The following is a 57671-nucleotide window of genomic DNA, read 5'->3' as shown; positions in this document are numbered from 1 at the left end:
CAGATCAACGAGTTCGCGCACCAATACGGTGGCGAAGCATCCGGCCGGCAGGACGAATTCCAGTTGCAGAATGTCAGGTTCGGGATAATGCCACGTCAACCCGGCAATGGGCAGCCGCAGGATGCGACGTTCGTGACTCATACCGGCGCTGATCAACCAATCACGCAGGTCCGCTTCGCGCGCGGCGATGGCCTGCTCCAGTTCATGGACAACGCCAGTGGCCGGCGAGTCACCTTCGCCCCACTGTGGACCGGTCGGATGCAGATCGAGAATCGCCAGTCGCGGATCGCTGCATTCGGCTTCGCCAGCCGGAAAAAAACTGCGACTGTCTGTAAATGCCAGCAAGTCACCGACCTGGGCACGCTGCCAGGTGCCATCGGCGACACGCGCGGCCAGCACCTGATTGAAGAGAAAACTACGGGCGGTCGAGAGCAGCCGCGAACGCACGTTGCGTTGTTCTGGCAGTGCCTTGCGTGCCGCCCAGGCGCGTGCATCGACGACGTTGCCGCCGTCGTGACCAAAGCGCTGGGAGCCGAAATAATTGGGAATGCCCTGTTTGGTTATCAGTTGCAGCCGCTCTTCGATGGCGGCCTTGTCGCCGGCAAACTGGGTCAGGCGCAGGGTGAAACCGTTGGCCGAGTGCGCACCGCGTTGCAGCTTGCGCTTGTGGCGGCTGGTCTTGAGTATTTTCAACGTGTCGTTTTCGGCTGCCGACAAATCTGGATCGGCCTTGCCTGGCAGTTGCACGCTGAACCACTGACGCGTCAACGCCTGACGATCCTTGAGCCCGGCATAGCTGACAGTGCGCAGGGACACGCCCGCAGCCTTGGCAATCCGCCGTGCGGCCTCTTCAGTATTCAGGCCGCGCTTTTCCACCCAGATCCACAGGTGTTCACCGTCGCCACTCAAGGGGATATCAAGGACTTCATCGACCTGGAAATCTTCGGCGATGGCTTTCAGTACCGCAGTGCCGAGGGGTTCACCATAGGCCCGCGGGCCGAGCAGTTGCAGTTCGTTCATGGGCGCAGCAACAAGGCAACGGAATGCACGGCAATACCTTCTTCGCGACCGACAAAGCCGAGCTTTTCGGTGGTGGTAGCTTTAACGTTCACTTGATCGAGCTCAACTTGAAGATCCGCGGCAATCAGCGCGCGCATCGATTCGATATGCGGGGCCATTTTCGGCGCCTGGGCGACGATGGTGTTATCGACGTTGCCGACTTTCCAGCCCTTGGCGTGGATCAAAGCGACGACGTGACGCAATAGTGCGCGGCTGTCGGCACCTTTGAACTGCGGATCGGTATCCGGGAAGTGTTTGCCGATATCACCCAGCGCGGCCGCACCCAGCAGGGCATCGCTCAACGCATGCAGCAGGACATCACCGTCGGAGTGCGCGAGCAATCCAAAGTCGTGTGCGATACGCACGCCGCCCAGAGTGATGAAATCGCCTTCAGCGAAACGGTGCACATCATAGCCGTGGCCAATACGCATAAAAAAACGCCCCGATTTTTGTCAGGGCGTGATTCTACCTGCATTAGGCAACTAGAGCATGTGCGTGATGCCGCAAGTGATCATCGATGAAACTGGCGATGAAGAAATAACTGTGGTCGTAGCCAGGTTGCAGGCGCAACGTCAACGGATGACCGGCCAGTTTGGCGGCCTGTTGCAGGGCCTGCGGCTTGAGCTGGGTAGCGAGGAAATCATCGCGATCGCCTTGATCGACCAGCAGCGGCAGTTTCTCCCCCGCCTCTGCGATCAGCGCACAGGCATCCCACTCGCGCCACTTCGAACGGTCTTCTCCCAGGTAGCGGGAAAAGGCCTTGTGTCCCCACGGACAGTCCATCGGATTGTTGATCGGCGAGAACGCCGACACCGACAGATAACGCCCCGGATTGCGCAAGGCACACACCAGTGCACCGTGCCCCCCCATGGAGTGACCGCTGATACCGCGATTGTCGGAAGCCGGGAAATGGGCTTCGACCAAAGCGGGCAATTCCTGCACGACATAGTCATGCATCCGATAGTGTCGCGACCACGGCTCCTGCGTGGCATTCAGATAGAACCCGGCGCCGAGGCCAAAGTCCCACGCGCCATCCGGATCCCCAGGGACATCGGGGCCGCGAGGGCTGGTGTCCGGTGCGACGATGATCAGCCCCAACTCGGCAGCCATGCGCATGGCGCCGGCCTTTTGCATGAAGTTCTCGTCAGTGCAAGTCAGGCCCGACAGCCAGTACAGCACCGGCAGCTTGCCGCCCTGTTCCGCCTGCGGCGGCAGGTATACGGCGAACACCATGTCGCAGCCAAGCACATCCGAGCGATGGCGATAACGCTTGTGCCAGCCGCCGAAGCTTTTCTGGCATGAGATGTTTTCCAGACTCATAGATATTTCAGTCGCAAGCCCCAAGCTTCGAGCTGCAAGTGGGCGCTGAGCCTTCTTGCAGCTTTTAACTTGCAGCTTGTCGCTGCTCCTTAGAAATGAATGACGGAGCGGATGCTTTTTCCTTCATGCATCAGGTCGAAAGCCTTGTTGATATCTTCCAGGCCCATGGTGTGGGTGATGAAGGTATCCAGCGGGATTTCGCCGGTCTCGGCCATTTCCACGTAGCTTGGCAACTCGGTACGGCCACGCACGCCACCAAAAGCTGAACCGCGCCAGACACGACCGGTGACCAACTGGAACGGACGGGTGGCGATTTCCTGACCAGCGCCGGCGACGCCGATGATCACCGATTCGCCCCAGCCCTTGTGGCAGCACTCAAGCGCGGCACGCATCAGTTGCACATTGCCGATGCACTCGAACGAGAAGTCGACGCCACCATCAGTCATGTCGACGATGACTTCCTGGATCGGGCGATCAAAGTCTTTCGGGTTTACACAATCGGTTGCACCCAGCTGTTTGGCGATCTCGAATTTGGCCGGGTTGATATCGATGGCAATGATCCGCGCAGCCTTGGCTTTGACCGCACCAATGACGGCCGACAGGCCGATGCCGCCGAGGCCGAAGATGGCCACGGTATCACCGGGTTTCACCTTGGCGGTGTTGAGAACTGCGCCGATGCCAGTGGTGACACCGCAGCCCAGCAGGCAGACTTTTTCCAGCGGTGCTTCCTTGGCAATTTTAGCGACGGAGATTTCCGGCAGCACGGTGTACTCGGAAAAAGTGGAAGTCCCCATGTAGTGGAAAATCGTTTCGCCCTTGTAGGAAAAACGCGACGTGCCGTCTGGCATCAAACCTTTACCCTGCGTAGCGCGAATTGCCTGGCAAAGATTGGTCTTACCCGAAAGGCAGAATTTGCACTGGCGGCATTCCGGGGTGTAAAGCGGGATCACATGATCGCCGACTGCAACGGACGTCACGCCCTCACCAATCGCTTCGACGATCGCACCGCCTTCGTGACCGAGGATCGACGGGAAGATGCCTTCCGGATCAGCGCCCGACAGGGTGTAGGCATCGGTATGGCAGACACCGGAGGCCACCACGCGCAGCAACACTTCACCGGCCTTGGGCATGGCGACATCGACCTCGACGATCTCCAGAGGCTTTTTGGCCTCGAAGGCAACGGCAGCGCGCGACTTGATCATGGTGATACTCCAATGAATAAAAACGAGAGGGAGAGTGTAATACAGCACCTAACGATGAATAATCAGGACAAAAGCAAAACATTATTGCCATTCAGGGATAATCATTCATGTCCGAAAACCGCTGGGAAGGCATAGACGAATTCGTCGCCGTCGCCGAATGCAGCCAATTCACCGCTGCCGCCGAGCGCCTCGGGGTTTCTTCCTCGCATGTCAGTCGACAAATCGTACGCCTTGAAGAGCGCCTGCAAACCCGTTTGCTGTACCGCAGCACCCGCAGAGTTACCCTGACCGAGGCCGGGCAAACTTTTCTGCAACATTGCCAGCGACTGCAGGATGGTCGCGAAGAAGCGCTGCGAGCAGTCGGCGACCTGACCAGCGAGCCCAAGGGCATGCTGCGCATGACCTGCGCCGTGGCGTACGGCGAGCGATTCATCGTACCGCTGGTGACGCGTTTCATGGGGCTGTATCCGCAGTTGCGCGTCGATATCGAACTGACCAATCGTCAACTCGATCTGGTGCACGAAGGCCTGGACCTGGCGATCCGTCTGGGTCGCTTGCAGGACTCACGGCTGGTGGCCACCCGCCTCGCGCCGCGACGCATGTATCTGTGTGCCTCGCCGTCCTACCTGGAACGCTATGGGCGCCCGCACAGCTTGTCGGAACTGAGCCGTCACAACTGCCTCATTGGCAGCTCAGACCTGTGGCAACTGGAACAGAACGGGCGGGAGTTTTCCCAGCGGGTACAGGGCAACTGGCGCTGTAACAGTGGGCAAGCGGTGCTGGATGCGGCACTGCAGGGTGTCGGTTTGTGTCAGTTGCCGGATTATTACGTGCTGGAGCATCTGAACAGCGGCGCATTGATTTCGCTGCTGGAGGCGCATCAGCCGCCGAATACGGCGGTGTGGGCGTTGTATCCGCAGCAGCGGCATTTGTCGCCGAAGGTGCGCAAGCTGGTGGATTATCTGAAGGAAGGGTTGGCCGAGCGGCCTGAATACCGAAACTAGGAAATTATCGGTGTGTCAGTGAAATGTCGACTGTCTGGACCATCGCTTTCGCGAGCAAGCCCGATCCCACATTTGATCACCTTTGCTTGAATGAACGCGGCCCCATGTGGGAGGGGGCTTGCTCGCGAAAGCAATCTGGCAGACACCACGGCAGTCAGCGACGGCTGGCCCAGCGCTGACGCAACCACTCCAGATCTTCAGGCCGGGTGACCTTGAGATTATCCGCTCGCCCCTCGATCAGGCGCGGCGATAAACCGGACCACTCCATGGCCGACGCTTCATCGGTGACGACGGCATCCGCCACCAGGCTGTCCGCCAATGCGCGATGCAATGCCCCCAGGCGAAACATCTGTGGCGTGTAGGCCTGCCAGATTTCACTGCGGTCCACGGTTTCGACGACGCGACCGTGCTTGTCGACGCGCTTCAGGGTATCCCGCGCGGGCACGGCCAACAGCCCGCCAACCCGGTCATCAACCAGCTCAGCCAACAACTTGTCCAGATCGTCACGGCACAGGTTCGGCCGTGCAGCATCGTGAACCAGCACCCAATCCTCATCATCGGCGCCCTGCGCATGCAAGTGCAGCAATGCGTTGAGCACCGAGCCGGAACGCTCGGCACCGCCCTCGACCCGGGCAATGCGCACATCGCTGGCACAGGCCAGGTTCGGCCAATAAGGATCATCGACAGCAAGACTGACCACCAACCCTTTCAGGCAAGGATGATCAAGGAAACAGCCGAGGCTGTGTTCGAGAATAGTGCGCCCACCCAGTTGCAAGTACTGCTTGGGACGGTCCGCGGCCATACGGGCACCGACGCCCGCGGCAGGAATAACGGCCCAGAAGGCCGGCAAGGTCGGGTTCATTGGGCTAGCTGGTAAAGGGTTTCACCGTCCTTGACCATGCCCAACTCATGCCGAGCCCGTTCTTCAACGGTCTCCATGCCCTTTTTCAACTCACTGACTTCAGCGTCCATGACCCGGTTGCGCTCCAGCAGTGTCTGGTTCTCAGCTTGCTGATCGGCAATCTGCTGAGTCAGGTCGGCCACTTGCGCCAGACTGCCATTACCCACCCACAGGCGGTACTGCAGGCCAGCCAGCAGCAGAAGCAAGACGAGGAACAACCAATTGGGACTGCGCATCGAATATCAGGTATCCAGTGAAAAAAGACAGCCTAGCCAAAACGTGAAGCTACTGACAGCACGAAGCCTGGAAGGACCAGGCTTGTGCTGATAAGGCGTCAGGATAGTGGCAAAAACGTCCTTGTAGCGACTTTTCTGACACAAATCCGCTGACTTTTTACCATCTTGCAGTTAACCGCGGAACTCGCCACGACCGTTGTACTTGGCTTTGCCATTCAACTGCTCTTCGATACGCAGCAGTTGGTTGTACTTGGAAACGCGGTCGGAACGGCACAGTGAGCCGGTCTTGATCTGGCCAGCCGAGGTGCCCACGGCCAGGTCGGCAATGGTCGAATCTTCGGTTTCGCCGGAGCGGTGCGAGATCACTGCGGTGTAACCAGCGGCCTTGGCCATCTGGATGGCTTCCAGGGTTTCGGTCAGGGTGCCGATCTGGTTGAACTTGATCAGGATCGAGTTGGCGATCTTCTTGTCGATGCCTTCTTTCAGGATCTTGGTGTTGGTCACGAACAGGTCGTCGCCTACCAGTTGGGTTTTCTCGCCGATCTTGTCGGTGAGAATTTTCCAGCCAGCCCAGTCGGACTCGTCCAGGCCGTCTTCGATGGAGATGATCGGGTAACGCTCGGTCAGACCTTTGAGGTAATCAGCGAAACCTTCAGCGGTGAACACTTGGCCTTCGCCAGCCAGGTTGTACTGGCCGTCTTCGTAGAATTCGCTGGCCGCGCAGTCCAGTGCCAGGGTCACGTCGGTACCCAGCTTGTAGCCAGCGTTGGCCACGGCTTCGGAGATCACTTTCAAAGCGTCTTCGTTGGAAGCCAGGTTCGGCGCGAAACCACCTTCGTCACCTACGGCGGTGCTCAGGCCGCGGGCCTTCAGGACAGCCTTGAGGTGATGGAAAATCTCGGTGCCCATGCGCAGACCTTCCGAGAAAGACTTGGCGCCAACCGGCTGAACCATGAATTCCTGGATGTCGACGTTGTTATCGGCGTGCTCGCCACCGTTGATGATGTTCATCATCGGAACCGGCATCGAGTAGACGCCTGGGGTGCCGTTCAGGTTGGCGATGTGTGCGTACAGCGGCAGGTCCTGGTCCTGTGCTGCTGCCTTGGCCGCGGCCAGGGAAACGGCGAGGATCGCGTTGGCGCCCAGGGAGCCTTTGTTTTCAGTACCGTCGAGCTTGATCATCGCCAGGTCCAGCGCTTTCTGGTCGCTTGGATCAGTGCCCTTGAGCAGGTCGCGAATCGGGCCGTTGATGTTGGCTACGGCTTTGAGAACGCCCTTGCCCAGGTAACGGCTCTTGTCGCCATCACGCAGCTCGAGCGCTTCACGCGAGCCAGTGGAAGCACCGGACGGCGCGCAGGCGCTGCCGATGATGCCGTTGTCGAGAAGCACATCCGCTTCCACGGTGGGATTGCCACGGGAGTCGAGAACTTCACGACCTTTGATGTCGACGATTTTAGCCATTGTTGTAAACACTCCAAAGTTGACGAAAACGACGCAGCTGTAGGAAATCTTCAATCGTCGGCAAGTGGGATGCAGCGGGCAGACTTGCGGACGACAAGGCTCAGGCCCGAGGGCCTGAGCAATAAATCGTGCGGTACTTTACCGGAGAAATGAGGATTACGCGGTTTCTACCGTCGGAAAACTCTTCACCAGTTCGTCCAGGGCTTTGAGCTGGGCCAGGAATGGCTCCAGTTTGTCCAGACGCAAGGCACAAGGGCCGTCACATTTGGCGTTGTCCGGATCCGGATGCGCCTCAAGGAACAGGCCGGCCAGGGACTGGCTCATGCCGGCTTTCGCCAGGTCGAGGACCTGGGCACGACGACCGCCGGCGGAATCGGCGCGACCGCCAGGCATTTGCAGCGCATGGGTCACGTCGAAGAACACCGGGTACTCGAACTGCTTCATGATGCCGAAACCGAGCATGTCGACGACCAGGTTGTTGTAGCCGAAGCTCGAACCACGCTCACAGAGGATCAACTGATCGTTACCCGCTTCCACGCACTTGTTCAGGATGTGTTTCATTTCCTGGGGTGCGAGGAACTGGGCTTTCTTGATGTTGATCACTGCGCCAGTCCTGGCCATCGCGACAACGAGGTCGGTCTGGCGCGACAGGAAGGCCGGCAGCTGAATGATGTCGCAGACCTCGGCGACGACCGTGGCCTGCTCAGGCTCGTGGACGTCGGTGATGATCGGCACGCCGAAGGCTTGCTTGATGTCCTGGAAAATCCGCATGCCCTCTTCCAGGCCGGGGCCACGGTAAGAGGTCACGGAGGAACGGTTGGCCTTGTCGAAGCTGGCCTTGAACACGTAAGGGATACCCAGTTTCTGGGTAACCTTGACGTATTCTTCGCAGACCTGCATCGCCATGTCGCGGCTTTCCAGCACGTTCATGCCACCGAACAGCACCATTGGCTTGTCGTTGGCAATCTCGATATCGCCGACGCGGATGATCTTCTGGGCCATCAGGTTTTACGCCTTCTTCTGGTGCTGAGCCAAGGCAGCTTTGACGAAACCGCTGAACAACGGGTGACCGTCGCGAGGCGTCGAAGTGAACTCCGGGTGGAACTGGCAAGCGACGAACCATGGGTGATCCGGTGCTTCAACCACTTCAACCAGCGCGCCATCACCGGAGCGACCGGAGATTTTCAGGCCGGCTTCCATGATTTGCGGCAACAGGTTGTTGTTCACTTCGTAGCGATGACGGTGACGCTCGACGATCACGTCCTTGCCGTAGCAACCGTGAACCAGGGAACCCGGCTCCAGCAGGCAGTCCTGGGCGCCGAGGCGCATGGTGCCGCCCAGATCGGACGCTTCGGTACGGGTTTCGACAGCACCGGTGGCATCTTCCCACTCGGTGATCAGGCCCACGACCGGGTGGCCGCTGGCACGGTCGAACTCGGTGGAGTTGGCGTCTTTCCAGCCCAGCACGTTACGAGCGAACTCGATCACGGCCACTTGCATGCCCAGGCAGATGCCCAGGTACGGAACCTTGTTTTCGCGAGCGTATTGAACGGCAGTGATCTTGCCTTCCACGCCACGCAGACCGAAGCCACCCGGAACCAGGATCGCATCGACACCTTCGAGCAGCGCAGTGCCCTGGTTTTCGATGTCTTCGGAATCGATGTAGCGCAGGTTGACCTTGGTACGGTTGCTGATGCCGGCGTGACTCATCGCTTCGATCAGCGACTTGTAGGCGTCCAGCAGCTCCATGTACTTGCCGACCATGGCGATGGTGACTTCGTGCTCAGGATTGAGCTTGGCGTCGACCACGGCTTCCCACTCGGACAGATCGGCACCGCCGCATTGCAGGCCGAAGCGCTCGACGACGAAGTCGTCCAGGCCCTGGGAGTGCAGGATGCCCGGGATCTTGTAGATGGTGTCGGCGTCTTCCAGCGCGATGACCGCACGTTCTTCAACGTTGGTGAACTGCGCGATCTTGCGACGCGAAGACACATCGATCGGGTGGTCGGAGCGGCATACCAGCACGTCAGGCTGCAGGCCGATGGAACGCAGTTCCTTGACCGAGTGCTGGGTTGGCTTGGTCTTGGTTTCGCCGGCAGTGGCGATGTACGGTACCAGCGTCAGGTGCATCAGCATCGCGCGCTTGGCGCCGACTTCGAAACGCAACTGACGGATGGCTTCGAGGAACGGTTGCGACTCGATGTCACCCACGGTGCCACCGATCTCGACCATTGCCACGTCGGCATCGCCTGCACCCTTGATGATGCGGCGCTTGATTTCGTCGGTGATGTGCGGGATCACCTGGATGGTTGCACCCAGGTAGTCACCACGGCGCTCCTTGCGCAGGACGTGTTCGTAGACACGGCCAGTGGTGAAGTTGTTGTTCTGGGTCATGGTCGTGCGGATGAACCGCTCGTAGTGGCCCAGGTCCAGGTCGGTCTCGGCGCCGTCGTGGGTGACGAACACTTCACCGTGCTGGAACGGGCTCATGGTGCCCGGGTCGACGTTGATGTACGGGTCCAGCTTCAGCATGGTGACCTTAAGTCCCCGCGCCTCCAGGATGGCCGCCAATGATGCCGATGCAATGCCTTTCCCCAATGAAGAAACAACACCGCCCGTGACGAATATGTAGCGCGTCATGAAAAACCCTAGAAGTCTGCGTTAAAGCGGTCCGAGCCGCCGGGGAAAGCGAAGGAAGGCCGAAGCCCCCGATCACCTGCATTAATCACAGTGCACCTTTCAAAAAAACCGCCGCGTTGGGACAGACCGGCAGATGAAACACCGGTACGTTGCTCGCTACACATTTTTTGGAATCGCCCAGCAAAGACTGCTTGGTAATCGGCAACTCCTGCAATTCAGGCGAATCCACAGAAGTTGTATCAAGAAGGGAGCGTAGTCTACCGGAAAGCCCCTTTCAGCTCAAACCTTGATCTTCGTTCAGTGGCTGCCAATGCAAATGCCAGTCGCCGAGTGCATCGCCATCGAGCCCCTTGAGGTTCGCTACCGCCAGCAATTGCCCGTCTTTGTAGAGCAGCGGCAATCTGCCGCGTACGAAGGACGGTACAGCACGTTCATTGAGCAAACGTTTCAAGTCCCGATGGCCGCGACCTGGCAAAGCCATGACCTCTCCCCCTTCACGATAGCGGATCTGCAGCGGGCCATCGGGGATTTGGCCGGTAAGCGAAAGCCTGCCGTTGCCCGGCATAGACAGCGGTGAAGCCGGATCCTGCCACACCCCGGCGCCGGGCAGAGGCCGCAGCCAGTGGCCGGACAGCCACCAGATCCGTCCGCCCGCCCGATGCAGCTCGCCATCGGCCAGCCGCCACACCGGGCAGGCATCGCCGGTGGCATCGCGCAAATCTGCCCAACCCGACCAATGGTCAGTGTCTGGCAGTCGGGTCAGCGGTTCGAGCCAATGACTCAAGGCATTGCGCTGCCGGGCATCGGACAATTGCGCAAGCGGCGCCAGTTCAAGGGAGCGCAAGCCCAGCCAGGCGAACTCACTGTCAGTACTGGCCATGCGCAAATCCATGTCTGCCAGCTCTTCGAGCAACCCCTGCGCCTCAGTCAAATGCGCCGCGCTACGGGCCATGGTCGCCACCGCTTGCGGCCAGCGCTGGACCAGTACGGGCAAGACTTGATGCCGAAGGTAATTGCGCGAGTACTGTCGATCCTGGTTCGAGGGGTCCTCGATCCAGCTCAAGCCATGCGCACAGGCATAAGCCTCCAGTTCAGCCCGCGTGACATCAAGCATTGGCCGCAGCAAATAACCCCTGCCCAACGGGCGCTGACGCGGCATTGCAGACAATCCGCGCACGCCGGCTCCGCGCAACAAGCGAAACAGCAGCGTTTCCGCCTGATCGTCGCGGTGCTGGGCGGTCAGCAGCACTTCGTTGGCTTGAGTGGCCTCCATGAACGCCGCGTAGCGCGCATCCCGGGCCGCTCGCTCAAGACTGGAGCCGGGTTGCACCTGTACGCGAACCACCTGCAGCGGGACTGCAAGCGCATTACAAACGGACTGGCAATGCTCCGGCCACGCATCAGCCACAGCCTGAAGGCCGTGATGGACATGGATGGCGCTCAGCGCCGGCAGGGATTCGGTTTTTGCGAGGAGTGCAAGAAGGTGCAGCAGGACGGTGGAGTCGAGGCCGCCGGAGAAGGCGATGTGCCAGGTCGCAGCATTGCGCCACGGTTTCAGACTCAGCAAAAGCCTGGAAGGCAAATCAATTGCGGGCCGATCCATATCTTTCCCTTTGCACAAATCAAATGTGGGAGCGGGCTTGCTCGCGAAAGCAGTACAACAGACAACGAATGTGTTGAATGTTATACCGCTTTCGCGAGCAAGCCCGCTCCCACATGGGGTATTGCGTGGTCGATTACAGACCGTAGCTCATCAGACGATCGTAACGGCGCTTGAGCAGCGCATCGTTGTCGAACTTTTTCAGCATCGCCAGTTGCGAGCTCAGCTCGGCGCGGATCGAAGCAGCAGCAGCGGCCGGATCGCGGTGCGCGCCGCCCAGTGGCTCGCTGATCACTTTATCCACGATGCCAAGGCCTTTGAGGCGTTCGGCGGTGATGCCCATGGCTTCTGCGGCGTCCGGCGCTTTCTCGGCGGTTTTCCACAGGATCGAAGCGCAACCTTCCGGCGAGATCACCGCGTAGGTCGAGTACTGCAGCATGTTCAACTGATCGCAGACACCAATCGCCAGCGCACCACCGGAACCACCTTCACCGATCACGGTGGCGATGATTGGCGTTTTCAGGCGCGCCATCACGCGCAGGTTCCAGGCAATCGCTTCGCTCTGGTTGCGCTCTTCGGCGTCGATGCCAGGGTAGGCGCCCGGGGTGTCGATGAAGGTCAGGATCGGCATTTTGAAGCGCTCGGCCATCTCCATCAGGCGGCAAGCCTTGCGGTAGCCTTCCGGACGCGGCATGCCGAAGTTGCGGCGAACCTTCTCGCGCACTTCACGGCCTTTCTGGTGGCCGATGATCATTACTGGCTTGTCATCCAGACGGGCAATGCCGCCAACGATGGCTGCGTCGTCGGAGAAGTGACGGTCACCGTGCAGTTCATCGAACTCGGTGAAGATGTGTTCGATGTAGTCCAGGGTATAAGGACGTTTCGGGTGACGCGCCAGACGTGCGATTTGCCAGCTGGTCAGCTTGCCGAAGATGTCTTCGGTCAGCGTTTTGCTTTTGTCCTGCAGGCGGGAGATCTCATCGCCGATATTCAGCGAATTGTCATTACCGACCAAGCGCAACTCTTCGATCTTGGCTTGCAGGTCGGCGATCGGCTGTTCGAAATCCAGGAAATTCGGGTTCATAGGCGTCCGTCTTGGGTCGACATCCAAGAGAGCTTGGGCCGGCCGGTTGTCTATTCGCGCCCTACCATAAGGGACAGGCGCGTTCAGGTCGAGATTAAAAAATCGGGTCGAGATCGAGGGGCGTTCTCAATAGTAAAGAATGCCACCTCACCGTCAACGGTATTGGAGGAAGACGTTGTCTCGCCCGAACTGGTCACGCAAGGCTTGAATCAACGCATCCGCCGGATCGATTCGCCAGCCTTCGCCGAACTGCAACAAGGCCTTGGCGTCAGGGCTGGTGTAGTCCATGGTGACCGGGCACGCGCCGCGGTGACGCTTGAGCAGTTCACCCAGCCAGCGTAGCTGATCGCCCTTGAGGTCTTTGGCATGCAACTTCAGGCGCAGGCTTTCGGCGAGGTTGGTGCGCGCATCTTCCATGCTCATCACCCGCTTGACCCGCAGCTTCAGGCCACCGGAGAAGTCGTCATTGCTGACCTCGCCTTCGACCACCACCATGGCATCGGTCTGCAACAGCGACTGCGCGGAATGGAACGCTTCGGCAAACAACGAAGCCTCGATTCGCCCGGAACGGTCGTCAAGGGTGATGAAGCCCATCTTGTCGCCCTTTTTGTTCTTCATCACCCGCAGGGCGATGATCATCCCGGCGACGGTCTGGGTATCGCGGGCCGGCTTCAGGTCGATGATGCGCTGACGGGCGAAGCGGCGGATTTCACCTTCGTATTCATCAATCGGGTGACCGGTCAGGTACAGGCCCAGGGTGTCTTTTTCCCCTTTCAGGCGTTCCTTGAGGGTCAACTCCTTGGCCTTGCGGTGGTTGGCGTAGACGTCGGCGTCTTCCTCGACGAATAACCCGCCAAACAGGTCGGCGTGCCCACTGTCCTGGGTGCGGGCAGTCTGCTCGGCCGCCTTGATGGCTTCTTCCATGGCCGTCAGCAATACCGCGCGGTTGCGGTCGATATTGGCCTGATAGGCCTTCTGTTCATCATGGAAATACGGGCCAAGGCGATCCAGGGCACCGCTGCGGATCAAGCCGTCAAGGGTCCGCTTGTTGATGCGCTTGAGGTCGACACGGGCGCAGAAATCGAACAGATCCTTGAACGGACCGGCCAACCGCGCTTCGGTGATCGCTTCGACCGGCCCCTCGCCCACGCCCTTGATCGCGCCCAGGCCATAGATGATCCGGCCTTCGTCGTTCACCGTGAATTTGAACTCGGAGGTGTTCACGTCCGGCGCGTCGAGACGCAGCTTCATCGTGCGCACTTCCTCGATCAAGGTCACGACCTTGTCGGTGTTGTGCATATCCGCCGAGAGCACCGCCGCCATGAACGGCGCCGGGTAATGCGCTTTCAGCCACGCGGTCTGGTACGACACCAGGCCATACGCCGCCGAGTGGGATTTGTTGAAGCCGTAACCGGCGAATTTTTCCACCAGGTCGAAGATGTTACCGGCCAGGTCCGCGTCGATGTTGTTGGTGGCGCAACCTTCAATGAAACCACCGCGTTGCTTGGCCATCTCCTCGGGCTTTTTCTTACCCATGGCTCGACGCAGCATGTCTGCGCCGCCGAGGGTGTAACCGGCCATGACCTGGGCAATCTGCATCACCTGTTCCTGATACAGGATGATGCCGTAGGTCGGTGCCAGCACTGGCTTCAAGCCTTCGTACTGGTAATCCGAGTGCGGGTACGCCAGTTCGGCGCGACCGTGCTTACGGTTGATGAAGTCGTCCACCATGCCCGATTGCAGCGGGCCCGGACGGAACAGTGCCACCAGTGCGATCAAGTCTTCCAGGCAGTCGGGCTTGAGCTTTTTGATCAGCTCTTTCATGCCCCGGGATTCAAGCTGGAACACCGCCGTGGTTTCGGCTTTTTGCAGCAGCGAGTAGGTCGGCTTGTCGTCCAGCGGGATAAAGGCGATATCCAGCGGCGGTTCGTTGACCTTGGCGCGGTCGCGGTTGATGGTTTTCAGCGCCCAGTCGATGATCGTCAGGGTCCGCAGGCCGAGGAAGTCGAACTTCACCAGCCCGGCAGCTTCAACGTCGTCCTTGTCGAACTGGGTTACCAGGCCATCACCGGCTTCGTCGCAATAGATCGGCGAAAAGTCGGTCAGCTTGGTCGGTGCGATAACCACACCACCGGCGTGCTTGCCGACGTTACGCACCACGCCTTCAAGCTTGCGGGCCATCTCCCAGATTTCCGCCGCTTCTTCATCGACCTTGATGAAGTCGCGCAGGATTTCTTCCTGCTCGTAGGCCTTTTCCAGGGTCATGCCGACTTCGAACGGAATCATCTTGGACAGGCGATCCGCCAGGCCATAGGACTTGCCCTGCACCCGCGCCACGTCACGCACCACAGCCTTGGCGGCCATGGAACCGAAGGTGATGATCTGGCTCACTGCGTTGCGGCCGTATTTCTCGGCCACGTAGTCGATCACCCGGTCGCGACCATCCATGCAGAAGTCGACGTCGAAGTCGGGCATCGATACCCGTTCCGGGTTGAGAAAACGTTCGAACAGCAGGTCATATTCCAGCGGATCAAGGTCGGTGATCTTCTGCACATAAGCCACCAGCGAGCCGGCACCCGACCCCCGGCCAGGACCTACCGGCACGCCGTTGCTCTTGGCCCACTGGATAAAGTCCATCACGATCAGGAAGTAACCGGGGAAACCCATCTGGATGATGATATCCAGCTCGAAATTCAGCCGGTCGACGTAGACCTGACGCTTGGCTTCGTAGTCTTCGGTGGTGTCCTTGGGCAGCAGAACGGCAAGGCGCTCCTCCAGACCATCGAAGGACACCTTGCGGAAATACTCGTCGATGGTCATGCCATCGGGAATCGGGAAGTTGGGCAGGAAGTGCGTGCCCAGCTTCACTTCAATGTTGCAGCGCTTGGCGATCTCGACGGTGTTTTCCAGCGCCTCGGGAATGTCGCTGAACAGCTCGGCCATTTCCTCGGCGCTTTTGAGGTACTGCTGGTCGCTGTAGTTCTTCGAACGCCGCGGATCGTCGAGGGCGCGGCCCTCACCGATGCAAACGCGGGTTTCGTGGGCGGCGAAGTCTTCCTGCTTGATGAAGCGCACGTCGTTGGTTGCCACCAGCGGCGCACCAATCTTCTCGGCCAGCGCCACGGCACCGTGCAGTTGTTCTTCATCGTTGGGGCGGTTGGTGCGCTGGATTTCCAGGTAGAAACGATCCGGGAAGACCGCCATCCACTCACGGGCCAGGGTTTCGGCTTCCGCGGGGTTGCCGCTGAGCATGGCCTGGCCGATCTCGCCCTCTTTCGCCGCCGAGAGCATGATCAAGCCGTCGCTTGCCTCGGCGACCCACTCGCGCTCGATGATGATCGAGCCGTTGCGCTGACCATCGATGAAACCGCGAGAAATCAGCTCGGTGAGGTTGCGATAACCTTCGGCATTCATCACCAGCAGGCTGATGCGGCTCAGCGGGTTATCCGGGTCCTTGTTCGACAGCCACAGGTCAGCGCCGCAGATCGGCTTGATCCCGGCACCCATGGCGTTTTTATAGAATTTGACCAGGGAACACATGTTGTTCTGGTCGGTGACCGCCACGGCAGGCATGTTCATGCCCACCAGGGTCTTGACCAGCGGCTTGATCCGCACCAGACCGTCGACCAGGGAGTATTCAGTGTGCAGGCGTAGATGAACGAATGAAGCCGGCATAGTGATCCTGCGTTGAGTCATGAAAACAACAAGGCCCGGATTGTACCGGGCCTTGGCAAAAAAAATCAGCCTTGTGGCTAACTCTCGATCAGGCTTTCCCGCGCTTCGTATGCCAGACGCACTGGAGCGAACGAGCGTCGGTGAATAGGCGTCGGCCCCAGGCGCGCGAGCGCTTCCAGATGAACGGGCGTCGGGTAGCCTTTATGGCCGCCGATCCCGTAACCCGGGTAGATCAATTCGAAAGCAGCCATTTCACGGTCACGGCTGACCTTGGCCAGGATCGATGCCGCGGCGATCGCCGGCACCTTGCCATCGCCCTGCACCACCGCCTCGGCACGCATCGGCAGTTTCGGGCAACGGTTGCCGTCGATCATCGCCAGTTTCGGCTGGATGTGCAGACCTGCCACCGCGCGCTGCATGGCCAGCATGGTGGCGTGAAGGATGTTCAGCTCGTCGATTTCTTCGACTTCAGCGCGAGCGATGCACCAGCTCAGAGCCTTTTCGCAGATTTCGTCGTAGAGTTTTTCGCGCCGCGCCTCGGTGAGCTTCTTCGAGTCATTCAGACCGAGGATCGGACGGTTCGGATCAAGGATCACCGCCGCCGTAACCACCGCACCACAGAGCGGGCCGCGACCGACCTCATCGACTCCGGCAACCAGTTCTTCGACTTCGGCGACCAAGGTGAAATCCAGGCCCATTTGCATGCTTGTTTTACTCATTGTGCTTGGCCGATCAACTTCAGTACTGCGTCCGCAGCCTGATTGGAGGCATCCAGACGCAGGGTCCGGTGAATTTCATCGAAGCCACGAGTCTGCTCTTCACCACCTTCGATCAGTGGCGATAACGTCTGGGCCAGGGTCTCGACCGTCGCATCGTCCTGCAACAATTCGGGTACCAGCAACCGTTGGGCCAGCAGGTTCGGCAGTGAGACGTACGGGCTTTTCACCATGCGCCTGAGAATCCAGAACGTCAGAGGCGCCATTCGGTAGGCGACCACCATTGGCCGCTTGTACAGCAGCGCTTCAAGCGTCGCCGTTCCCGAGGCAATCAGCACGGCGTCGCAGGCCGCCAGCGCCAGATGGGACTGACCGTCGAGCAGCGTCAGCGGCAAATCGCGACCGGCCAACAGCTCTTCAAGCTGCGCCCGACGCTGCGGGCTGGCGCAAGGCACGACGAAGCGCACGCCCGGACGCAGGGCCCGCAGGCGTTGCGCCGTATCGAAAAACAATGCGCCAAGCCGGCCGACTTCACCGCCGCGGCTGCCAGGCATCAGCGCTACCAGCGGCCCGTCAGGCAATCCGAGCTGAGCCCGGGCGGCCGCGCGATCGGCCTCAAGCGGTATGGCATCGGCCAGGGTGTGCCCGACAAATCGCACCGGCACGCCCTTTTCTTCATAGAATTTCGCTTCGAACGGGAACAGCGTCAGCATCAGGTCGCAACCCTCGCGAATCTTCAGCACCCGCTTCTGCCGCCAGGCCCAGACCGACGGGCTGACGTAATGCACGGTCTTGATCCCGGCCTGACGCAGCTTGAGTTCGATATTGAGGTTGAAGTCCGGGGCATCGATACCGATGAACACATCCGGCTTCGCGGTGATCAGGTCGGCAACCAGCTTCTTGCGTCGCGCCAGCAACTCGCGCAACCGGCCCAGCACTTCCACCAGGCCCATGACCGACAGGCGTTCCATGGGGAAGTACGAAGTCAGGCCTTCGGCCTGCATCAACGGCCCGCCGACACCAATAAACTCGACCGCCGGGTGTTGAGCCTTGAGCGCGCGCATGAGACCGGCGCCCAAAATGTCACCGGAAGCCTCGCCCGCCACCAGCGCAATACGCAGATTGGCCATGATTAGCGGGTGATGCCGCGAGTCGAAGACTGGATGGAGTCGCGAAATACCGCCACTTCCGGGAATTGCGCCGAGGGTTCGGCCAGCTCGGCGAGCGCCTGCTCTACCGTCAGGCCCTGGCGGTAAACCACCTTGTAGGCGCGACGCAGGGCGTGAATGGCGTCCTCGCTGAAACCACGACGGCGCATGCCTTCGAAGTTCATGCTGCGGGCTTCGGCCGGGTTACCGAACACTGTGACGTAGGCAGGAACATCCTTGCCGATGGCGGTGCCCATGCCGGAAAAGCTGTGAGCGCCGATGTGGCAGTACTGATGGACCAGGGTAAAGCCGGACAGGATCGCCCAGTCATGCACGTGCACGTGGCCAGCCAGTGCAGTGTTGTTCACCAGGATGCAATGATTGCCGATGACACTGTCGTGACCGATGTGCGCGTAGGCCATGATCAGATTGTGATCGCCCAGGGTCGTTTCCGCACGGTCCTGGATGGTGCCACGGTGAATCGTCACGCCCTCACGGATGGTGTTGTGGTCGCCAATTACCAGGCGGGTCTCTTCGCCTTTGTATTTGAGGTCCGGCGTGTCTTCACCCACCGAGGAAAACTGGTAGATGCGGTTGTGCTTACCAATCCGGGTCGGCCCTTTGAGGATCACGTGTGGCCCGATCACTGTCCCCTCGCCGATTTCCACACCTGCGCCGATGATCGACCATGGGCCGACCTCGACACCCTCGGCCAGTACGGCCGTCGGATCGATGATTGCGCGAGGGTCAATCAAACTCATAGCTTGCGTTCCGCACAGATGATTTCAGCGGAGCAGACCGGCTTGCCATCGACCGAAGCCTGGCATTCGAACTTCCAGATCTGACGCTTGCAGCTCAGGAACTTGGCTTCAAGGATCAACTGATCGCCCGGCAACACCGGCTGACGGAAGCGCAGCTTGTCGGAGCCGACGAAGTAGTAAAGGGTGCCGTCGGCCGGCTTCACATCGAGCATTTTGAAACCAAGGATCCCGGCAGCCTGAGCCATCGCTTCGATGATCAGTACGCCCGGCATGATTGGATGCGCAGGGAAATGACCATTGAAGAACGGTTCGTTGATGCTGACATTCTTGTAGGCGCGAATGCGCTTGCCTTCCACATCGAGGTCCACTACCCGGTCCACCAGCAGGAACGGGTAACGGTGAGGCAGGTATTCGCGAATCTCGTTGATGTCCATCATTTCGGGGGGAAGCCTATGTAAAGATTGGGAGCGCGCGAGGGGCACGCACTCCTCTAGCAAATCAAGGATGCAGTCTAGTAGCTGTGCATACTTGATATGGAAATGGTATCAGCCATCTGATGAAGCATTACCGTCAGGGGTCACTTCCCCAACCTGCTTTTCCAGTTGTCGCAGTCGCCGCGCGATGTCATCGAGCTGGCGGATGCGTGCCGCGCTTTTGCGCCACTCGGCAGCCGGTTGCATGGCTGTACCGGAAGAATAGGCACCCTTTTCGGTTATCGAATGGGTCACCATGGTCATTCCGGTGATGAAAACGTTGTCGCAAATTTCGATATGCCCCACCAGCCCTACGCCACCGGCAAGCATGCAATGCTTGCCGATCTTGGTGCTGCCGGAAATCCCCACGCAGGCAGCCATGGCGGTGTGATCGCCGACCTGCACGTTGTGGGCAATCTGGATCTGGTTGTCGAGCTTGACGCCATTACCGAGAATGGTATCGGCCAGCGCGCCGCGATCTATAGCGGTATTCACGCCGATCTCAACATCGTCACCGACCAACACACCACCGATCTGAGCGATTTTCTGCCAGACACCTTTCTCGTTGGCAAAACCGAAGCCTTCCCCGCCGAGCACGGCGCCGGACTGAATGACCACTCGCTTGCCGATGCGCACGTCGTGGTACAGCGTGACACGCGGGGCCAACCAGCCGCCTTCGCCGATTTCGCAGCGCGCACCGATGAAGCAATGAGCGCCGATGGTCACGCCCGCCGCAATACGCGCGCCGCTTTCGATTACCGCAAACGCACCGATGCTCGCTGCCGGATCAACCACTGCGTCCTCGGCCACTGCCGCTGTCGGGTGAATACCGGCAACTGCCTTGGGCTTGGGATCGAACAAATGGGAAATGCGCGCGTAGGCCAGGTACGGATCAGGCACCACCAGGGCATCACCGGAAAAACCTTCGGCATCAGCAGCCTTCAGCAACAGGGCTGCGGCCCGGCTGTCTGCCAGGTATTTACGGTATTGAGGATTTGCCAGAAAGCTCAACTGAGCTGGGCCAGCCTCCTGCAAGGTGGCTAGCCCAGTGATTGCTTTCTCCGGGTCGCCACGTAACGTGGCGCCGAGGAACTCGGCCAGCTGGCCGAGCTTTATAGTCGCTGTCATGGTTACTTCAGCTGATTCATGCGCTCGATAACCTGGCGAGTGATGTCGTACTGAGGTTTGACATCAATCACTGCGCCACGCTCGAAGACCAGGTCAAAAGCACCTTTCTTGATGACTTCTTCCACAGCGCTGTCCAGTTTCGGCTTGAGCTGCTTCAGCATTTCACGGTCGGCAACAGCTTTGGCTTCGTTCAGCTCCTTGGACTGGAACTGGAAGTCACGGGCCTTTTGCTTGAACTCGAGCTCAAGGCGCTCACGCTCGCCTTGCTGCATCTTGTCGCCACCTGCCACCAGACGATCCTGGATGCCCTTGGCGCTGCTTTCCAGCGTCTTGAGCTTGGTCAACTGAGGACCGAACTTCTTCTCGGCATCCACAGCGTATTTCTTGGCTGCGTCGGATTCCAGCAGAGCCATCTGATAGTTCAGGACAGCGATTTTCATGTCGGCAAATGCCGGGCCTGCTACCAGTACGGAAGCCAGCAGAACCAATTGAGTCAACTTACGCACGATGCACCCCTAAAAAATCCGTTGTCGTTATCTTGGGTCAGACGCTTAGAACGTCTGGCCGAGGGAGAATTGGAACACTTGAGTATCAGCGTCATCCGGTTTCTTCACTGGCATGGCCAAAGCGAAGCTCAGAGGACCCAGCGCAGTCACCCAGGTCACGCCTAAACCGACAGAACTGGCCATGTTGCTCAGGCTGATGTCGTCGCACTTGGTCTTGGACGGAGTGCCATCGGCGTTGGTGCTATCGGAGCACGACGAGTCGAATACGTTACCCACATCCCAGAATACCGAGGTGCGCAGGGAACGTTGATCCTTGACGAACGGCAGAGGGAACAGCAGCTCTGCACCACCCTGGATCAGGACGTTACCACCAAACGGCAGCGGATCCTGGTCCGGGTCAAACGCGGTGCCGGGATTCTTGCCGGTACTTGGCGTACTGCGAGGACCCAGGGAGCTGTCCTTGAAGCCACGTACCGAGTTGAAGCCACCAGCATAGTAGTTTTCATAGAACGGCAAGCCATCGGTCGAACCGTAACCATCGCCATAACCCAATTCGGTATGCAGGCGCACCGTGTAGTTTTCGGTCAGCGGCTGGAACAACTGGCCACGGTAGTCGAGCTTGAAGAACGACAGGTCGCTGCCAGGGATGGTGCTTTCCAGCACCAGGCTCTGGGAGTGGCCACGGGTGGCGAGCACGCCCTTGTTCAGGGTGGACTCGGACCAACCGGCCGACGCCTTGAAGTTCAGGTACTTGTCGCCTTCCTGGTTTACGAAGTCGAAAATCTCGTCAACGGTGTAAACGCCGGTCTTGATTTCGTCTTGTTGCGCATTCAGGCCGAAGGTCAGACGCGAAGTCTCGCTGATTGGATAACCGACACTCACACCGGCACCCAGGCTGTCTACGGCGTAGCTGGCAACGTCAGTATCGAGTTCATCGTAGTCAGTCGTGCGGTAGAACGCGTTGTAACCCAGGCTCACGCCATCGGCGGTCCAGTAGGGGTCAACGAAACCGAAGTTGTAGCGGGTCTGGTATTCGCTTTTGGTCAGGCCGACGCTGACCTTGTTACCGGTACCCAGGAAGTTGTTCTGGGTGATCGAACCACCGAGAATCAAGCCCGCGCTCTGGGCGAAACCGACGCTGGCGGTGATCGAACCGGAAGCCTGCTCTTCAACGCTGTAGTTGACATCGACCTGGTCATCGACACCTGGCACGGCCGGAGTCTCTACGTTGACTTCCTTGAAGAAGCCCAGACGCTCCAGACGGGTCTTGGATTGGTCGATCAGGTAGGTCGAAGCCCAGCCGCCTTCCATCTGACGCATTTCACGACGCAGTACTTCGTCTTCGGACTTGGTATTGCCACGGAAGTTGATGCGATTGACGTAAGCACGCTTGCCCGGATCGACAGCGAAGGTGATGTCCACGGTGTGGTCGTCATCGTGAGGCACTGGCACGCCGTTGACGTTGGCGAAGGTGTAACCCTCGTTACCCAGACGACGGGTGATCAGTTCAGACGTGGTGGTCATCAGCTTGCGCGAGAACACCTGGCCCTTCTCAACCAGCAACAGCGACTTGACCTGGTCTTCAGGGACTTTCAGGTCACCGCTGAGCTTGACGTCACGAACGGTGTACTTCTCGCCTTCGTTGACGTTGACAGTGATATAGACGTGCTTTTTGTCCGGAGTGATCGAAACCTGGGTCGAAGCGATATCCATGTTGATATAGCCACGATCCAGGTAGTAGGAACGCAGGCGCTCCAGGTCACCGGACAGTTTTTCACGGGCGTACTTGTCGTCGTTCTTGAAGAACGACAACCAGTTGGTGGTCTTGAGTTCGAACAGGTCGACCAGGTCTTCTTCAGGGAAGACGGTGTTACCCACCACGTTGATGTGCTGGATAGCGGCAACCGTACCTTCGTTGATGTTGACCTTCAGGCCGACGCGGTTACGCGGCTGCGGCACGACTTCGGTATCGACGGTAGCCGAGTAGCGACCCTGAGCGACGTACTGGCGCTGCAGTTCGTTACGTACACCTTCGAGGGTGGCGCGCTGGAAGATCTCGCCTTCGGCCAGACCGGATTGCTTGAGGCCTTTCATCAGATCTTCAGTGGAGATCGCCTTGTTGCCTTCGATCTCGATACTGGCGACCGATGGACGCTCCACTACCGTGATGACAAGTACGTTGCCATCGCGACCCAGCTGGATATCTTGAAAGAAACCGGTTTTGAACAACGCACGAGTGGATTCCACCAGGCGACGATCATCCGCCTGTTCACCGACGTTCAACGGCAAGGCACCAAAGACGCTACCCGCGGAGACCCGCTGGAGGCCATTGACGCGAATATCAGAGATAGTGAAGGACTCGGCGTGAACTTCGGCGATCATCAATACGGTGAGAACCGCAGTTAGCAGCAGACGTTTCATGAAGTCCTTTCTTATTCCAACTGGCAATAAACAAACTGCCGCAAAATGCGGCAGATTCGCAATTCAGCGACGTTACAGACGGCCCAGATCATTGACCAGAGCGAGCAACATCACTCCGATCACCAAACTGATACCGATCTGTATCCCCCAACCTTGCACCCGATCTGACAAGGGACGACCACGCGCCCACTCGATCAGATAAAACAACAAATGCCCCCCATCCAGTACAGGAATGGGCAGCAGATTCAGAACTCCCAGGCTAATACTCAGATACGCAAGGAAATTCAGGAAATCAGCGACACCCGACTGGGCCGAAGCGCCCGCCACTTTAGCAATGGTTATCGGTCCACTCAAGTTTTTTACCGAGAGCTCGCCGAACAACATTTTCTTGAGCGAATCGAGGGTCAGTACGCTCATGGTCCAGGTACGTCGTGCACCTTCGCCAATCGCGGCCAGCGGACCGTAGCTTACCTCGCGAACCATCTCCGGCGGCCAGTCCACCGCCTTGACACCCGCCCCCAGGTATCCACTGGGTGCCTTGCTCTCGCCACGGGCAGCCAGGGTGACAGGGACATCGATCTGCGCACCGTCACGCTCGACCCGCAGCATGATTTTGCTGTCCGGCTGCTTGCGCACGGTATCAACGACCTGCTGCCAGTCCTCGAGCGGGCGACCATCGAGCGCCAGCAAGCGGTCACCGGTCTTCAGGCCGGCCGCCTGGGCTGGCCCTTTCGGATCGAGCTCAGCCAGCACCGGCGGCAACGCCGGACGCCAAGGGCGAATACCCAGCGAATGAATCGGATCGGGCTCATCGGCCCCTTTCAGCCATTTATCCAGCGCCAGTTCGCGCGGCGAATCAGCCGTGGAACCCTGCTCACGGACCATTACCTGCAAGGAACCGCTTTCCCCCAGGCGACGGACCAATTGCAGATTCACCGCAGCCCAGCCGGTAGTCGGTTCGCCGTCGATGGCAACAATTTCCTGGCCCGGGCTCAACCCGGCCTTCGCGGCAATGCTGCCAGACTCGACTGCGCCGATGACCGGGCGCACCTGCTCGCTTCCCAGCATCGCCAGCGCCCAGAAGAACACCAAGGCCAGCAGGAAGTTGGCAATCGGTCCTGCCGCTACGATAGCAATACGCTGGCGGACAGATTTACGGTTGAAAGACTGATCGATCTGGTCGAGGGGAACTTCACCTTCGCGCTCGTCGAGCATTTTCACGTAGCCGCCCAACGGGATGGCGGCCACTACGAACTCGGTACCCTGCTTGTCGTGCCAGCGCAGCAACGGCATGCCAAAGCCCACGGAGAAACGCAGCACTTTGACCCCACAGCGACGCGCGACCCAAAAGTGGCCGAACTCGTGGAAGGTAACCAGCACACCCAAAGCGACCAGGGTGCCGACAATCATATAGAGCGCGCTCATCTACTTTCTCCGCAATCCTATCCGCTGCTGCATGGGTTCAATCTGTGCGCAGCACTTACCGCCCGTGACGACTCAACCAGTGTCCGGCCAGTTCTCGCGCCTTCGCGTCCGCCGTGAACACTGTCTGCAGATCATTCACTACGACCACGGGCTCGAGATTCAATACTTCCTCGATGATACTCGCGATTTCCAGGTAACGTACCCGTCCGTCGAGAAATGCCGCCACAGCCACTTCGTTCGCAGCATTGAGCATGGCCGGCGCACTGTTACCGGCTTGCGCAGCCTGCCGGGCCAGCCGCAGACACGGGAAACGCTCTTCGTCGGGCGCCTCGAAATCCAGGCGGGCAATGGCAAACAGATCCAGTGGCGCCACGCCCGAGTCGATTCGTTCCGGCCACGCCAGCGCATTGGCGATCGGTGTACGCATGTCCGGGTTGCCCAGTTGAGCCAGCACGGACCCGTCCACATAATCGACCAGCGAATGAATCACGCTCTGCGGATGGATCACCACTTCGACCTGGGACGGCTGGGCATCGAACAGCCAGCAGGCCTCGATCAATTCGAGCCCTTTGTTCATCATGCTGGCCGAGTCGACAGAAATCTTGCGCCCCATGGACCAATTCGGGTGCGCGCACGCCTGATCAGGTGAAACATGCGCCAGTTCGGCCATGGGTGTCTGTCGGAACGGACCGCCGGAGGCTGTCAGTAAAATCCGACGCACCCCCACTTCGCCCAGGCCACGGGCGAAATCGCGCGGCATGCACTGGAAAATCGCGTTGTGCTCACTGTCGATCGGCAGCAACACCGACCCACTCTTGCGCACTGCCTGCATGAACAGCGCACCGGACATGACCAGCGCTTCTTTGTTGGCCAGCAGAATTTTTTTGCCGGCCTCGACCGCTGCCAGTGTCGGACGCAAGCCTGCCGCACCGACAATCGCCGCCATGACCGCGTCGACTTCAGAATCGGCGGCCACCTGGCACAGGCCCTCCTCACCCACCAGGACACGGGTGGCAAGGCCCGCAGCACGCAAATCGTCCTGCAGGCGTCGCCCCCCTGCCGCCTCGGGCACCACGGCGAAACGCGGGTTGTGACGTACGCAAAGCGCCAGCAACTCGCTCAAGCGCGTGTAACCGCTCAGGGCAAAAACCTGGTAACGCTCGGGATGACGAGCGATAACGTCAAGGGTGCTCAGGCCAATCGAGCCGGTAGCACCCAGAACGGTAATCTGCTGCGGGCGGCTCATGGAGCGGCCATCCACAGCAGTACGGCAAATACCGGGATCGCAGCGGTCAGGCTGTCGATTCGATCCAGCACGCCACCGTGACCGGGCAACAGGTTACTGCTGTCCTTGATGCCTGACTGACGCTTGAACATGCTTTCGGTGAGGTCACCCACCACCGAGATAAACACGATCAAGGCCGCGCCGATCAGCCCCTTGAACAGTTCGGCAACGGTCCAGTCGCGGAAAAAGCCGACGAGCACGGTGATGACCAGACTCAGGGCCAGGCCTCCGTAGACGCCCTCCCAACTCTTGCCCGGACTGACCTGCGGCGCCAGCTTGCGCTTGCCGAAGGCCCGGCCGGAAAAGTAGGCGCCGATGTCAGCCCCCCAAACCAGCACCATCACCGCCATGATCAGCCAGTTGCCCAGCGGGTACTGCTTGATCTGCACCAGACCTTGCCAGGCCGGCAGCAGGATCAGCAGACCGATCACCAGCTTGCAGGCCGCGCTGGCCCAATGCTCGCTGGAGCGTGGATAGGTCAGCACCAGCCACGTCGCAACACCCCACCAGAGCACCGAGGCACCCAGTACCCAGGGCGCCAGCCCCGGCACAAGGTGCATGACAAACAACATCAAGGCGACGACAGCGGCATAGGCGACACGGACTGGCTGAGCGGTAAAGCCCGCCAGGCGTGCCCATTCCCAGGCACCCAGCGTGACGACCAGCCCGATGAACAGCGCAAAACCGGAACCCTCGAGCAGAAAAAACCCGCACAGGGCTATCGGCAGCAGGATCAGCGCAGTGATGATTCGTTGTTTAAGCATTAAACCCGGGCTCCAGCTTCGACCTGCTCGCTCGTTTTACCGAAGCGGCGCTGGCGGGAAGCGAAATCGGCCAGCGCGTTACGCATGGCGTCGTGTTTGAAGTCCGGCCAGAACAGGTCGGAGAAGTACAACTCGGCATAAGCCAGCTGCCACAACAGGAAGTTGCTGATGCGGTGCTCACCCCCCGTGCGGATGCACAGGTCCGGCAACGGCAGATCACCGGTAGCCAGGCAGGTCTGCAACAACTCAGGGGTAATGTCCTCCGGACGCAGATGCCCGGCCTGGACTTCCCTTGCCAGTCGCTGCGCCGCTTGCGCGATATCCCATTGGCCGCCGTAGTTGGCGGCGATCTGCAGGACGAAACGATTGGCACCCGCGGTCATGGCCTCGGCTTCGCGCATCGCGGCCTGAAGCTCGGGATGAAAGCGCGAGCGGTCACCAATGATGCGCAAACTGATGTTGTTTTCGTCGAGGCGCTTGGCCTCGCGACGCAACGCCTTGAAGAACAGATCCATCAAGGCGCTGACCTCATCGGCGGGGCGCTGCCAGTTCTCGCTGGAGAACGCGAACAGGGTCAATACTTCAACCTTGGCCTCGGCACACACCTCAATAACCGCACGAACCGCATCCACACCCGCTTTATGCCCGGCGACACCCGGCATAAAGCGTTTTTTCGCCCAGCGATTATTACCATCCATGATGATCGCGACATGGCGCGGCACCGGGGACGGTGCAACCTGCTTGGTCTTTTCCATGAAAACGCGACCCTTATACGGCCATCAGGTCCGCTTCTTTTTGCTTGGTCGCCGCGTCGATATCGGCCTCTGCCTTATCGGTGAGTTTCTGAATATCGGCAGCAGCACGACGCTCTTCGTCTTCGCTGATTTCCTTGTCCTTGACCAGTTTCTTCAGGTCACCCAGCGCGTCGCGACGGATGTTGCGCACGGCAACACGGGCATCCTCTGCAGCGCTGCGAGCCTGCTTGGTGAAGCCCTTGCGGGTTTCCTCGGTCAGGGCCGGCATGGAGATCAGCAGCAACTCACCCAGGTTCGTCGGGTTGAGGTTCAAGCCCGCGCTCTGGATCGCCTTGTCGACTGCCGCGAGCATGTTGCGCTCGAACGCCACGACCTGGAGGGTCCGGGAATCTTTCACAGTCACGTTGGCGACGCCGCTCAGCGGGGTGTCAGCACCGTAGTACGGCACCATCACGCTACCCAGAATACTCGGGTGAGCCTTGCCGGTACGGATCTGCCCAAACGCGTGGGACAGAGACTCCAGGGACTTCTGCATGCGCTCTTGAGCGTCTTTCTTGATTTCGTTGATCATTGTTGGCCTTCCTCGATCAGGGTCCCTTCAGCGCCACCATGTACGATGTTCAGCAGGGCGCCGGGCTTGTTCATGTTAAAGACGCGCAGCGGCATCTTGTGGTCGCGGCACAGGCAGATGGCCGTCAGATCCATCACACCCAGCTTGCGATCCAGTACTTCATCGTAGGTCAGATGATCGAACTTCTCGGCATGCGGGTCTTTGAATGGGTCGGCGGTGTAGACGCCATCGACCTTGGTCGCCTTGAGCACGACATCGGCATCGATTTCGATTGCACGCAGGCAGGCCGCCGAATCCGTCGTGAAGAACGGGTTACCGGTACCGGCAGCGAAAATCACCACATCCTTGGAGTTCAGGTGACGCATGGCCTTGCGGCGATCATAGTGATCAGTCACGCCAACCATGGAAATGGCCGACATGACGATGGCCGAGATGTTGGCACGCTCAAGCGCGTCGCGCATGGCCAGGGCGTTCATCACAGTGGCCAGCATGCCCATGTGGTCGCCCGTGACCCGATCCATGCCAGCCTTGCTCAGCGCTTCGCCACGGAAAAGGTTGCCGCCGCCGATGACCAGACCCACCTGGACACCGATGCCGACCAGTTGACCAACTTCCAGGGCCATGCGATCCAGAACTTTCGGGTCGATCCCGAACTCTTCCGAGCCCATCAGGGCCTCGCCGCTGAGCTTGAGTAGAATGCGTTTATAGCGAGCCTGATAACCACTGCCCTGCTGAGCCATTGCGAATCTCTCCTGCGGCGTATTTTAAAAATTCTTTGCGAGCTGTTTTCAGCTGGCGTTCACTCTAGCTTGGTGCTGCTTCAGCGCCATCGGAACATGGCTTTGTAAGCCAGTTCCAACAGGAAACCAAATAAAAATTGGTACCCCATCTGAAAAGAGGCTGCGCGCGTGAGCGGGCAGCCTCTTCAGGGCGACAGTTAAAAAACCGTCTTATTGCTTGGCGGCAGCCAGCTGTGCGGCAACTTCTTCAGCGAAGTTGTCGACTGGCTTCTCGATGCCTTCGCCTACTTTGAAGTAAGTGAAGGAAACGATTTCAGCGCCGGCTTTCTTGGCCAGGGCACCCACGGTGATTTCCGGGTTCATGACGAAAGCTTGCTCAACCAGGCTGGCTTCGGCCAGGAACTTGGTGATACGGCCAGCGATCATCTTCTCGACGATTTCAGCTGGCTTGCCTTTCATCTTGTCTTCGTTCAGGGACAGGAAAACGCCCTTCTCGCGCTCGATGGCTTCTGGCGAAACCTGCGATGGCAGCAGGAACTCAGGGTTGCTTGCCGCCACGTGCATGGCGATCTCTTTGGCCAGCTGAACATCGCCGCCCTTGAGAACAACAGCAACACCGATCTTGTTACCGTGCAGGTAGGTGCCGACTACGTCACCTTCCACGCGTACCAGACGGCGGATGTTGACGTTTTCGCCAACTTTGGCAACCAGGGCTTCACGAGCAGGTTCCTGAGCGGCGATCAGCGGAGCTGCATCGGTCAGTTTCTCGGCGAACGCTTTTTCTACGCTGGCAGCAACGAAGTTTTTGAAGTCGTCTTGCAGGGCCAGGAAGTCGGTCTGCGAGTTAACTTCCAGCAGTACGGCGCACTTGTCGTCAGCCTTGATGGCGATAGCGCCTTCAGCGGCAACGTTGCCAGCTTTCTTGGCAGCCTTGATCGCGCCCGAAGCACGCATGTCATCAATGGCTTTTTCGATGTCGCCGCCAGCCTTGGTCAAGGCCTTTTTGCAATCCATCATGCCTTCGCCGGTACGCTCGCGCAGTTCTTTGACCAACGCTGCAGTAATCTCTGCCATTTCAAAATTCCTCTTGGATAGGTTATCAACCATTCCACCCGATCGAACGGGCGTTCAATTCTTCCCGAACCACCCTTGTTAGCTGCCGCACGTTACAGATAAAGCAGTGGGCGCCGACAAATGGTTTTCGAGGTGGCAAAAAGGGGGCCAAGCCCCCTTTTTGCTTACTGAGTCAACGCCAGGGCGTCAATTACTCAGCTGCAGCTGCCGGAGCTTCTTCAACGAAGACTTCGGTGCCGCCGGAAACGTTGTTGCGACCACGGATCACAGCGTCAGCCATCGAACCCATGTACAGCTGGATAGCGCGGATTGCGTCATCGTTGCCTGGGATGATGTAGTCAACGCCTTCCGGGCTGCTGTTGGTATCGACTACGCCGATAACCGGGATGCCCAGCTTGTTGGCTTCGGTGATCGCGATGCGCTCGTGATCAACGTCGATAACGAACAGAGCGTCTGGCAGACCGCCCATGTCCTTGATACCACCCAGGGAACGATCGAGCTTTTCCAGGTCACGGGAGCGCATCAGCGCTTCTTTCTTGGTCAGCTTGGCGAAAGTACCGTCTTCGGCTTGTACTTCAAGGTCACGCAGACGCTTGATGGAAGCACGGATGGTTTTGAAGTTGGTCAGCATGCCGCCCAACCAGCGGTGATCGACGTACGGCGAGCCGCAACGTGCTGCTTCTTCAGCAACGATCTTGCCAGCGGAACGCTTGGTGCCGACGAACAGAATCTTGTTTTTGCCCTGGGCCAGACGCTCTACGAAAGTCAGAGCTTCGTTGAACATTGGCAGGGTTTTTTCAAGGTTGATGATGTGGATCTTGTTACGCGCGCCGAAAATGTACTTACCCATTTTCGGGTTCCAGTAACGGGTCTGGTGACCGAAGTGCACACCGGCCTTCAGCATATCGCGCATGTTGACTTGGGACATGATAGTTCCTTAATAAGTCGGGTTTGGCCTCCACGTATCCCAATGACCAACCAGCAGCTTCAGCTGAAGGCACCCAGGTCATCGTGTCGACACGTGTGTGGATTTAGGCTTTTCGGGACATCCCCGGAAAGCGGCGCATTTTATACCACAGGGCAGGCAAAAACGGAACCCGGATTATGAAATCCCGGCGCCGAGCCTTGGAATCCGCCAGCAATCCACCATTCTATAAGGAGAAGCGACGCACAGAGGCGCTGATTTGCGCTGATCGTCTGGTAGAATCGCATTTTTCAGGGCTGCGAAGTTCGATCGCGCAACGCCCTTTCCGTTTAGAAAGCGCCTTCGAGCGCAGAGAGAGCCTGTATGACCGTCACCCTCAAAACCCCCGAGGATATCGCCAAGATGCGTATCGCCGGCAAGCTGGCCGCCGATGTGCTGGAAATGATTGCCGAACATGTCAAGCCGGGCGTTACCACCGATCAACTGAACCAGATCTGCCACGACTATATCGTCAACGAGCAGAAGGCCATCCCTGCCCCGCTCAATTACAAGGGTTACCCGAAGTCGATCTGCACGTCGATCAACCACGTGGTCTGCCACGGCATCCCGAACGACAAGCCGCTCAAGGATGGCGACACACTGAACATCGACGTCACCGTCATCAAGGACGGTTACCACGGCGATACCAGCCGCATGTTCCACGTCGGCAGCGTGCCGGTCTGGGCCGAGCGCCTGTCCCAGGTCACCCAGGAATGCATGTACAAGGCGATTGAAATCGTCAAACCCGGCTGCCGCCTGGGCGACATCGGTGAAATCATCCAGAAGCACGCGGAAAAGAACGGCTTTTCGGTGGTTCGCGAGTTCTGTGGCCACGGCATCGGCAAGGTATTTCACGAAGAGCCGCAGATCCTGCACTACGGCCGTGCCGGTACCGGCATGGAATTGAAAGCCGGCATGACCTTCACCATCGAGCCGATGATCAACCAGGGCCGTGCCGACACCAAGGTATTGGGCGACGGCTGGACCGCGATTACCAAGGACCGCAAGCTGTCGGCCCAGTGGGAGCACACCCTGCTGGTGACCGAGACCGGTTACGAGATCTTCACCCTGCGCAGCGACGATACCATCGCACGCGTTTCGGCCTGAGTCCGTCCAGCCGTTACCCAGCCTTATAGAAAGGAATGCCAATCGATGCCGCAGGTGGATCCCGAACTCTTCGACCGCGGCCAGTTCCAGGCTGAACTGGCCCTGAAGGCAAGCCCGATATCGGCCTTCAAGAAGGCCATCCGCCAGGCCCGGGAAGTGCTCGACTCGCGGTTTCGCAGCGGCCGGGACATTCGCAGGCTGATCGAGGATCGTGCCTGGTTCGTCGATAACATCCTGCAAAAGGCCTGGGATCAGTTTGACTGGAGCGAAGACGCCGACATTGCGCTGGTCGCGGTCGGCGGCTACGGCCGCGGCGAACTGCACCCTTACTCCGATATCGATTTGCTGATCCTGCTGGACAGTGCAGACCATGAAATTTTCCGCGACTCCATCGAGCGCTTCCTGACCCTGCTGTGGGACATTGGCCTGGAAGTCGGACAGAGCGTTCGCTCGGTCGAGGAATGCGCCGTCGAGGCACGCGCCGACCTGACGGTAGTCACCAACCTGATGGAAAGCCGCACCATTACCGGCCCGGAGCACCTGCGCCAGCGCATGCTGGATGTCACCAGCACCGCGCACATGTGGCCGAGCAAGGACTTTTTCCTGGCCAAGCGCGCCGAGCAGAAAGCCCGCCATCACAAGTACAACGACACCGAGTACAACCTGGAGCCCAACGTCAAAGGCTCGCCCGGCGGATTACGGGACATCCAGACGATTCTGTGGGTGGCCCGTCGCGAGTATGGCACCCTGAACCTGCGAGCACTGGCCGGCGAAGGCTTCCTGGTCGAAAGCGAAAACGCCCTGCTGGCGTCTTCCCAGGAATTTCTGTGGAAGGTTCGCTACGCCCTGCACATGCTCGCCGGCCGCGCTGAAGACCGCCTGCTGTTCGATCACCAGCGCACCATCGCCGGACTGCTGGGCTTCGAGGGCAATGACGTCAAGCAAGCCATCGAAAGCTTCATGCAGCAGTATTACCGGGTGGTCATGAGCATCGCCCAGCTCAGCGACCTGATCATCCAGCACTTCGAGGAAGTCATCCTCGCACCGGAAGACGAAGCGCCGCCGCAACCGATCAACTCGCGATTCCAGCTGCACGACGGCTACATCGAGGCGCGCAACAACAATGTGTTCCGCCGCACGCCATTCGCCATGCTGGAAATCTTTGTGCTGATGGCCCAGCAGCCGGAAATCAAAGGCGTGCGCGCCGACACCATTCGTCTGTTGCGCGAACACCGCCATCTGATCGACGACGATTTTCGCAACGATATCCGCAACACCAGCCTGTTCATCGAGCTGTTCAAGTGCAAGATCGGCATTCACCGCAATCTGCGGCGGATGAACCGTTACGGCATTCTCGGGCGTTATCTGCCGGAGTTCGGCCTGATCGTCGGGCAGATGCAACACGACCTGTTTCACATCTATACGGTCGATGCGCACACCCTGAACCTGATCAAACACCTGCGTAAATTGCAGTACACCCAGGTGTCGGAAAAATTCCCGTTGGCCAGCAAGGTCATGGGCAAGCTGCCCAAGCCCGAACTGATCTACCTGGCCGGTCTGTACCATGACATCGGCAAGGGCCGGCATGGCGATCACTCGGAGATCGGCGCGGTCGATGCCGAAACCTTTTGCCAGCGCCATCAGTTGCCGGTGTGGGACAGTCGCCTGATCGTCTGGCTGGTGCAACACCATTTGGTCATGTCGACCACTGCCCAGCGCAAGGACCTGTCCGACCCGCAGGTAATCCACGATTTTGCCCACGCCGTCGGCGATGAAACCCGCCTCGATTATTTGTATGTGCTGACCGTCGCCGACATCAACGCCACCAACCCGACCCTGTGGAATTCCTGGCGTGCCAGCCTGTTGCGCCAACTCTATACCGAGACCAAGCGCGCCCTGCGCCGCGGCCTGGAGAACCCGGTGGACCGTGAAGAGCAGATCCGCCAGACCCAGAGCGCAGCCCTGGACATTCTCGTGCGTGGCGGCACCGATCCGGACGACGTCGAGCAACTGTGGTCGCAATTGGGCGATGACTACTTCCTGCGCCACACCGCCGGCGACGTTGCCTGGCACAGTGATGCGATCCTCCAGCAACCGGCTGACGGCGGGCCGCTGGTGTTGATCAAGGAAACCACCCAGCGCGAGTTCGAAGGCGGTACGCAGATCTTCATCTATGCGCCGGACCAGCACGACTTCTTCGCCGTGACCGTGGCGGCGATGGACCAGCTCAACCTGAACATTCACGACGCCCGGGTCATCACCTCCAGCAGCCAGTTCACCCTCGACACCTACATCGTGCTCGATACCGACGGCGATTCGATTGGCGACAACCCGGCGCGGGTCAAACAGATCCGCGATGGCCTGACAGAAGCCCTGCGCAACCCGGACGACTACCCGACGATCATCCAGCGCCGGGTGCCACGCCAGCTCAAGCACTTCGCCTTTGCACCGCAGGTGACGATCCACAACGACGCCCAACGCCCGGTGACTGTGCTGGAGCTCACGGCTCCCGACCGCCCGGGCCTGCTGGCGCGGATCGGCACGATATTCCTGGAGTTCGACCTGTCGCTGCAGAACGCCAAGATTGCCACCCTGGGCGAACGGGTGGAGGACGTGTTCTTCATTACCGACGCAAATAATCAGCCGCTGTCCGACCCGCTGCTGTGCAGCCGCTTGCAGGATGCAATCGTCGAGCAATTGAGCGTCAACCAGGAACCCGATATCAAACTGTCGCGCATCAGCATCTGAATCAACAAATTTCCCACTGTGAAAGCAGATTTCTGTGGCGAGGGGGCTTGCCCCCGTTGGGCTGCGAAGCGGCCCTAAAACCTCAAGCGCGGTCTATCAGATAAACCGCATATCATGGTTTTACGACTGCTGCGCAGTCGAACGGGGGCAAGCCCCCTCGCCACACAGGCCTGCCTCCACACTGAACGAGGCCCCCGATGAACAACGCTCTGACCCAGCTCCAGCCCTACCCGTTCGAAAAGCTCCGTGCCCTGCTCGGCAGCGTCACGCCAAACCCGGACAAACGCGCCATCGCACTGTCCATCGGCGAGCCGAAACACCGCTCGCCGAGCTTTGTCGCCGAGGCCCTGGCCAGCAACCTGGATCAGATGGCGGTGTATCCGACCACCCTCGGCATCCCGGCCCTGCGTGAAGCCATCGCCGCCTGGTGCGAGCGTCGCTTCAACGTACCTGGCGGCTGGATCGACCCCGCGCGCAACGTCCTGCCGGTCAACGGCACCCGTGAAGCCCTGTTTGCCTTCACTCAGACCGTGGTCAACCGGGGCGACGACGCACTGGTCGTGAGCCCGAACCCCTTCTACCAAATCTACGAAGGTGCCGCGTTCCTCGCCGGGGCCAAGCCTCACTACCTGCCGTGCCTGGATGAAAACGGCTTCAACCCGGACTTCGACGCGGTATCGCCAGACATCTGGAAACGCTGCCAGATCCTGTTCCTGTGCTCGCCGGGTAACCCGACCGGCGCGCTGATCCCGGTCGAAACCCTGAAAAAACTGATCGCCCTGGCCGACGAACACGACTTCGTGATCGCCGCCGACGAGTGCTACAGCGAACTGTACTTCGACGAGCAGACCCCACCGCCAGGCTTGCTCAGCGCCTGCGTGGAACTGGGCCGTAAAGACTTCAAGCGTTGCGTGGTGTTCCACAGCCTGTCCAAGCGCTCCAACCTGCCAGGCCTGCGTTCGGGCTTTGTCGCCGGTGATGCCGACATCCTCAAGGGCTTCCTGCTCTATCGCACCTACCATGGCTGCGCAATGCCGGTGCAGACGCAACTGGCCAGCGTTGCAGCATGGAACGACGAAGTGCACGTGCGGGCCAACCGTACGCTGTATCGGGAGAAGTATGATGCGGTGCTGGCAATCCTGAGCCCGGTGATGGATGTACAACGTCCGGATGGCAGCTTCTACCTGTGGCCGAATGTGGCCGGCGACGATGCCGCCTTCTGCCGTGACCTGTTCGAGCAGGAGCATGTGACCGTGGTGCCGGGTTCCTACCTGTCGCGGGATGTCGATGGCATCAATCCGGGCGCAGGGCGTGTGCGCATGGCGTTGGTTGCACCGCTGGCCGAATGTGTGGAAGCGGCAGAACGTATTCGCGACTTCATCCAGCGCCGCAAATAATCGCCTGCGTTATTTCACCTGACCGAGCTTGGCTTCACTCAGGTCCAGCTCGCCCAGCACCTCACGCAACACGTCATCGCCAATCTGGTGATGACGGCTGAGGCTGTACAACTCCAGGCGCTGCGCCCGCAGCGCTTTCAAACGCAGGCGCCGTTCCAGCAAGTCCATCTGCAAGGCCAAGGCCTGGGCTTCTGCCGAGTCATTGAAGATATCCAGTTGGTGCCGATATTCGGACATGATCCGCGCTTTCAGCTCTGCGGCCAGCGCTGCCTGGGCCGCATCCTGAGGGCCGGCCTCTTCGGCTTCCAGCGCATGAATGGCCGCCTCGGCGGTTTTACGCCAGGCCTCGCGTACTTCATTGCGACGCTTGTCGTCGGGGCTTTTATCGATACCGCGCAACAACAGCGGCAGAGCGATACAGGCGGCGATCAGCGACAACAGGATCACACCGGCGGCGATGAAAATCAGTAGATCACGCTCCGGGAACGCCACCCCACCCATCAGCAACGGCACCGACATCACACCGGCCAGCGTCACCGCTCCGCGCACTCCACCCACGGTCAGCAACCAGCAAGACCGCGCAGTCGGCAACTGGGTCATTTCACCCTTGCCGCGCAGACGCCGCAGAAGGATCGACGCTCGCCAGATGCTCTGCACCCAGAAATACCGCAGTGCCAATAGCACCAGGAAAATCGCCACCACGTCAAAGCCGCGATACAGCAGCGTCGGCCACAGCGAGGTTTCGTGGCTGACCACCGCTTTGATGATGTCCGGCAGTTGCAAGCCCAGCAGCAGGAAGATCAGGCCGTTGAAGGCGAACTCCAGCAACGACCAGACGCTGCGGTTGAGCAAGCGCGTATTGGTCTGGCGCGGCAGCAGGTCGAGCCAGCTCTGCATCATGCCCGCCGCCACCGCCGACAGAATGCCCGACACTTCCACGCGCTCGGCCAGCACGTAGGCGGCGAACGGCAGCAACAACATGAACACCACATGGGTCGCCGGATCATCCCAGCCGCGGGCAATCATCCAGGCGCGCAAACGCCCGACCAGCCAACTCAAGGCCACGCCGACAGCCAGGCCGCCGACGGCCACCAGCACGAACGTAACGCTGGCAGTGGCCAGGGAGAACACACCTGTCACAGCCGCCACCAAGGCAAACTTGAACGTCACCAGGCCCGAGGCGTCGTTCATCAGCGCCTCGCCCTGCAACATGTGCATCAAGGGCGTCGGCAAACGGTTCTGGGAGATCGCCGAGACTGCCACGGCGTCGGTGGGCGACAACACGGCCGCCAGGGCGAAGGCGACGGGCAACGGTATGCTCGGCAACAGCCAGTGGATGAAATATCCCGCACCGACCACGGTAAACAACACCAACCCCACGGCCAGGGTCAGAATCGGCCCGCGCAAACGCCAGAATTCGCGCTTGGGCATGCGCCAGCCGTCAGAGAACAGCAGCGGCGGCAGGAACAGAAACAGGAACAACTCCGGATCAAGGGCCACATGCAACCCCAACGTCGGCCAGGCGAGCAAGGCTCCGGCGGCGATTTGCACCAGTGGCAACGGCAACGGGACCACCCGTCCGATCAGGCGTGAAACGCCAACCAGCATCAGCAGGATCAGGACGGTGTAGGCGGTTTGCATAAATCTCGGATCCCGGACAATCGACAGCGCACAAGTGCCATATTAGCCGCATAGACTGCGCCTGACCGTTGCACCATTGTCGCACAGGCTTGTACAGGTCCAGCGCACGAATGACATATCCACCACAGCCGACGCGAAACCGTCCGGTCATGGCATAATCCGTCACCGTTTATTCGACAGTACCTGCAAAGGGGGCAATTCCTTGACCGCTTCAAGCAAAACGTTGCACCTTTTCGGCATCAAAGCCTGCGACACCATGAAAAAGGCGCGCACCTGGCTCGATGAACACGCCGTCAGCTACGACTTCCATGATTACAAAACGGCCGGTATCGACCGTGAACACCTGACCCAATGGTGCGACGAGCACGGCTGGCAGGTGGTGTTGAACCGTGCAGGTACGACCTTTCGCAAACTCGAAGACGAACGCAAAGCCGATCTCGACCAGACGAAAGCCATCGAACTGATGCTCGCACAACCCTCGATGATCAAGCGCCCGGTGCTTGATCTCGGTGACCGAACCCTGATTGGCTTCAAGCCTGATATCTACGCGGCCGCGCTCAAGTAAGCAGCCCGTTCAATTTTGTTAGAGGTATACACATGTCCACTACCCTGTTCAGCCTGGCCTTCGGCGTCGGCACCCAAAACCGTCAAGGTGCATGGCTGGAAGTGTTTTACGCCGCACCTGTTCTCAATCCTTCGGCTGAAGTCATCGCCGCCATCGCGCCTGTTCTGGGTTACACCGAAGGCAATCAGGCGATCGCGTTCAGCACCGCCCAGGCCTCGCAATTGGCTGAAGCGCTCAAAGGCGTCGACGCTGCCCAGGCAGCCTTGCTGACCCGTCTGGCCGAAAGCCACAAACCGCTGGTCGCCACGTTGCTTGCCGAAGACGCCCAGCTGTCGTCCACCCCTGAGGCCTACCTCAAGCTGCACCTGCTGAGCCATCGCCTGGTCAAGCCCCATGGCCTGAACCTGGCAGGGATCTTCCCGTTGCTGCCGAACGTGGCCTGGACCAGCCAGGGCGCGATCGACCTGGCCGAACTGGCCGAGCACCAGCTTGAAGCGCGCCTGCGTGGCGAACTGCTGGAAGTGTTCTCGGTGGACAAGTTCCCGAAAATGACTGACTACGTGGTTCCGGCCGGCGTGCGTATCGCTGATGCGTCGCGTATCCGCTTGGGCGCCTACGTTGGCGAAGGCACCACCGTGATGCACGAAGGTTTCGTCAACTTCAACGCAGGCACCGAAGGCCCGGGCATGATCGAAGGCCGCGTGTCGGCGGGCGTGTTCGTCGGCAAGGGTTCGGACCTGGGCGGCGGTTGCTCGACCATGGGCACCCTTTCCGGTGGCGGCAACATCGTGATCAAAGTCGGCGAAGGCTGCCTGATCGGCGCGAACGCCGGTATCGGTATCCCGTTGGGCGACCGCAACACCGTCGAGTCGGGCCTGTACGTGACCGCCGGCACCAAGGTTGCCCTGCTGGACGCCAACGACAACCTGGTCAAAGTGGTCAAAGCCCGTGAACTGGCCGGTCAGACCGACCTGCTGTTCCGCCGCAATTCGCAGACCGGTGCCGTGGAGTGCAAAACCCACAAATCGGCCATCGAACTGAACGAAGCGCTGCACGCTCACAACTAAGCGTCGCATGATCCCCTGTGGGAACAAGCTTGTGTCAAGGGGGCTTGTGTGGCGAGGGGGCTTGCCCCCGTTGGACTACGCAGTAGTCCCGGGCCATTGCCATGAGCATGGGGCCGCTCCGCGGCCCAACGGGGGCAAGCCCCCTCGCCACAAGGTCCCTTCACCACAAAGGCTCGGTCCCACAAGGTCCGACGTACACTCGCCCAAGTTCATAGGGCCGAACACATGATGATTCCCTCTCCCTGGCGCGCCGATTTTCCGGCCATCGCCGCCCTGCAACGGCAAGGCCAGACCTATCTGGACAACGCCGCTACCACGCAAAAACCGCAAGCCCTGCTCGATGCCCTGGCGCATTACTACGCCAACGGCGCGGCCAATGTGCATCGTGCCCAGCACCTGCCCGGTGCCCACGCCACCCAGGCGTTCGAGGATAGCCGCAGCAAAGTGGCACAATGGCTCAATGCCGGTGACAGCGGACAGATTGTCTTTACCCACGGGGCGACCTCCGCGCTGAATCTCCTGGCCTACGGCCTGGAGCATCTATTCAATCCGGGCGATGAGATTGTCATCAGCGCCCTGGAGCACCACGCCAACCTGCTGCCATGGCAACAACTGGCGCACCGTCGCGATCTGAGGCTGGTGATCCTGCCGCTCAATCCCGACGGCGTGATCGACCTGGAACTCGCCACCGGCCTGATCACCCCCCGCACACGCCTGCTGGCGGTCAGTCAGTTGTCCAATGTAATCGGTGCCTGGCAACCACTGGAGCAATTGCTGGCACTGGCCAAGTCGCACGACGCGCTGACCGTAATCGACGGCGCGCAAGGCGTGGTCCACGGCCGCCACGACGTGCAGGCGCTGGGTTGCGACTTCTATGTATTTTCCAGCCACAAACTCTACGGCCCCGATGGCCTGGGCGTGCTGTTCGGGCGCAATGAGGCGCTGCAGCTGCTGCGGCCCTGGCAGTTCGGCGGTGAAATGGTACTGGATGCCAATTATCACGACGCTCGCTTCCGCCCGGCACCTTTAGGCTTCGAGGCCGGGACGCCGCCGATCGCCAGCGTGATTGGTCTGGGTGCAACCCTGGACTATCTGGCCGGACTCGATCAGGACGCCGTGTCCGCCCACGAGGCGGCGTTGCATGACTACCTGCTCAAGGGCCTGCAATCGCGCAATGGCATACGCCTGCTGGGCAAACCGCAACTGGCGCTGGTCAGTTTCACCGTCGAGGCTGTGCATAACTCTGACCTGGCGCATTTGCTGACCGAGCAAGGCATCGCCGTGCGCGCAGGCCACCACTGCGCCATGCCGCTGCTGAAAAGCTTCGAACTGGCCGGAGCAATCCGGGTGTCACTGGCGCTGTACAACGACTCCGCCGACCTGGAACGATTCTTCGAGGCGCTGGATCAGGCGCTGGAGTTACTGCGATGAACCTGCCTGCCGATGCCGTAACGGCGCTCGAAACCTTTCAGGCCGCCGCCGGCTGGGAACAGCGGGCACGCCTGTTGATGCAATGGGGCGAGCGTCTGCCTGCGTTGAGCGCCGAAGACATGTGCGAAGCCAACCGGGTGCATGGCTGCGAAAGCCAGGTCTGGCTGGTAGGGCAATTGCGCGATGGCCGTTGGCAGTTCAATGCCAACAGTGATGCGCGGCTGATTCGCGGGCTGGTGGCGTTGCTGCTGGCGCGGGTCAACGGACTGTCGGTGGCCGAATTGCAACAGGTGGATTTGCCGGACTGGTTCAATCAGTTGGGGCTGGGGCGGCAGTTGTCCCAGTCGCGCAGCAATGGCCTGAATGCGGTGCTTAAGCGGATGACGGAGTTGGCTGGTTAAACGTCATCGCCAGCAGGCTCGCTCCCGCATTGGAATGCATTCCCCTGTGGGCGAGCCTGCTCGCGATGAGGCCATCAGCCCAACCAGCTAAACTTGAGGCTTTATCCGCTCCGACGGGCGCCGCACCCCGGCAACGATCTTATCCACCGCCTTGGTCGCCGCGACCATGCCGAAGGTCGCCGTCACCATCATCACCGCCCCAAACCCGCCAGCGCAGTCGAGTTTCACGCCGTCGCCGACAAAACTCTTCTGCAGACAAATGCTGCCGTCAGGTTTCGGATAGCGCAGTTGCTCGGTGGAAAACACGCACGGCACGCTGTAATGGCGAGTCACGGTGCGTGAAAAACCATAGTCGCGGCGCAAAGTGGAGCGCACTTTCGAGGCCAGCGGATCATTGAAGGTGCGGTTCAAATCGCAGACCTGGATCAAGGTCGGGTCGATCTGTCCGCCCGCGCCGCCGGTGGTGATGATCTGAATCTTGCGACGCTTGCACCAGGCGATCAGCGCCGCCTTGGCGTTGACGCTGTCAATGCAGTCGATCACGCAATCGATGTTCGGCGTGATGTACTCGGCCATGGTCTCACGGGTGACAAAATCCGCCACCGCATGCACCGTGCAATCCGGGTTGATGCCGCGCAGGCGCTCGGCCATCACCTCGACCTTGGGTTTGCCGACCGTGCTGTCCAGCGCGTGCAACTGGCGGTTGGCGTTACTGACGCAAACATCGTCGAGATCAAACAGCGAAATCTCGCCCACGCCGCAACGGGCCATGGCTTCTGCCGCCCAGGAACCCACACCGCCCACGCCGACTATCGCCACATGGGCCGCCCGCAGACGCTCCAGGCCTTCGATGCCATACAAACGGGCAATGCCAGCAAACCGCGGATCTTCTGTACTCATGACCATTACCCCAAAAACCGGCGCGCATTATAGGGCCGTCCGCGGCCAAGAGCATCTTTTGGGCTATGAACGGGCGCGTCATTGCCTTTGATAAGACTACATCGAACGAAGAATTGAACTACATGCTCTAAGGAAAGAACTTAAGTCGACTTGGAGTGCCCAACGTCCGGCATTTCCCTGTGCGATGTAAGTTCAGTGAGCTGCCGGTGTAGGAAGCGCGCCCTTGTGCGGCCGCCGACCGTTCTTTTGTTCCACATTCCTTGGAACCCGAAATAGCTATGTCATCGCGTAAATTTGGACTCAACCTGGTCGTGGTGCTCGCCATCGCCGCCTTGTTTACCGGCTTCTGGGCGTTGATCAATCGCCCGGTCACCGCACCCAACTGGCCTGAACAGATCTCCGGTTTTTCGTACTCGCCGTTCCAGCAAGGCCAGTTCCCCCAGAAGGAGCAGTATCCGACCGACGATCAGATGCGCCGCGACCTGGAGATCATGAGCAAGTTGACGGACAACATCCGCACTTACTCGGTCGACGGCACGCTGGAAAACATTCCGAAACTGGCGGAAGAGTTCGGCCTGCGGGTGACGCTGGGGATCTGGATCAGCCCGGACCAGGAACGCAATGAACGCGAGATCAACCGTGCCATCGAAATCGCCAATTCCTCGCGCAGCGTGGTTCGTGTGGTGGTCGGCAACGAAGCGATCTTCCGCAAGGAAATCAGCGCCGCCGAATTGGGCATGATCCTTGATCGCGTCCGCGCTGCCGTGAAGGTACCGGTCACCACCTCCGAGCAGTGGCACGTCTGGGAAGAACACCCGGAACTGGCCAGGCACGTCGACCTGATCGCAGCGCACGTCCTGCCTTATTGGGAGTTCATCCCGATGGACAAGGCCGGGCAGTTCGTTCTCGACCGCGCTCGCGACCTGAAAAAGATGTTCCCGAAAAAGCCGCTGCTGCTGTCCGAAGTCGGCTGGCCGAGCAACGGCCGCATGCGCGGTGGCGCCGACGCGTCGCCGGCAGACCAGGCCATCTACCTGCGCACTCTGGTGAACAAACTCAACCGCCAGGGCTTCAACTACTTCGTGATCGAAGCGTTTGACCAGCCGTGGAAAGCCAGTGACGAAGGCTCCGTTGGCGCCTACTGGGGCGTGTTCAACGCCGCACGCCAGCAGAAGTTCAACTTCGAAGGCCCGGTAGTGGCGATTCCGCAATGGCGCGTGCTGGCCATCGGCTCCGTCGTGCTGGCCCTGTTGTCCCTGACCTTGCTGATGATCGACGGCTCGGCCCTGCGCCAACGCGGCCGCACCTTCCTGACCTTTATCGCGTTCCTCTGCGGTTCAGTGCTGGTCTGGATCGGTTATGACTACAGCCTGCAATACAGCACCTGGTTCAGCCTGACCGTGGGGTTCCTGCTCGCCCTTGGTGCGCTCGGGGTGTTCATCGTGTTGCTGACCGAAGCCCATGAACTGGCAGAAGCGGTGTGGGTGCACAAGCGCCGGCGCGAGTTCCTGCCGGTGGAAGGCGACTCCAGCTACCGCCCGAAAGTGTCGATTCACGTGCCCTGCTACAACGAGCCGCCGGAGATGGTCAAACAGACCCTCAACGCCCTGGCCAACCTCGACTATCCGGACTTCGAAGTCCTGATCATCGATAACAACACCAAGGACCCGGCGGTCTGGGAGCCGGTGCGCGACTACTGCGCCACCCTCGGCCCGCGCTTCAAGTTCTTCCACGTCGCTCCACTGGCTGGCTTCAAGGGCGGCGCGCTGAACTACCTGCTTCCGCACACCGCCAAGGACGCCGAAGTGATTGCCGTGATCGACTCGGATTACTGCGTCGACCGCAACTGGCTCAAGCACATGGTGCCGCACTTCGCCGATCCGAAAATTGCCGTGGTGCAGTCGCCGCAGGACTATCGCGACCAGAACGAAAGCACCTTCAAGAAGCTCTGCTATGCCGAATACAAGGGCTTCTTCCATATCGGCATGGTCACCCGCAACGACCGTGACGCGATCATCCAGCACGGCACCATGACCATGACCCGGCGCTCGGTGCTCGAAGAGCTGGGCTGGGCCGACTGGTGCATCTGCGAGGATGCCGAACTGGGCCTGCGCGTGTTCGAGAAAGGCCTGTCGGCGGCGTATTACCACACCAGTTACGGCAAAGGCTTGATGCCCGATACCTTTATCGACTTCAAGAAACAGCGCTTCCGCTGGGCCTACGGGGCGATTCAGATCATCAAGCGCCACACCGCCAGCCTGCTGCGCGGCAAGGACACGGAGCTGACCCGCGGCCAGCGCTACCACTTCCTCGCGGGCTGGTTGCCGTGGGTCGCCGATGGCATGAACATCTTCTTCACTGTCGGCGCGCTGCTGTGGTCGGCAGCGATGATCATCGTGCCGCAGCGGGTGGATCCGCCGCTGCTGATTTTCGCCATCCCGCCATTGGCACTGTTCGTGTTCAAGGTGGCCAAGATCATTTTCCTCTACCGTCGAGCGGTCGGGGTCAATCTCAAGGATGCCTTCTGCGCGGCGCTGGCCGGGCTGGCCTTGTCCCATACCATTGCCAAAGCGGTCTTGTACGGCTTCTTCACCAGCAGCATTCCGTTCTTCCGCACACCGAAGAATGCCGATAACCATGGCTTCTGGGTGGCGATTTCCGAGGCCCGGGAAGAGATGTTCATCATGCTGCTGCTGTGGGGCGCGGCACTGGGGATCTTCCTGGTCAACGGCCTGCCGAGCAACGACATGCGCTTCTGGGTCACCATGTTGCTGGTGCAGTCGCTGCCGTACGTGGCGGCGCTGATCATGGCGTTCCTGTCGTCGCTGCCAAAACCTTCTGTCGAGGCGCAAACCGCACCGGCGGTCTAAATCTCTGCGGATGCACTAAACGGCGGCCAATGGTCGCCGTTTTGCTTTAAGATAACCGCCATTTTGCGGGGCTTGGCGTGCCTCGGCTTGCCGATCGAAGCCAATACCTGTGGGAGCGGGCTTGCTCGCGAATGCGTTGTAAGAGTCGAGGAGTATGTTGACTGATACACCGCATTCGCGAGCAAGCCCGCTCCCACACTAAAAGCCCAAGCCCATACCTCAAGTTTCCGGAGTTTTCCATGACGGCCCACGCCGACCTTTCGCCGACCCTCCAACTCGCCATCGACCTGATCCGCCGTCCATCCGTGACGCCGCTCGACGCCGATTGCCAGAAGCAGATGATGCAGCGCCTGGGCGATGCCGGTTTCACCCTGGAACCGATGCGCATCGAAGATGTGGATAACTTCTGGGCCACCCACGGCCAGGACGACGGTCCGGTGCTGTGCTTCGCCGGCCACACCGACGTGGTCCCGACCGGCCCGGTGGCGGCCTGGCAGATCGAACCGTTCAACGCACTGATCGACGAACACGGCATGCTCTGTGGCCGTGGCGCGGCTGACATGAAAGGCAGCCTCGCCGCCATGACCGTCGCCTCCGAGCGTTTCGTCGCCGATTACCCGAATCACAAGGGCAAAGTCGCCTTCCTGATCACCAGCGACGAAGAAGGCCCGGCGCACCACGGCACCAAGGCAGTGGTTGAGCGCCTGGCCGCGCGCAACGAGCGCCTGGACTGGTGCATCGTTGGCGAACCGTCGAGCACCACCCTGGTCGGTGACGTGGTCAAGAACGGTCGTCGCGGCTCCCTCGGCGCCAAGCTGACTGTACGCGGCATTCAGGGTCACGTGGCCTATCCGCATCTGGCGAAGAACCCGATCCACCTTGCCGCCCCGGCGCTGGCCGAACTTGCCGCCGAGCATTGGGACCACGGCAACGATTTCTTCCCGCCGACCAGCTTCCAGATCTCCAACGTCAATTCCGGCACCGGCGCGACCAACGTGATCCCCGGCGACCTGATCGCGGTGTTCAACTTCCGCTTCTCCACCGAGTCCACCGTCGAAGGCCTGCAAAAGCGCGTCGCCGACATCCTCGACAAGCACGGCCTGGACTGGCACATCGACTGGGCACTGTCCGGCCTGCCGTTCCTCACCGAGCCGGGCGCTCTGCTCGACGCGGTGTCGTCGAGCATCAAGGACATCACCGGTCGTGACACCAAGGCCTCCACCAGCGGCGGCACCTCCGACGGGCGCTTCATCGCGACCATGGGCACGCAAGTGGTCGAGCTGGGCCCGGTCAACGCGACGATTCACCAGGTCAACGAGCGGGTACTGGCGGCTGATCTCGATGTGTTGACCGAAATCTACTACCAGACCCTGATCAAGTTGCTCGCCTGATGCTCGCGTGTCCGATCTGCAGTGAACCGCTGAGCGCGGTGGATAACGGCGTGGCGTGTCCCGCCGGGCATCGGTTCGACCGCGCGCGCCAGGGCTACCTGAACCTGCTGCCGGTGCAGCACAAGAACAGCCGTGACCCTGGGGATAACCAGGCAATGGTCGAGGCCCGCCGTGACTTCCTCAACGCCGGCCATTACGCACCGGTGGCCAGGCGCCTGGCGGAGCTGGCTGCGGGTTACGCGCCACAGCGCTGGCTCGACATCGGTTGTGGCGAGGGTTACTACACCGCGCAGATCGCCGAGGCCTTGCCGAACGCCGACGGATACGCCTTGGACATTTCCCGGGAAGCGGTGAAGCGCGCCTGCAAACGCAACCCGGCAATTACCTGGTTGATCGCCAGCATGGCGCGGGTGCCTCTGGCGTCCGCCAGCTGCCAGTTCCTGGCCAGTGTTTTCAGCCCGCTGGACTGGCAGGAGGCCAAACGCCTGCTCAGCCCCGGCGGCGGCCTGATGAAGGTCGGCCCGACCAGCGGCCACCTGATGGAATTGCGCGAGCGGCTGTACGACGAAGTACGCGAGTACATCGACGACAAGCATCTGGACCTGGTGCCGAACGGCATGCAGCTGCAACACAGCGAGACCCTGGAGTTCAAGCTGATGCTCGCCCATGGTCAGGATCGCGCCAACCTGCTGGCCATGACACCCCACGGCTGGCGCGCCAGCGCCGAACGCCGGGCAGCGGTCATCGAGCAGGCTGAGCCGTTCGAGGTCACCGTGTCGATGCGCTACGATTATTTCGTTCTTCAACCCTAATATTGGCCTTGAGCATCCGCTTGAGCCCGGCTAAATCCGCGAATGGATTTTTCAGACACGCAGTGAGGACATCCATGCGCCAACCCGATATCGAGATTTACCTGAAAGACGCCGACGTCGACCACAAAGCCATCTCGGCTTGGCTCGGTGCTGCATTGGGCCCGTGCAGCGACTGGGTACAGAGAGGCCAGACCTACAAGTGCAAGGCTGGCAACGTGCCGGTGACCTGGCTACCCAAGGCCGTGGGCAAATGGAACAGCCTGTACCTTGAAAGCGACCAGACCCCGTGGGAAGACGACATCGCCTGCGCCCGCGCCGCGTTTGTCGCGCTGAACGTCGAAGTGCGCTGCGCACCGGGTAGCTGGGTCGAAGAAGAAGGTGAAGAAACAGCGGATCGCTGGATACGCATCAGCGCCGATGGTGAAGAAGAGATCACCTGGAAAACTGCTTAAAGCAGAGCGACACCGAGCAGGATGTGGGAGCGGGCTTGCTCGCGAATGCGGTGCGTCAGTAGAGATCAATGCTGACTGACGCACCGCATTCGCGAGCAAGCCCGCTCCCACAATGGTTTTGGGTGAGCTGATGAGTGGGTTTACAGCCCGACGACGTCTTCGGCCTGCAAACCCTTCTCGCCCGTCACCACGGCATATTCAACCTGCTGCCCTTCAGCCAGCGAGCGGTGCCCTTCGCCGCGAATTGCGCGGTAATGCACGAACACGTCCACCCCGTCCTCGCGCTGAATGAAGCCGTAGCCTTTGGCGTCGTTGAACCACTTCACGTTGCCTGTTTCGCGCGTTGCCATGAATCAGTACCCCCTTATTTTTATTTTGAGCGTCGGAGTATATGACAGCCGTCAAAACTCTCAACTCAACTTTACTTAGCCGCTTTTTTGCCGATTTTCGGCGAATACGGCACACTATCGCCCACCCGAGCATTTGCTCGGTTTTATTCACTCACGCAGAAGCCGTATGACCCGTTCCCCGTTCCGCCGTCTTGTGTTTGGCACACTGCGCCGACTTTTGTACCTCTGGGTTCGCTCGGAGACGATCAATCAGTCGTCGTTCACCCTTAACCTCGACCGCAGTCGCCCGGTGTTCTACGTCCTGCAAAACCCTTCGCTGAGCGACCTCGCCGTGGTCGACAGCGAATGCACCAAGGCCGGCCTGCCGCGCCCGGTGCTGCCAGTCTCGGTGGGCGGCCTGGTGGAACCCGCGGCGTTCTTCTACTTGACCCCGGATCCCGACTGGCTCGGCCGCCAGGACAAGCGCGGTGCGCCGCCGACCCTGACCCGGCTGGTCAGCGCCTTGAGCCAGAACGCTGGCGAAGACGCGCAGATCATTCCCGTCAGCGTGTTCTGGGGCCAATCGCCGGACAGCGAGTCCAGCCCCTGGAAACTCTTGTTCGCCGACAGCTGGGCCGTCACTGGCCGCCTGCGCCGCTTGCTCAGCATCATCGTGCTGGGGCGCAAGACCCGCGTGCAGTTCTCCGCGCCGATCCACTTGCGTGAGTTGATCGACCACAACAAGGGCCACGAGCGCACCGTGCGCATGGCCCAGCGGATACTGCGGGTGCACTTTCGCAACCTCAAGGCCGCCGTCATCGGCCCGGATATTTCCCACCGGCGCAACCTGGTCAAGGGCTTGCTCAATCAGCCACTGGTCAAGCAGGCGATCCTCGACGAAGCAGAGCGCGAGAACATCTCCCCGGAAAAGGCCAAGGCCCAAGCGCTGCGCTACGGCAACGAGATCGCCTCGGACTACACCTACACCGCAATCCGCTTCATGGAAGTGGTGCTGAGCTGGTTCTGGAACAAGATCTACGACGGCATCAAGGTCAACAACATCGAAGGCGTGCAAAAGGTCGCACCGGGTTACGAAGTGATCTACGTACCCTGCCATCGCAGCCACATCGACTACCTGCTGCTGTCCTATCTGCTGTTTCGCAATGGCCTGACCCCACCGCACATCGCCGCCGGGATCAACCTCAACATGCCGGGCATCGGCGGCCTGCTGCGTCGTGGCGGTGCGTTCTTCATGCGCCGTACCTTCAAGGGCAACCCGCTGTACACCTCGGTATTCAACGAATACCTGCACACCCTGTTTACCAAAGGCTTCCCGGTGGAGTACTTCGTCGAAGGCGGCCGTTCGCGCACAGGGCGCATGCTGCAACCGAAGACCGGGATGCTGGCGATCACCCTGCGCAGTTTCCTGCGCTCCTCGCGTATGCCGATCGTCTTCGTGCCGGTGTACATCGGCTACGAACGCGTGCTGGAAGGCCGGACCTATCTTGGCGAGCTGCGTGGCGCCACCAAGAAGAAAGAGTCGATTTTCGACATCTTCAAAGTCATCGGCGCGCTCAAGCAGCGTTTCGGCCAGGTAGCGGTGAACTTCGGTGAGCCGATCAAACTCGCGGAATTTCTCGACAGCGAACAGCCGGACTGGCGCAAACAGGAGCTCGGTCCGCAATTCAGACCGGCCTGGCTCAACGAAACCACCAACCGCCTCGGCGAAAAGGTCGCGCAGCACTTGAACGAAGCGGCGGCGATCAACCCGGTCAACCTGGTGGCGCTGGCACTGCTCTCCACCTCGCGCCTGGCCCTCGACGATCGGGCCATGGCGCGGGTACTCGACCTGTATCTGGCGCTGTTGCGCAAAGTCCCTTATTCACCGCACACCACCCTGCCCGCAGGTGATGGTCGTGCGTTGATCGAGCACGTGAAGGACATGGACCTGTTGTCCGAGCAGAGCGATGCCCTGGGCAAGATTCTGTATCTGGACGAGCAGAACGCTGTCCTGATGACCTACTACCGTAACAACGTGCTGCATATCTTCGCATTGCCGGCGTTGCTGGCGAGCTTCTTCCAGAGTGCGTCGCGCATGAACCGCGAACAGATCCTGCGCTACACCCGCGCGCTTTATCCGTACTTGCAGGCGGAGCTGTTCATTCGCTGGTCGCTGGACGAACTCGACGCGGTGATCGATCAATGGCTGCAAGCCTTCGTCGAGCAAGGCTTGCTGCGATTCGAAAACGATGTCTACCTGCGCCCGGCACCGAGCTCGCGGCATTTCGTGCTGCTGACCCTGCTGTCGAAAAGCATCGCCCAGACTCTGCAGCGTTTCTACATGACCGTCTCTTTGCTGCTCAACAGTGGCCAGCACAGCATCAGCGCCGAAGAACTGGAAGACCTGTGCACGGTCATGGCCCAGCGCCTGTCGATCCTGCATGGCCTGAACGCCCCGGAATTCTTCGACAAGAGCCTTTTCCGCCACTTCATCCAGACCCTGCTCGATCTCGAGGTGCTCAAGCGCGACGAAGCCGGCAAGCTGGGCTACCACGAACTGCTCGGCGAACTGGCCGAAGGCGCGGCCAAGCGAGTGTTGCCGGCGGAGATTCGTTTGTCGATCCGTCAGGTGGCGTTGCATCGCAGTGAAGATGCAGCGGAGTTACTGACGCCGCTCTGACCCATCGAGTATTTGGCAGAAACAAGGATTTTTCTGCCCTATAAGACGCCCCGTTCGACTCGGTTTGCAGGAATCGCCCTACATAAAAGTCGCGGTATCGACTTTATGGTTAGCGCTCGTCAATACCGACGGTCAATTGAAAAGGAAATCAAAATGAGCGGCGAAAAAGAAATTACCGGTAGCGTAATTTATCTCGAAAAGGTTGGCCTTCTATCGGGTTCGACCCTCCAGGTCAGCCTGGTGGATGTCACTCAGCCAAGTGACCTGAAAACACTGGCTACAGAGGTCTATACCGATCTGAACCAGGATTTCATGGAATACGCACTGACTTTCGACATGGCAAAACTGCAGTACGGGCGTACCTACGCCATCAGTGCAAGCATCTTCTATGAAGATGAGAGGGTGTTCACCTCCACGAACCATCCCGCACTGGATTTGAGCGAGGAGACGTTGTGGGTTAAAGATGTGGTGGTGAAAATCGTCAGTGTTTCGCCAAACGCATAACCGGCAGTTTTTCTTGAGTTGCCGTTGGCGCCGACTGTGCTCGAGCGCCAACGACTATGTGTTACCTGGAACATTGCGCAACAAATCCGTTAAATTGTCATAGGCGCCAGTGAACCTGCGGCGCCAACGACACGGATTCGCTTCATGAAAGAACATGCTATGCCAAGGCGAATCGCAACAATCAGCAACCCGTTGATAATTCCCGACGAAGCCGTCCGCTGATGCCCTCTTTCAAACAAGGAAGCCTAATGTTCCGCCCTACCCTTCGCTTTGCCGGTCTGTGCGCCGGCGTGATGATCTGCGCCAACGCCCTGGCCCTTTCCCTCTCCGACCTGTCGCAAAAAGACGCCACCGGTGGTCTCAAGGATGCCTTGACCCAGGGTGCACAATTAGCCGTGAAACAACTCGGCACACCAGGCGGTTTCAGCAACAACCCGGACGTCAAAATCGAACTGCCAGGCAAGCTCGGCAAAGTCGCGAACAAGATGAAACAGTTCGGCATGGGTGCTCAGGTCGACCAGCTGGAATCGAGCATGAACAAAGCAGCTGAAACCGCTGTGACCCAGGCCCAGCCGATTCTTGTGGATGCCGTGAAGAAAATGACCGTGGAAGACGCCAAGGGCATCCTCAGCGGCGGCAACGATTCGGCCACTCAGTACCTGAACAAAACCAGCCGCGAACAGATTCGCGTCAAGTTCCTGCCCATCGTCAAGCAAGCCACCGATCAAGTGGGCCTCGCCCAGCAATACAACACCTTCGCCGGCCAGGCCGCGACCATGGGTGTGATCGATGCGAAGAGCGCCAACGTCGAAAACTATGTGACGGAGCAGGCGCTCAATGGCTTGTTCGAAATGATCGGCAAACAGGAAGAAACCATTCGCCAGAACCCGGCTGCGGCTGCGACAGGTTTGGCCAAAAAAGTATTCGGCACTCTGTAACGATCACCTGCCATATCCCTTCCGCGTACGGCGCATTCCGTATAGATCTGCCGAAGGCTGCGGTCTTTTGATCTCGCTCTTAAATCAAGATCAAAAGATCGCAGCCTCCGGCGCCTCCTACAGGGATCGAGTGCATCTGAAAGCGACTGGTTGGCTTGCAGGCCGCCATCGCTGGCAAGCCAGCTCCCACAATTAGTCCTCGGTGCATCTAAGAGAGATTGGTCGGCTCGTAGGCCGCCATCGCTGGCAGGCCAGCTGCCACAATTAGTCCCCGGTGTACCTGAGAGAGATTGGTCGGCTCGTAGACCGCCATCGCTGGCAGGCCTGCTCCCACAATTGGGCCCGGGTGTACCTGAGAGAGATTGGTCGGCTCATAGGCCGCCATCGCCGGCAGGCCTGCTCCCACAATTAGTCCCCGGTGTATCTGAGAGAGATTGGTCGGCTCGTAGACCGCCATCGCTGGCAAGCCAGCTCCTACAATTTGGGTCCCGGTGCATCTGAGACAGATTGGTCGGCTAGTAGGCCGCCATCGCCGGCAGGCCAGCTCCCACAATTAGACCCTGGTGCATCTGAGAGAGATTGGTCGGCTCGTAGACCGCCATCGCTGGCAAGCCAACTCCTACAATTTGGATCCCGGTGCATCTGAGAGAGATTGGTCGGCTCGTAGGCCGCCATCGCTGGCAAGCCAGCTCCTACAATATGGATCCCGGTGCATCTGAGAGAGATTGGTCGGCTCGTAGGCCGCCATCGCCGGCAAGCCAGCTCTACAATTTGGATCCCGGTGCATCTGAGAGAGACTGGTCGGCTCGTAGACCGCCATCGCTGGCAGGCCAGCTCCCACAATTAGTCCCCGGTGCATCTGAGAGAGATTGGTCGGCTCGTAGGCCGCCATCGCTCTTCACCACTCAACAGGCCGAGCGTTAGCTCGCCTGCAGCTTTTGATCTTGATCCACCCGCCCCTTCGGGAGGCTGAGTGGAGGTGTTTATCCGGGGGGTAGGCGCGTAGCGCCGTTCGACGAAGTCGAACACATCGAGAGGAGGTCGAAGCGAAGCCGACCGGAGGCGATGCCCCCGGATGAATACCGGAACGAAGGAACGCCGAGCCTAAGCGAGGGGCCGGACGCTGGGGCAAGCCTTTTTGGGTACTTTTTTGGCGTTTGAAAAAAGTGCCTCGCCGTAAGGGCGAAACCATAAGCCGCCATTACCGCAGCAACGGATATGTACTCAATCCCCCCAAGAACCTGGTCGGCCCAAAGGCCGCCAAGGTCAAACAGATTCTTTGCGAACACGAAACCAGGCCGCATAAAGCGCAGGCAAGAACAACAGCGTCAAAGCCGTAGCAACAATCAACCCCCCCATGATCGCCACCGCCATCGGCCCGAAAAACAAACTGCGCGACAGCGGAATCATCGCCAACACCGCCGCCAGCGCCGTCAACACAATCGGCCGGAACCGCCGCACCGTCGCCTCGATAATCGCCTCCCAAGGCTTATACCCGGCAGCGATATCCTGCTCGATCTGATCCACCAGAATCACCGAGTTACGCATGATCATCCCGGACAAAGCGATAGTCCCCAGCATCGCGACAAATCCGAACGGCTGGCGGAACACCAGCAGAAACAGCGTCACCCCGATCAACCCCAACGGCGCCGTCAGAAACACCATCGCCGTGCGTGAGAAACTGCGCAGCTGCAGCATCAGCAACGTCAACACCACCACGATGAACAGCGGCACACCGGCCTTCACCGAGTTCTGTCCGCGTGCCGAATCCTCCACGGTGCCGCCAACATCCAGCAAATACCCATCCGGCAGTTCGGCGCGGATCGGGTCGAGGGTCGGCATGATCTGCTTCACCAGGGTCGCCGGTTGTTCCTTGTCGTAGATATCGGCGCGAACCGTCACGTTAGGCAGGCGGTTGCGGTGCCAGATCACGCCTTCTTCGAAGCCGTACTCCAGGGTCGCGACCTGCGACAATGCCACGCTGCGACCGTTGTCGGTCGGCACCGCCAGGCTTGGCAGCAGCGACAGCTCAGTGCGTTCATGCAAGGTGCCGCGCAACAGGATCTCGATCAACTCGTTGTCTTCGCGATACTGGCTGACGCTGGAGCCGGTCAGGGAGCTTTGCAAAAACTTCGACAGGTTCGCCGTACTGACGCCCAGTGCCCTCGCGCGGTCCTGATCGACGTTCAGGTACACCACCTTGCTCGGCTCTTCCCAATCAAGGTGGACGTTGACCACATGGGGATTCTCGCGAACCTTGGCCGCGACTTTGCGCGCCAGTGCGCGGACTTCCTCGATGTGCTCACCGGTCACCCGGAACTGCACCGGATAGCCGACCGGCGGACCGTTCTCCAGACGCGTAACCCGCGCGCGCAGGGCTGGAAACTGCTCGTTGAGGGTGGCGATCAACCAGTTGCGCAGGGTTTCGCGCTCCTCGATGTTTTTCGCCAGGACGACGAACTGGGCAAAACTCGCCGCCGGCAGTTGCTGATCGAGGGGCAGGTAGAAACGTGGCGAACCGGTGCCGACATAAGCCACATAGTTGTCGATCCCGGCATGATCCTTGAGCAACGCTTCGAGGCGCTTGACCTCATCGGCGGTGTTGCTCAGCGAAGCGCCTTCGGCCAGTTTCAGGTCGACCATCAATTCCAGGCGGCCCGATGCCGGGAAGAACTGCTGCGGCACAAAGCGGAACAGCACGATCGAGCCAATGAACAACAGCACGGTCAGCACGATAACGGTTTTGCGCCAGCGCACACACCACTCCACCAGTCGCCGCACGCGCTGATAGAAAGGTGTGCCGTAGGGGTCGGGTTGGCCTGCACCATGCTTGGCCGCATGAATTTTCGCCAGGTCCGGCAGGAGCTTTTCCCCAAGGTAAGGCACGAAGAGTACCGCAGCCACCCATGACGCCAGCAGCGCGATGGTGACCACCTCAAAGATCGACCGGGTGTATTCGCCGGTACTCGATTGCGCGGTGGCAATCGGCAGGAAGCCGGCTGCGGTGATCAGCGTACCGGTGAGCATCGGGAACGCGGTGCTGGTCCAGGCGTAGCTGGCAGCCTTGATGCGGTCGAAGCCCTGCTCCATTTTGATCGCCATCATTTCCACGGCGATGATCGCGTCGTCCACCAGCAAGCCCAGCGCCAGTACCAATGCGCCGAGGGAGATCTTGTGCAGGCCTATCCCTAAGTAATACATGCAGGCGAAAGTCATCGCCAATACCAGCGGGATCGTCAGCGCCACGACCATGCCGGTGCGCATGCCGAGGGAAAAGAAACTCACCAGCAGCACGATGGCCAGGGCTTCGACCAGCACCTGGACGAACTCGCCGACCCCGGTTTTCACCGCGGCAGGCTGGTCAGAGACCTTGCGCAGTTGCATGCCGGCCGGCAGGTTTTTCTGGATGCGGGCAAACTCGACTTCCAGGGCCTTGCCGAGCACCAGAATATCGCCGCCGCCCTTCATGGCGACGGCCAGGCCGATAGCGTCTTCCCCCATGAAGCGCATGCGCGGCGCCGGAGGATCGTTGAAACCGCGCCGCACATTGGCCACATCGGAAATGCGGAAAGTGCGATCGCCTACGCGAATCGGGAAATTCCGGATCTCGTCGACCGTCTGGAAGTTCCCCGTGACCCGTAGCTGCAATCGCTCGCTGCTGGTTTCGAAAAAGCCCGCCGTGGATACCGCGTTCTGCTCTTCCAAAGCTTGTTGCACCGCCGCCAACGGCAAGCCTAGGGTGGCGAGCTTGACGTTGGAGAGCTCGATCCAGACTTTCTCGTCCTGCAACCCGAGCAGGTCGACCTTGCCCACGTCCTTGACCCGTTGCAGCTGGATCTGGATGCGGTCGGCGTAATCCTTGAGGACCGCGTAGTCAAAACCATCGCCCGTAAGGGCGTAGATGTTGCCGAAGGTGGTGCCGAATTCATCGTTGAAAAATGGCCCCTGGATGCCAGGCGGCAAGGTGTGACGAATGTCGTTGACCTTCTTGCGCACCTGATACCAGAGCTCGGGGATATCCACCGAATGCATGGCGTCGCGGGCGATGAAGGTCACCTGGGATTCGCCGGGGCGCGAGAACGACATGATGCGCTCGTAATCGCCGGTTTCCATCAGCTTCTTTTCGATGCGTTCGGTGACCTGGCGCGAGACTTCCTGCGCCGTCGCCCCCGGCCAGTTGGTGCGAACCACCATGGCCTTGAAGGTGAACGGCGGGTCTTCGCTCTGGCCGAGCTTGGTGTAGGAAAGCGCGCCAACAATGGCCAGCAACAGCATCAGGAACAGGACAATCTGACGATTACGCAGCGCCCAGGCGGAGAGATTGAAACCCATCGGGATTACTCCTTGTCCGCCAGATTGACCACGCGGTTGGAGCGATCTACCGGGCGCACCTGCTGCCCTTCGAGAAGCACATGGACACCGGCGGCCACTACCCAGTCGCTGGCTTTGAGCCCTTCGAGCACCGGTACGGTTTTTTCACCGAAGGCACCGATACGCACCGGGGTCTTCTTCAAGGTATTGTCGGCGCTGACGACCCAGACGTAGGACACGCCGTTTTCCGAGGTCAGTGCCGAAAGCGGCACCGACAGCACCATCACGTCGCTGCTCTGCACGAATACCCGGGCGCTCTGGCCCAGTTCGACGGGTACATTGCCGGCGGTGAAGGCGATGCGTGCGGCGAAGGTGCGGGACTTGGGATCGGCCGCTGGCGACAGCTCGCGGATACGTCCGGCGAAACGCTGATCGGGTTGGGTCCACAGTTCCACCGCGACCGGCTGGCCGACCTTGAAGCGGCCGAAGCTCTGCTCCGGCAGACTGATCAACACCTCACGCTCGCCGTCGGTGGCGAGGGTAAATACCGTCTGCCCTGGCGCCACCACTTGCCCGACTTCCACCGCGCGCTTGGCCACCACACCATCCTGGGGCGCACGCAGCACCGCGTAACTGGCCTGGTTGGTCGAGACGTTGAATTCGGCTTTGATCTGTTTGAGGCGCGCTTCACCGGAGCGGTAAAGGTTTTCGTGATTGTCATACTGCGAGCGGCTGACCAGCTGACGTTCCATCAGGGTTTTATAACGATCACGCTCGGCGCGCACCATGCTCAGGTTGGCCTCGGCGGCGGCGACCTGGGCGCGGGTGGCTTCCAGTTGCAGGCGCACATCCTGGGGATCGAGCTCGGCCAGGGGTTGATCGGCCTTGACCCGTTGCCCTTCGTCCACCAGTCGTCGGCTGACTTTACCGCCGATGCGAAACGCCAGGTCAGGCTCATAACGCGCACGAACTTCACCGGGATAGCTTTCCATTGCCTGCGCCGAAGGCTCTGGCCTAACCACCATGGCCGGCCGCACGCTGACCTGGGGCGCCTCTTCGTGACCGCACGCAGACAGAAAAAAAGCCAGGCAGACTGGCAACGCGAGGGGCAAGGCATAGCGGAACATGGTGAAGGACCTTTCGCTAATAGTGCTTGGAATAATTATACTGAGCAGTATGGTATTAATAGCAAACTCACCAGTCCAGTAATAAAA

47 protein-coding genes (1 of these 47 only partly in view) are annotated in these 57671 nt (G+C 59.9%); 15 read left to right on the top strand and 32 right to left on the bottom strand.

All coding sequences use genetic code 11. The annotated features are described in order from the left end of the window. The 4 genes from truD to AC07OG_RS20165 form a co-directional block, all read right to left on the bottom strand. Positions 1–1020, bottom strand: partial view of a tRNA pseudouridine(13) synthase TruD gene (truD, locus tag AC07OG_RS20180; protein ID WP_495067896.1) — the 5' portion only. It extends 39 nt beyond the left edge of the window; only the first 1020 of its 1059 coding nucleotides appear in the window; the start codon lies at positions 1018–1020; its stop codon lies off the left edge, out of view. Next, complete coding sequence (gene ispF, locus AC07OG_RS20175; protein ID WP_060541050.1) at positions 1017–1490, bottom strand: 2-C-methyl-D-erythritol 2,4-cyclodiphosphate synthase; 474 nt, start codon at positions 1488–1490, stop codon at positions 1017–1019. The genes truD and ispF overlap by 4 nt, the downstream gene beginning before the upstream one ends. Positions 1491–1533: 43 nt before the next feature. Next, on the bottom strand, positions 1534–2379 hold the full coding sequence (gene fghA / locus AC07OG_RS20170) for an S-formylglutathione hydrolase (RefSeq protein WP_495067895.1): 846 nt from the start codon (positions 2377–2379) through the stop codon (positions 1534–1536). A gap of 89 nt (positions 2380–2468) precedes the next feature. Continuing rightward, positions 2469–3581 (bottom strand): S-(hydroxymethyl)glutathione dehydrogenase/class III alcohol dehydrogenase, encoded by a 1113-nt coding sequence (locus AC07OG_RS20165; protein WP_060541048.1) that lies wholly within the window; start codon positions 3579–3581, stop codon positions 2469–2471. 107 nt (positions 3582–3688) lie between these two features. Here AC07OG_RS20165 and AC07OG_RS20160 point away from each other — a divergent pair, with 107 nt between their 5' ends. Then, positions 3689–4585: a LysR substrate-binding domain-containing protein gene (locus AC07OG_RS20160; protein WP_060541047.1), complete on the top strand. Its 897-nt coding sequence runs from the start codon at positions 3689–3691 to the stop codon at positions 4583–4585. A 154-nt stretch (positions 4586–4739) separates the two neighbouring features. On the opposite strand, the gene ispD is transcribed toward AC07OG_RS20160, so the two are convergent. The 23 genes from ispD to rpsB form a co-directional block, all read right to left on the bottom strand. Then, complete coding sequence (ispD, locus tag AC07OG_RS20155) at positions 4740–5447, bottom strand: 2-C-methyl-D-erythritol 4-phosphate cytidylyltransferase (RefSeq protein WP_495067894.1); 708 nt, start codon at positions 5445–5447, stop codon at positions 4740–4742. Beyond that, positions 5444–5722, bottom strand: a complete 279-nt coding sequence (ftsB, locus tag AC07OG_RS20150; RefSeq protein WP_008019784.1) for a cell division protein FtsB — start codon at positions 5720–5722, stop codon at positions 5444–5446. The genes ispD and ftsB overlap by 4 nt, the downstream gene beginning before the upstream one ends. Positions 5723–5893: 171 nt before the next feature. Further along, positions 5894–7183 (bottom strand): phosphopyruvate hydratase, encoded by a 1290-nt coding sequence (gene eno / locus AC07OG_RS20145; protein ID WP_060541045.1) that lies wholly within the window; start codon positions 7181–7183, stop codon positions 5894–5896. A gap of 156 nt (positions 7184–7339) precedes the next feature. Continuing rightward, positions 7340–8185 (bottom strand): 3-deoxy-8-phosphooctulonate synthase, encoded by an 846-nt coding sequence (gene kdsA / locus AC07OG_RS20140; protein WP_495067893.1) that lies wholly within the window; start codon positions 8183–8185, stop codon positions 7340–7342. A 6-nt stretch (positions 8186–8191) separates the two neighbouring features. Then, positions 8192–9823 (bottom strand): CTP synthase, encoded by a 1632-nt coding sequence (gene pyrG / locus AC07OG_RS20135; protein ID WP_060541043.1) that lies wholly within the window; start codon positions 9821–9823, stop codon positions 8192–8194. 274 nt (positions 9824–10097) lie between these two features. After that, positions 10098–11426 carry a tRNA lysidine(34) synthetase TilS gene (gene tilS / locus AC07OG_RS20130; protein ID WP_495067892.1) on the bottom strand — a complete coding sequence of 443 codons (1329 nt, stop codon included), beginning with the start codon at positions 11424–11426 and terminating at the stop codon, positions 10098–10100. 133 nt (positions 11427–11559) lie between these two features. After that, positions 11560–12507, bottom strand: coding sequence for an acetyl-CoA carboxylase carboxyltransferase subunit alpha (locus AC07OG_RS20125; RefSeq protein WP_060541041.1), 948 nt, complete (start codon positions 12505–12507; stop codon positions 11560–11562). A gap of 153 nt (positions 12508–12660) precedes the next feature. After that, on the bottom strand, positions 12661–16182 hold the full coding sequence (gene dnaE / locus AC07OG_RS20120) for a DNA polymerase III subunit alpha (RefSeq protein ID WP_060541040.1): 3522 nt from the start codon (positions 16180–16182) through the stop codon (positions 12661–12663). Between the two features lie 77 nt (positions 16183–16259). After that, complete coding sequence (gene rnhB / locus AC07OG_RS20115) at positions 16260–16886, bottom strand: ribonuclease HII (RefSeq protein ID WP_060541039.1); 627 nt, start codon at positions 16884–16886, stop codon at positions 16260–16262. Between the two features lie 11 nt (positions 16887–16897). After that, entirely contained in the window at positions 16898–18028 is a 1131-nt protein-coding gene (gene lpxB, locus AC07OG_RS20110; RefSeq protein ID WP_495067891.1) for a lipid-A-disaccharide synthase, read from the bottom strand. A gap of 2 nt (positions 18029–18030) precedes the next feature. After that, entirely contained in the window at positions 18031–18807 is a 777-nt protein-coding gene (lpxA, locus tag AC07OG_RS20105) for an acyl-ACP--UDP-N-acetylglucosamine O-acyltransferase (RefSeq protein WP_060541037.1), read from the bottom strand. Continuing rightward, positions 18804–19244, bottom strand: a complete 441-nt coding sequence (gene fabZ / locus AC07OG_RS20100) for a 3-hydroxyacyl-ACP dehydratase FabZ (RefSeq protein WP_007907157.1) — start codon at positions 19242–19244, stop codon at positions 18804–18806. Before fabZ ends, lpxA begins: the two co-directional genes overlap by 4 nt. A 108-nt stretch (positions 19245–19352) precedes the next feature. Next, a complete protein-coding gene (lpxD, locus tag AC07OG_RS20095) occupies positions 19353–20408 on the bottom strand; it encodes a UDP-3-O-(3-hydroxymyristoyl)glucosamine N-acyltransferase (RefSeq protein WP_060541036.1) in 1056 nt (351 codons plus the stop codon). 2 nt (positions 20409–20410) lie between these two features. Further along, on the bottom strand, positions 20411–20914 hold the full coding sequence (locus tag AC07OG_RS20090; RefSeq protein WP_060541035.1) for an OmpH/Skp family outer membrane protein: 504 nt from the start codon (positions 20912–20914) through the stop codon (positions 20411–20413). A 45-nt stretch (positions 20915–20959) separates the two neighbouring features. After that, the gene (gene bamA / locus AC07OG_RS20085; protein ID WP_495067890.1) at positions 20960–23335 is read right to left on the bottom strand and encodes an outer membrane protein assembly factor BamA; all 2376 of its coding nucleotides are present in this window, start codon (positions 23333–23335) and stop codon (positions 20960–20962) included. Positions 23336–23407: 72 nt separating this feature from the next. Next, positions 23408–24760 (bottom strand): sigma E protease regulator RseP, encoded by a 1353-nt coding sequence (gene rseP, locus AC07OG_RS20080; RefSeq protein WP_218424771.1) that lies wholly within the window; start codon positions 24758–24760, stop codon positions 23408–23410. A gap of 55 nt (positions 24761–24815) precedes the next feature. Continuing rightward, positions 24816–26006, bottom strand: coding sequence for a 1-deoxy-D-xylulose-5-phosphate reductoisomerase (gene ispC / locus AC07OG_RS20075; RefSeq protein ID WP_495067889.1), 1191 nt, complete (start codon positions 26004–26006; stop codon positions 24816–24818). Continuing rightward, entirely contained in the window at positions 26003–26809 is an 807-nt protein-coding gene (locus tag AC07OG_RS20070; protein WP_060541031.1) for a phosphatidate cytidylyltransferase, read from the bottom strand. The genes ispC and AC07OG_RS20070 overlap by 4 nt, the downstream gene beginning before the upstream one ends. Next, complete coding sequence (gene uppS / locus AC07OG_RS20065; RefSeq protein WP_060541030.1) at positions 26809–27564, bottom strand: polyprenyl diphosphate synthase; 756 nt, start codon at positions 27562–27564, stop codon at positions 26809–26811. Before uppS ends, AC07OG_RS20070 begins: the two co-directional genes overlap by 1 nt. A gap of 13 nt (positions 27565–27577) precedes the next feature. After that, positions 27578–28135: a ribosome recycling factor gene (gene frr, locus AC07OG_RS20060; protein WP_028622555.1), complete on the bottom strand. Its 558-nt coding sequence runs from the start codon at positions 28133–28135 to the stop codon at positions 27578–27580. Continuing rightward, positions 28132–28875 carry a UMP kinase gene (pyrH, locus tag AC07OG_RS20055; RefSeq protein WP_003222124.1) on the bottom strand — a complete coding sequence of 248 codons (744 nt, stop codon included), beginning with the start codon at positions 28873–28875 and terminating at the stop codon, positions 28132–28134. The genes frr and pyrH overlap by 4 nt, the downstream gene beginning before the upstream one ends. Before the next feature lie 210 nt (positions 28876–29085). Continuing rightward, a complete protein-coding gene (gene tsf, locus AC07OG_RS20050) occupies positions 29086–29949 on the bottom strand; it encodes a translation elongation factor Ts (RefSeq protein WP_060541029.1) in 864 nt (287 codons plus the stop codon). Positions 29950–30139: 190 nt separating this feature from the next. Next, positions 30140–30877 (bottom strand): 30S ribosomal protein S2, encoded by a 738-nt coding sequence (gene rpsB / locus AC07OG_RS20045; RefSeq protein ID WP_060541028.1) that lies wholly within the window; start codon positions 30875–30877, stop codon positions 30140–30142. A gap of 360 nt (positions 30878–31237) precedes the next feature. Between rpsB and map the strand changes: the two genes are divergently transcribed. The 3 genes from map to dapC all read left to right on the top strand — a co-directional run bounded on the left by map (position 31238) and on the right by dapC (position 36165). Continuing rightward, entirely contained in the window at positions 31238–32020 is a 783-nt protein-coding gene (gene map, locus AC07OG_RS20040; RefSeq protein WP_060541027.1) for a type I methionyl aminopeptidase, read from the top strand. Positions 32021–32065: 45 nt separating this feature from the next. Then, positions 32066–34768, top strand: a complete 2703-nt coding sequence (locus AC07OG_RS20035) for a [protein-PII] uridylyltransferase (protein WP_495067888.1) — start codon at positions 32066–32068, stop codon at positions 34766–34768. Between the two features lie 197 nt (positions 34769–34965). Beyond that, positions 34966–36165, top strand: coding sequence for a succinyldiaminopimelate transaminase (dapC, locus tag AC07OG_RS20030; protein ID WP_060541025.1), 1200 nt, complete (start codon positions 34966–34968; stop codon positions 36163–36165). A 9-nt stretch (positions 36166–36174) separates the two neighbouring features. On the opposite strand, the gene AC07OG_RS20025 is transcribed toward dapC, so the two are convergent. Beyond that, positions 36175–37806 (bottom strand): Na+/H+ antiporter, encoded by a 1632-nt coding sequence (locus tag AC07OG_RS20025; protein ID WP_495067887.1) that lies wholly within the window; start codon positions 37804–37806, stop codon positions 36175–36177. Between the two features lie 256 nt (positions 37807–38062). Here AC07OG_RS20025 and AC07OG_RS20020 point away from each other — a divergent pair, with 256 nt between their 5' ends. The 4 genes from AC07OG_RS20020 to AC07OG_RS20005 all read left to right on the top strand — a co-directional run bounded on the left by AC07OG_RS20020 (position 38063) and on the right by AC07OG_RS20005 (position 41270). Beyond that, a complete protein-coding gene (locus AC07OG_RS20020; protein ID WP_371318076.1) occupies positions 38063–38371 on the top strand; it encodes an arsenate reductase in 309 nt (102 codons plus the stop codon). A 32-nt stretch (positions 38372–38403) separates the two neighbouring features. Further along, positions 38404–39438 carry a 2,3,4,5-tetrahydropyridine-2,6-dicarboxylate N-succinyltransferase gene (gene dapD, locus AC07OG_RS20015; RefSeq protein WP_060541022.1) on the top strand — a complete coding sequence of 345 codons (1035 nt, stop codon included), beginning with the start codon at positions 38404–38406 and terminating at the stop codon, positions 39436–39438. Between the two features lie 225 nt (positions 39439–39663). Further along, complete coding sequence (locus AC07OG_RS20010; RefSeq protein ID WP_495067886.1) at positions 39664–40869, top strand: aminotransferase class V-fold PLP-dependent enzyme; 1206 nt, start codon at positions 39664–39666, stop codon at positions 40867–40869. After that, positions 40866–41270, top strand: coding sequence for a SufE family protein (locus AC07OG_RS20005; RefSeq protein WP_060541020.1), 405 nt, complete (start codon positions 40866–40868; stop codon positions 41268–41270). The genes AC07OG_RS20010 and AC07OG_RS20005 overlap by 4 nt, the downstream gene beginning before the upstream one ends. A gap of 87 nt (positions 41271–41357) precedes the next feature. Here the strand turns inward: AC07OG_RS20005 and tcdA are convergent, their stop codons facing one another. Further along, the gene (gene tcdA / locus AC07OG_RS20000; protein ID WP_371318074.1) at positions 41358–42176 is read right to left on the bottom strand and encodes a tRNA cyclic N6-threonylcarbamoyladenosine(37) synthase TcdA; all 819 of its coding nucleotides are present in this window, start codon (positions 42174–42176) and stop codon (positions 41358–41360) included. Positions 42177–42448: 272 nt separating this feature from the next. On the opposite strand from tcdA, the gene AC07OG_RS19995 reads away from it, so the two are divergent. From AC07OG_RS19995 to AC07OG_RS19980, 4 genes are all read left to right on the top strand, one after another. Beyond that, complete coding sequence (locus AC07OG_RS19995) at positions 42449–45040, top strand: glycosyltransferase (RefSeq protein ID WP_495067885.1); 2592 nt, start codon at positions 42449–42451, stop codon at positions 45038–45040. Between the two features lie 239 nt (positions 45041–45279). After that, complete coding sequence (gene dapE / locus AC07OG_RS19990) at positions 45280–46431, top strand: succinyl-diaminopimelate desuccinylase (protein ID WP_495067884.1); 1152 nt, start codon at positions 45280–45282, stop codon at positions 46429–46431. Beyond that, positions 46431–47243 carry a putative RNA methyltransferase gene (locus tag AC07OG_RS19985; protein ID WP_495067883.1) on the top strand — a complete coding sequence of 271 codons (813 nt, stop codon included), beginning with the start codon at positions 46431–46433 and terminating at the stop codon, positions 47241–47243. Before dapE ends, AC07OG_RS19985 begins: the two co-directional genes overlap by 1 nt. Positions 47244–47317: 74 nt before the next feature. Beyond that, positions 47318–47695 carry a hypothetical protein gene (locus AC07OG_RS19980; RefSeq protein ID WP_060541803.1) on the top strand — a complete coding sequence of 126 codons (378 nt, stop codon included), beginning with the start codon at positions 47318–47320 and terminating at the stop codon, positions 47693–47695. A gap of 140 nt (positions 47696–47835) precedes the next feature. On the opposite strand, the gene AC07OG_RS19975 is transcribed toward AC07OG_RS19980, so the two are convergent. Next, positions 47836–48045, bottom strand: a complete 210-nt coding sequence (locus AC07OG_RS19975) for a cold-shock protein (protein WP_010462862.1) — start codon at positions 48043–48045, stop codon at positions 47836–47838. A 166-nt stretch (positions 48046–48211) separates the two neighbouring features. On the opposite strand from AC07OG_RS19975, the gene plsB reads away from it, so the two are divergent. From plsB to AC07OG_RS19960, 3 genes are all read left to right on the top strand, one after another. Next, on the top strand, positions 48212–50704 hold the full coding sequence (plsB, locus tag AC07OG_RS19970; protein WP_218424780.1) for a glycerol-3-phosphate 1-O-acyltransferase PlsB: 2493 nt from the start codon (positions 48212–48214) through the stop codon (positions 50702–50704). Between the two features lie 153 nt (positions 50705–50857). Continuing rightward, on the top strand, positions 50858–51208 hold the full coding sequence (locus AC07OG_RS19965) for a YbaY family lipoprotein (RefSeq protein WP_495067882.1): 351 nt from the start codon (positions 50858–50860) through the stop codon (positions 51206–51208). A gap of 248 nt (positions 51209–51456) precedes the next feature. Beyond that, complete coding sequence (locus AC07OG_RS19960; protein ID WP_495067881.1) at positions 51457–52146, top strand: DUF4197 domain-containing protein; 690 nt, start codon at positions 51457–51459, stop codon at positions 52144–52146. 1266 nt (positions 52147–53412) lie between these two features. Here AC07OG_RS19960 and AC07OG_RS19955 read toward each other — a convergent pair. Then, on the bottom strand, positions 53413–56478 hold the full coding sequence (locus AC07OG_RS19955) for an efflux RND transporter permease subunit (protein WP_060541807.1): 3066 nt from the start codon (positions 56476–56478) through the stop codon (positions 53413–53415). 5 nt (positions 56479–56483) lie between these two features. Then, positions 56484–57584 carry an efflux RND transporter periplasmic adaptor subunit gene (locus AC07OG_RS19950; protein ID WP_060541808.1) on the bottom strand — a complete coding sequence of 367 codons (1101 nt, stop codon included), beginning with the start codon at positions 57582–57584 and terminating at the stop codon, positions 56484–56486. Positions 57585–57671: the final 87 nt, after the last annotated feature.

It is taken from the genome of Pseudomonas sp. GW821-FHT09H03 (assembly GCF_059415945.1).
Note: the sequence above shows the minus strand (reverse complement) of the source record. Positions and strands in the feature narration are given on the sequence as shown.

Bases quoted from the DNA above. Each gene is read 5' to 3' on its own strand.
- tcdA (WP_371318074.1), bottom strand. From the start codon at position 42,176: ATGGTCATGAGTACAGAAGATCCGCGGTTTGCTGGCATTGCCCGTTTG.
- dnaE (WP_060541040.1), bottom strand. From the start codon at position 16,182: ATGCCGGCTTCATTCGTTCATCTACGCCTGCACACTGAATACTCCCTG.
- AC07OG_RS19960 (WP_495067881.1), top strand. From the start codon at position 51,457: ATGTTCCGCCCTACCCTTCGCTTTGCCGGTCTGTGCGCCGGCGTGATG.
- AC07OG_RS19995 (WP_495067885.1), top strand. From the start codon at position 42,449: ATGTCATCGCGTAAATTTGGACTCAACCTGGTCGTGGTGCTCGCCATC.
- bamA (WP_495067890.1), bottom strand. From the start codon at position 23,335: ATGAAACGTCTGCTGCTAACTGCGGTTCTCACCGTATTGATGATCGCC.
- rpsB (WP_060541028.1), bottom strand. From the start codon at position 30,877: ATGTCCCAAGTCAACATGCGCGATATGCTGAAGGCCGGTGTGCACTTC.
- AC07OG_RS19980 (WP_060541803.1), top strand. From the start codon at position 47,318: ATGCGCCAACCCGATATCGAGATTTACCTGAAAGACGCCGACGTCGAC.
- rseP (WP_218424771.1), bottom strand. From the start codon at position 24,760: ATGAGCGCGCTCTATATGATTGTCGGCACCCTGGTCGCTTTGGGTGTG.
- AC07OG_RS19985 (WP_495067883.1), top strand. From the start codon at position 46,431: ATGCTCGCGTGTCCGATCTGCAGTGAACCGCTGAGCGCGGTGGATAAC.
- dapE (WP_495067884.1), top strand. From the start codon at position 45,280: ATGACGGCCCACGCCGACCTTTCGCCGACCCTCCAACTCGCCATCGAC.
- AC07OG_RS19950 (WP_060541808.1), bottom strand. From the start codon at position 57,584: ATGTTCCGCTATGCCTTGCCCCTCGCGTTGCCAGTCTGCCTGGCTTTT.
- ispC (WP_495067889.1), bottom strand. From the start codon at position 26,006: ATGAGCCGCCCGCAGCAGATTACCGTTCTGGGTGCTACCGGCTCGATT.
- AC07OG_RS20010 (WP_495067886.1), top strand. From the start codon at position 39,664: ATGATGATTCCCTCTCCCTGGCGCGCCGATTTTCCGGCCATCGCCGCC.
- uppS (WP_060541030.1), bottom strand. From the start codon at position 27,564: ATGGAAAAGACCAAGCAGGTTGCACCGTCCCCGGTGCCGCGCCATGTC.
- AC07OG_RS20035 (WP_495067888.1), top strand. From the start codon at position 32,066: ATGCCGCAGGTGGATCCCGAACTCTTCGACCGCGGCCAGTTCCAGGCT.
- AC07OG_RS19975 (WP_010462862.1), bottom strand. From the start codon at position 48,045: ATGGCAACGCGCGAAACAGGCAACGTGAAGTGGTTCAACGACGCCAAA.
- AC07OG_RS20070 (WP_060541031.1), bottom strand. From the start codon at position 26,809: ATGCTTAAACAACGAATCATCACTGCGCTGATCCTGCTGCCGATAGCC.
- AC07OG_RS19965 (WP_495067882.1), top strand. From the start codon at position 50,858: ATGAGCGGCGAAAAAGAAATTACCGGTAGCGTAATTTATCTCGAAAAG.
- AC07OG_RS20005 (WP_060541020.1), top strand. From the start codon at position 40,866: ATGAACCTGCCTGCCGATGCCGTAACGGCGCTCGAAACCTTTCAGGCC.
- dapC (WP_060541025.1), top strand. From the start codon at position 34,966: ATGAACAACGCTCTGACCCAGCTCCAGCCCTACCCGTTCGAAAAGCTC.
- plsB (WP_218424780.1), top strand. From the start codon at position 48,212: ATGACCCGTTCCCCGTTCCGCCGTCTTGTGTTTGGCACACTGCGCCGA.
- kdsA (WP_495067893.1), bottom strand. From the start codon at position 8,185: ATGGCCCAGAAGATCATCCGCGTCGGCGATATCGAGATTGCCAACGAC.
- lpxD (WP_060541036.1), bottom strand. From the start codon at position 20,408: ATGACAGCGACTATAAAGCTCGGCCAGCTGGCCGAGTTCCTCGGCGCC.
- lpxB (WP_495067891.1), bottom strand. From the start codon at position 18,028: ATGGCCAATCTGCGTATTGCGCTGGTGGCGGGCGAGGCTTCCGGTGAC.
- frr (WP_028622555.1), bottom strand. From the start codon at position 28,135: ATGATCAACGAAATCAAGAAAGACGCTCAAGAGCGCATGCAGAAGTCC.
- tsf (WP_060541029.1), bottom strand. From the start codon at position 29,949: ATGGCAGAGATTACTGCAGCGTTGGTCAAAGAACTGCGCGAGCGTACC.
- AC07OG_RS20025 (WP_495067887.1), bottom strand. From the start codon at position 37,806: ATGCAAACCGCCTACACCGTCCTGATCCTGCTGATGCTGGTTGGCGTT.
- AC07OG_RS20160 (WP_060541047.1), top strand. From the start codon at position 3,689: ATGTCCGAAAACCGCTGGGAAGGCATAGACGAATTCGTCGCCGTCGCC.
- pyrG (WP_060541043.1), bottom strand. From the start codon at position 9,823: ATGACGCGCTACATATTCGTCACGGGCGGTGTTGTTTCTTCATTGGGG.
- AC07OG_RS20125 (WP_060541041.1), bottom strand. From the start codon at position 12,507: ATGAACCCGAATTTCCTGGATTTCGAACAGCCGATCGCCGACCTGCAA.
- AC07OG_RS20165 (WP_060541048.1), bottom strand. From the start codon at position 3,581: ATGATCAAGTCGCGCGCTGCCGTTGCCTTCGAGGCCAAAAAGCCTCTG.
- fabZ (WP_007907157.1), bottom strand. From the start codon at position 19,244: ATGATGGACATCAACGAGATTCGCGAATACCTGCCTCACCGTTACCCG.
- ispF (WP_060541050.1), bottom strand. From the start codon at position 1,490: ATGCGTATTGGCCACGGCTATGATGTGCACCGTTTCGCTGAAGGCGAT.
- AC07OG_RS19955 (WP_060541807.1), bottom strand. From the start codon at position 56,478: ATGGGTTTCAATCTCTCCGCCTGGGCGCTGCGTAATCGTCAGATTGTC.
- pyrH (WP_003222124.1), bottom strand. From the start codon at position 28,875: ATGGCTCAGCAGGGCAGTGGTTATCAGGCTCGCTATAAACGCATTCTA.
- ftsB (WP_008019784.1), bottom strand. From the start codon at position 5,722: ATGCGCAGTCCCAATTGGTTGTTCCTCGTCTTGCTTCTGCTGCTGGCT.
- eno (WP_060541045.1), bottom strand. From the start codon at position 7,183: ATGGCTAAAATCGTCGACATCAAAGGTCGTGAAGTTCTCGACTCCCGT.
- AC07OG_RS20020 (WP_371318076.1), top strand. From the start codon at position 38,063: ATGAAAAAGGCGCGCACCTGGCTCGATGAACACGCCGTCAGCTACGAC.
- map (WP_060541027.1), top strand. From the start codon at position 31,238: ATGACCGTCACCCTCAAAACCCCCGAGGATATCGCCAAGATGCGTATC.
- ispD (WP_495067894.1), bottom strand. From the start codon at position 5,447: ATGAACCCGACCTTGCCGGCCTTCTGGGCCGTTATTCCTGCCGCGGGC.
- lpxA (WP_060541037.1), bottom strand. From the start codon at position 18,807: ATGAGTTTGATTGACCCTCGCGCAATCATCGATCCGACGGCCGTACTG.
- fghA (WP_495067895.1), bottom strand. From the start codon at position 2,379: ATGAGTCTGGAAAACATCTCATGCCAGAAAAGCTTCGGCGGCTGGCAC.
- rnhB (WP_060541039.1), bottom strand. From the start codon at position 16,886: ATGCAAATGGGCCTGGATTTCACCTTGGTCGCCGAAGTCGAAGAACTG.
- dapD (WP_060541022.1), top strand. From the start codon at position 38,404: ATGTCCACTACCCTGTTCAGCCTGGCCTTCGGCGTCGGCACCCAAAAC.
- tilS (WP_495067892.1), bottom strand. From the start codon at position 11,426: ATGGATCGGCCCGCAATTGATTTGCCTTCCAGGCTTTTGCTGAGTCTG.